The following is a 56562-nucleotide window of genomic DNA, read 5'->3' on the forward strand; positions in this document are numbered from 1 at the left end:
CCGTTGGGCGAGGGCGGACGACGCCCGCTGCTGGGCCCGGCGCCGCGACGTCAGTTGCTGGTGATGGTGGTGGACGACTCGGTCACCGTGCGCAAGGTCACCAGCCGCTTGCTCGAGCGGCACGGCATGAGCGTGCTGACCGCCAAGGACGGCGTCGATGCCATGGCGCTGCTGGAGCAGCACCGTCCCGACGTGCTGTTGCTGGACATCGAAATGCCGCGCATGGACGGTTTCGAGGTGGCGACGCGGATCCGCCGCGACAGCCGTCTGAGCGCGCTGCCGATCATCATGATCACCTCGCGCACCGGCCAGAAGCACCGTGAGCGGGCCATGGCCATTGGCGTCAACGAGTACCTCGGCAAGCCGTATCAGGAGTCGCTCCTGCTGCAAAGCATCGCCCACTGGAGCCAGCCCCATGCTTGAACATATCGCCGGCCAGCGCAGCAGCCTTACCGGGCTGTTGCTGCCTTTGGGCGACCGCACCCTGGTGCTGCCCAACGTCGCCGTGGCCGAACTGATCGGCGAGCGTGCCTGGGTGTGCGAGCGCTTCGCGTTGAACTGGCACATGGGCTGGCTCGACTGGCGCCAGCAGCGCCTGCCGCTGATCGGCTTCGAGGCCGCCTGCGGCGGGCAGACCCCGTGCGGCGAGCGGGCGCGCATCGTGGTGCTCAACGCCCTGGGCGACACCGGCCTGCGCTACCTGGCGCTGCTGCTGCAGGGCATTCCTCGCTCGTGCAAGCTCGACAGCCAGCTCAACTATGTGGACGTGCCCCTGGGGCCGTTCGAGCTGGCGGCGGTGCAGGTGGGCGAGCAAGTGGCCCACGTTCCCGACCTCGCGGCGCTGGAGCGCCTGGTGCGTGACGCCGATCTGCAACCTGGGGCGGGGTAGAGTTGTCGTTTTACCGGTCTGGTCGCGGGTTGCCCGCGATCTGGCGGCATGGTCTTCAGACCGGAACCCCGTCTTTTTCAAAAGGTCTCTGTCTGCATGTATTACGGTGAACGCTTCAATGCTTGGACTCACCTGTTCGGCGCCTTGCTGGCGGCGGTCGGTGCCATTTGGCTGGTGATCATCGCGGGGTTGCAGGGCGACCCGTGGAAGATCGTCAGCTTTTCGATCTACGGTTTCACCCTGCTGTTGCTCTACAGCATCTCCACGCTCTACCACAGCACCCGTGGGCGGACGAAGGTGATCATGCGCAAGCTCGATCATCTGTCGATCTATTTGCTAATTGCCGGCAGCTACACGCCGTTCTGCCTGGTCAGCCTGCGCGGGCCGTGGGGCTGGAGCTTGTTCGGGGTGGTCTGGGGGTTGGCGCTGATCGGCATGCTGCAGGAGATCAAGCCGCGTTCCGAGGCGCGCATCCTGTCGATCATCATCTACGCGGTCATGGGCTGGATCGTGCTGGTGGCGGTCGATCCCTTGCTGCGTCAGTTGGGTACCGCTGGCTTCACCTGGCTGGCGGCCGGCGGCGTGTTGTACACCGTCGGCATCATTTTCTTCGCCTTCGACAGCCGCTTCCGTCACTGGCACGGCATCTGGCACCTGTTCGTCATCGCCGGCAGCCTGATGCACTTCGTCGCGGTGTCGCTCTACGTGGCCTGAGCGGCTTTAGGCTCTGTCTGAAAAGCCCTGATACTTGGTGATCCTGCGTTGAAAACAGCCTCGGAATGCTCATTTACAACCAGTAAACTCCGCTTCCTCGGCTGTTTTCGCCTTGTCTCCCCGGCGTTTCAGAACTTTTCAGACAGAGCCTAGAAGTCGCCCCACAGCTGCTGTGCCACCGACAGCGCCACCACCGGCGCAGTTTCGGTGCGCAGCACGCGCGGGCCGAGGCGGGCAGCCTGGAAACCGGCGGCGTTGGCCTGCTCCACTTCCAGCTCGCTCAGGCCGCCCTCGGGACCGATCAAAAAGGCCAGGCGTGCGGGTTTGGCATGGCTGACCAGCGGCTCGGCCACCGGGTGCAGCACCAGCTTCAGGTCGGCGTCGGTCGCTTTCAGCCACTCGGCCAGGGTCACCGGTGCATGGATCGTCGGCAGGCTGGAGCGGCCACATTGCTCGCAGGCGCTGATCGCCACCTGCCGCCAGTGGGCCAGGCGCTTGTCGGCGCGCTCGTCCTTCAGGCGCACTTCGCAGCGTTCGCTGACGATCGGGGTGATGGCGTTGACGCCCAGCTCGGTGGCCTTCTGGATCGCCCAGTCCATGCGCTCGCCGCGCGACAGGCCTTGACCCAAGTGGATGTGCAGCGGTGAGTCCGGCTGACCGGCCAGGGCCTGGTCGAGGCCGACCCGCACGGATTTCTTGCCCACTTCGAGCAACTGGCCGAGGTACTCCTGGCCGCTGCCGTCGAACAACTGCACGGCGTCACCCGCGCTCATGCGCAGCACGCGACCGATGTAATGGGCCTGGGCTTCGGGGAGTTCGTGCTCGCCGAGGCTCAGGGGGGCGTCGATGAAGAAGCGGGACAGTCTCATGGTTTGGCTCGAAAGGGGCGTGGGCATCATCCGCTGTCGGCGCGGCGAACTGCCATGCCGACAGGGTCTGGCGGTGGGCTCGAGGGGTTAGCCCGGATCGCGGAAGTCCGGGTGAAAATCAGCGGGCACGGCCACGCTGACCCGATCACGGGTAGCGATATCGATGCCTTCGCTGGCCACCTCGGCGAGGAAGTCGATCTGCTCCGGGGCGATCACGTACGGCGGCAGGAAGTACACCACACTGCCCAGCGGGCGCAGCAGGGCGCCACGGCTCAGGGCGTGCTCGAACACCTTCAGCCCGCGACGCTCCTGCCAGGGGTAGGCAACCTTGCCGGCCTTGTCCTTGACCATCTCGATGGCCAGGGCCATGCCGGTCTGACGGACCTCGGCCACGTGCGGGTGCTCGACCAGGTGCGCGGTGGCGCTGGCCATGCGCGCCGAAAGCGCTTTGTTGGCCTCGATCACCTGGTCCTGTTCGAAGATGTCCAGGGTGGCCAAGGCCGCCGCGCAGGCCAGCGGGTTGCCGGTATAGCTGTGCGAGTGGAGGAAGGCGCGCAGGGTCGGGTAGTCGTCGTAGAACGCCTGGTACACGTCATCGGTGGTCAGGCAGGCGGCCAGCGGCAGGTAGCCGCCGGTCAGGGCCTTGGACAGGCAGAGGAAGTCCGGGCGGATGCCGGCCTGCTCGCAGGCGAACATCGTGCCGGTGCGGCCGAAGCCCACGGCGATTTCGTCGTGGATCAGGTGCACGCCGTAGCGATCGCACGCCTCGCGCAGCAGCTTGAGGTACACCGGATGGTACATGCGCATGCCGCCGGCGCCCTGGATCAGCGGCTCGACGATCACCGCGGCGACGCTGGCATGGTGCTCGGCCAGGGTCTGCTCCATCACCGCGAACAGGTTGCGCGAGTGCTCCTCCCAGCCCATGCCTTCCGGGCGCAGGTAGCAGTCCGGGCTGGGCACCTTGAGGGTGTCGAGCAGCAGCGCCTTGTAGGTTTCGGTGAACAGCGGCACATCGCCCACCGACATCGCGGCGATGGTCTCGCCGTGGTAGCTGTTGGTCAGGGTGACGAAGCGCTTCTTGTCCGGCTGGCCCTTGTTCTGCCAGTAGTGGAAGCTCATCTTCAGCGCCACTTCGATGCACGACGAGCCGTTGTCGGCGTAGAACACCCGGTCCAGGCCGGCTGGGGTCATGGCCACCAGGCGTTCGGACAACTCGATCACTGGCTGGTGGCTGAAGCCTGCGAGGATCACGTGTTCGAGCTGGTCGACCTGGTCCTTGATGCGCTGGTTGATGCGCGGATTGGCGTGACCGAACACGTTGACCCACCAGGAGCTGACCGCATCCAGGTAGCGCTTGCCTTCGAAGTCCTCCAGCCACACGCCTTCGCCGCGACGAATCGGTATCAGCGGCAGGTGCTCGTGGTCTTTCATCTGGGTGCAGGGGTGCCACAGGACCTTGAGGTCGCGCTGCATCCACTGTTGATTCAGGCCCATGGGCAAATCTCCTGGCGGGGCATTTAGGCTCTGTCTGAACGGCATCGACTCGCCCATACGGCGTTGAAACGGGGCTCGCGTGCGCGTGTGCTCCCCGCTACAGATGCTTTCCAGACAGACCCTGGGACGGCGTAAGCCTAAGCAAAGGCACCTGTGGCGACAACCTTGGATTGCCTGGCGCCCTGGTCTGGCTCACGTCATAGCGCCGCGCTGGCGGCGCCGAGGGCTCCTGACGTATTCTTCACGCGCCTCCCGGGGAATCCCTCCCTACTTACATTTCGCTTCTGATCCGGAGTTCGCCGACATGGCTGCTGCTTGGGTGCGCCTGTGCGCATTGGTGTTGATAGGTGCATCCAGCGCGACTGCGCTGGCAAAGGACAAAACGCCCTCGGCCATCGTGGTCGGTGGCGGCATGGCGGGCCTGACGGCCGCCTACGAGCTGCAGGCCAAGGGCTGGCAGGTGACGTTGCTCGAGGCCAAGGACAGCATGGGCGGACGCTCGGGGCTGGCGACCAGTGAGTGGATCGGCAACGACAAGGCGCAGCCGGTGCTCAATCAGTACCTGCAACGCTTCAAGCTCGATACGCTGCCGGCGCCGGAGTTCGTGCGTACCCCCGGCTACCTGATCGACGGCGAGTACTTCAGCGCTGCCGACCTGGCCATCAAGCAGCCCGCCACGGCCGACGCGATCAAGCGCTACGAGAAGACCCTCGACGACCTCGCCCGCTCCATCGACGACCCGCTCAACCCTGCGGCCAGCAGCACGCTGTTCGCCCTCGACCAGATCAACGTGTCGGCCTGGCTCGACAAGCTGCAACTGCCCGCCACTGCGCGTCAGTTGATCAATCAGGAAATCCGCACCCGTTACGACGAGCCTTCGCGCCTGTCGCTGCTGTACTTCGCCCAGCAGGCGCGGGTGTACCGGGGTGTCGGCGATCGTGACCTGCGTGCGGCGCGCTTGCCCGGCGGCAGCCCAGTGCTGGCCCAGGCCTTCGTCAAGCAGCTCAAGACCCTCAAGACCCATTCGCCGGTCACTGCCATCGTCCAGGACAAGGACGGCGTGACGGTGAAGGTCGGTGCCGTCGGCTATCAGGCCGACTACCTGGTACTGGCCGTGCCGCTGCGGGCGCTGGCGAAGATCCAGATGACCCCAGGCCTGGACGCCCAGCACATGGCTGCGCTCAAGGGCACCAACTATGGCTGGCGCGACCAGTTGCTGCTCAAGTTCAAGAATCCGGTGTGGGAAAGCCGCGCGCGGATGTCGGGCGAGATCTTCAGCAACGCCGGTCTCGGCATGCTGTGGGTCGAGCCGGCGCTCAAGGGCGGGGCGAACCTGGTGATCAACCTGTCCGGCGATAACGCCCGCCTGCTGCAGGCCTTCGGCGACAAGCAGATGGTCGATCAGGTGCTGATCCGCCTGCACGCCTTCTATCCGCAGGCCCGTGGCGCGTTCACCGGCTATGAGGTCAAGCGCTACAGCGCCGACCCGGGCACTGGTGGCGCCTACCTGGCCTACGGCCCGGGGCAGATCAGCAAGTACTGGCGTCTGTGGGAACGTCCAATGCAGCGGGTCACCTTTGCCGGTGAGCACACCGACGCGCTGTATCCGGGCACGTTGGAAGGCGCGCTGCGCAGCGGCCAGCGTGCGGCAGGTCAGGTGGAGGACCTGGCGGCGGGCAAGTCGTTCGACCCGGTAGCCAAGGCCGCGCCGGTCGCGGCTGCAGCCGGAGCAGCGGCCGCTGGCGCTGTAGCTGCGAAAGAAAAACCGGGCTTCTTCTCCGGGCTGTTCGGCGGTGGCGACAAGCCGGCTGCCAAGCCTGAACCGAGCGCCAAGCCTGCGCCAGAGGCTGCGCCGGCCAAGGAAAAGCCGGGCTTCTTCTCGCGCCTGTTCGGTGCTGACGAGGCGCCTGCCGCGCAGCCGCAACCGGCCGTCAAGGCCGCTGAGCCGGCTGTGACGGCTCCTCCAGCACCGGCTGCCGAACCCGTTGCCCCGGCCGCTGCGGCTGCCGCGCCTGCGGTGAAGCCGGAGCCGGTCAAGGCAACCAGCAAACCCGCTGCCGCCAAGCCGGCACCGGCCAAGGCCGCCGTGAAGCACGCGCCGGCCCACAAGCCTGCCGCCAAGCAACCCAGCAAGGCCGAGGCGGCGAAGAAGAAGGCGCCGAGCAAAACCGAGCCGGTGAAGAAGCAGCCGGCTGCTGACACCGCTACCCAAGCCAACTGACGCCAACGTCGTCCAGGGGCTCCGATGAGACACGCTCGTCGGGGCTTCGGGGGTGGACTGAATCGTTCGCGTTAATGTTTCCTTAATAGGCTGATTACAGAATAATCAATCGACTCTATCGATAATATGAAGCGGTTTTTTCTTCTTTATTTCGATACTTAGTGCGTTATCGTGTGCACAGCTCTCACGGGGATTCCGCCACCATGCAACTGCGCAATTCTGCTTCGCGCTACGGCGCCGTCAGCATCGTTCTTCACTGGGGTGTGGCGCTTGCCGTCTTCGGTCTGTTCGGCCTGGGTCTGTGGATGGTCGGGCTCGACTACTATGATCCATGGCGCAAGGCCGCGCCTGACCTGCACAAGAGCATCGGCCTGGTGCTGCTGGCGGTGATGGTGCTGCGCGTGCTCTGGCGTCTGCTCAATCCGCCGCCACCGGCACCGGCCAACCACGGGCCATTCACCCGTGTGGCGGCCAAGTTGGGCCATCTGGCGCTGTATCTGGGTCTGTTCGCGGTGATGACCGCCGGCTACCTGATTTCCACTGCCGACGGTGTCGGCATCCCGGTCTTCGGTCTGTTCGACGTGCCGGCGCTGGTCAGTAATCTGCCCGATCAGGCAGACACCGCTGGCGTGATTCATCTGTACCTGGCCTGGGGGCTGGTGATTTTCGCCGGTCTGCATGGCCTGGCCGCCCTGAAGCACCATTTCATCGACCGTGACGCGACCCTCATTCGCATGCTGGGCCGCAAGGCTTGACCCTCAACCTCAATTGCAAAGGAAGGAACTAAGGATGTTGAAGAAGACTTTTGCCGCCCTGGCGCTCGGTACCGCTCTGCTCTCTGCCGGCCAGGTCATGGCCGCCGAGTACAAGATCGACAAGGAAGGCCAGCACGCCTTCGTCGACTGGAAGATCAGCCATCTGGGCTACAGCTTCATCCACGGCACGTTCAAGGACTTCGACGGTGCCTTCAGCTGGGACAGCGCCAAGCCTGAAGCCAGCAAGATCAGCGTCGATGTGAAGACCGCCAGCCTGTGGTCCAACCACGCCGAGCGTGACAAGCACATTGCCAGCGCCGACTTCCTCGATGTGGCGAAGTACCCGGACGCCAAGTTCGTCTCCACCGCGGTGAAATCGACCGGTGACAAGACCGCCGATGTGACCGGTGATCTGACCCTGCACGGCGTGACCAAGCCGGTCACCTTCAAGGCCGTCTTCAATGGCGAAGGCAAGGATCCGTGGGGCGGCGAGCGTGCGGGCTTCAACGCCAAGACCACGCTGAACCTGAACGACTTCGGCATCAAAGGCCCAGGCCCGACGTCCCAGACGCTGGACCTGGACATCACGCTGGAAGGTGTGAAGCAGAAGTAAGTTTTTCCCGCCGAACGAGAGAGGGGCCGCAAATGCGGCCCCTCTTCTTTGCTGTCAGCCCTTGCGGGTCAGCAGTGCCGGACGCTCGCCCCGTGGGCGGCTCGGCACGTCTTCCAATTGCTCAGGCGTTGGGTAACGGTCGAGCTTGGATTCCTTGCGGATGATCACAGGCGCCGACTGCGATTCGCGCGGGTTGCGCACGGCCGGTTCCTGGCGCGCGCTGTCTTCACGACGACCCCGTCCCGGATTACCGTCACGACGCGCGCCACCGTTGTTGTTGCGAGGACGCTTGTCGCCTGCGCCCTGACCGCCACCTTGACCACCTTGGCGCTGAGCACCGCCGCCGTTGTTGCTGCGCGGCTGACCGGAGCCTGCCCGCTGCTGGCCTTGGCCTTGCGCCTGTCCACCGCCGCCGGGACGGCGATTGCGGCCCTGGCCCTTGCCGTTCTGGTACGGGCTGACGTAGTCGGCGCGGTTACCAAAGTTGTCTACGTCATCGTCCAGGAACTCTTCCGGGTCGCGGTCGGCAGGCGCCTTGGGCGCGCTGGTCTGGCCCTGGCCGGCCTGCTGTTGACGAGGCTTGCGATTGTCGCGCGGCTTGCGCGGCTCCTGCTTCCTGGCCTGCGACTTGTCGGCAGAGGCGTCTTTGTCGGCAGGCTTCTCGGCGGCCTGGGACTTGGCCCGACCTTTGTCCTTGCCTTTGTCCTTGCGCCCGCCACTGCCGTCCTTGCTGCCTTCGCCACGCGGCTGATTGCGACCGCCGCGACCGGCGTTCGGCTGGCGCTCGCGCACCTCGGGCTTCTCGGCTTCCACTTGCGAGGCATCGAAGCCCATCAGGTCGCCATCGGCGATCTTCTGCCGAGTGACGCGCTCGATGCTCTTGAGCAGCTTTTCCTCGTCCGGCGCGACCAGCGAGATCGCTTCACCGGAGCGACCGGCGCGGCCGGTACGGCCAATACGGTGGACGTAGTCTTCCTCGACGTTGGGCAGCTCGAAGTTGACCACGTGCGGCAACTGATCGATGTCCAGGCCTCGGGCGGCGATGTCGGTGGCGACCAGCACACGTACGGTATTGGCCTTGAAGTCGGCCAGGGCCTTGGTGCGGGCGTTCTGGCTCTTGTTGCCGTGGATCGCGGCGGCGGTCAGGCCGTGCTTTTCCAGGTACTCGGCCAGACGGTTGGCGCCGTGCTTGGTGCGGGTGAACACCAGCACCTGCTCCCAGGCACCGAGGGTGATCAGGTGCGCCAGCAGCGCGCGCTTGTGGCTGGCGGCCAGGCGATAGACGCGCTGCTCGATGCGCTCGACGGTGGTGTTCGGCGGCGTGACCTCGATGCGCTCGGGGTTGTGCAGCAGCTTGTCGGCCAGGTCGGTGATGTCTTTGGAGAAGGTGGCCGAGAACAGCAGGTTCTGGCGCTTGGCCGGCAGGCGGGCCAGCACCTTCTTGACGTCGTGGATGAAGCCCATGTCGAGCATGCGGTCAGCTTCATCGAGCACCAGGATTTCGACCTTCGACAGGTCGACGCTGCCTTGGCCGGCCAGGTCGAGCAGGCGGCCCGGGCAGGCGACCAGGACATCGACGCCCTTGGCCATGGCCTGGACCTGCGGGTTCATGCCGACGCCGCCAAAGATGCAGGCGCTGACGAAATGCAGGTCGCGAGCGTAGAGCTTGAAACTGTCGTGGACTTGCGCCGCCAGTTCGCGGGTCGGGGTCAGGACCAGCACGCGCGGTTGGCGTGGGCCGTGACGCTGGGATTTGTCGGGATGGCCATCCGGGAACAGACGCTCGAGGATCGGCAGGGCGAAGCCACCGGTTTTACCAGTACCTGTCTGCGCGGCGACCATCAGGTCGCGACCTTGCAACACGGCGGGAATGGCCCGCTGTTGCACCGGGGTGGGCTGGGTGTAGCCCGCAGCCTCGATAGCGCGGACAAGTGCCTCGGAGAGACCGAGGGAAGCAAAGGACATGGGCAATCCTGTTCTCGTGTGGGCTGGGCCCTGTGGGATGTTCTGCCTGGCGCGACGGGCATCGGTGAGATGCGATCGCGTCCGGTCCAGCTGGGCTTACACTGCGCATCCGGGAGGCGGCGGGCGGGCACCTGAGGTGCGTCGCTGCTGGTCGAGATGCCTGTTGCGAGGCCGAGCGTCCGGGCGTGAGCCGGGCGGGAAGGCCCGAGTATAACAGAGCTAGCGCGGCGTGCTGCGATCGTGCTGCTCAACGGTGTCGAGAAAATCCTCGGCGGCCTGGGTGTAGCGGGCGGCAAGGGCGGCATACGCCGGTTCCAGCTTGAACCGCTGCAGCTCTTCGCTGAAGGCCCTGGCCAACGCTTCGCGGCCCGGTTTGCGGGCCAATCCGAGGAATTGCGGCTGGCGTTCGATCACCAGCGGCAGCTCCCGGACACTGTCCTGCAGGCCCAGTTGCTGACGCAGATAGCGGCCGGCACGACGATCGGTAATGAGCAGATCGATACGCCCGAGCATCAGTTTGCCGAAGTTGGCTTCATGGGTGGGGGCGTCTTCGCGGTGCAGCCGCGTGCTGTCATCGAGCGCATTGCCATAGGTGTAGCCAGGTGAGGTGCCGATCCTGAGGCCTGCCAGGTCGTCCAGGCGCTGTACGGGATGCGGCCGGGCGTTGGCTTGGTAGAGCACGAACTCGACCGTCGACAGCGGCTCTGACGCGTAGATCAGATAGGATTCACGCTCGCCGACGTGAAAGGTGTCCATGATGCCGTCGGCCAGGCCCTGCTCGACCATCGCCAGGCAGCGCTTCCAGGGCAGGAATTGCCAATCGACTTCGACACCCAGGCGTTTGAACACTTCGCTGACCACTTCGTGATCGATCCCGGCGGGTCGCCCGTACTGCCGATAGATGTACGGCGCCCAGTCGTCGCTGACCAGGCGCAACCGTTCGGCCTGGGCCAACGGGCTCAGGCAGGCGAGCAGCAGTAAGCAGACCAGACGGTTGAAAGCGGACATCAGGCGAGGGTAAGGCGTTTGTGCGGCGAACGCCAGTGACACGCGTTCGCAGATTCGGTGAGCGGCGCGGGCCGCTCCTGAAGGGCGCTGACGCCCTGGGGGAGCGGCCTCGCAGCGACCGATCAGCGTGGCAGCTTGAGGTTTTGCCACACCGCCAGGCTTGGCTCGGCCTGGTTCAGGGTATAGAAGTGCAGCCCCGGTGCACCGCCTTGCAGCAGCTCGTCGCACAGGGCGGTGATCACCTCTTCGCCGAAGGCCTGGATGCTGGCGCTGTCGTCGGCGTAGGCTTCCAACTGCTTGCGAATCCAGCGCGGGATCTCGGCGCCGCAGGCGTCGGAGAAGCGCGCCAGCTTGCTGTAGTTGGTGATCGGCATGATGCCCGGCACGATCGGGATGTCCACTCCCAACTTCTGGGCGCGCTCGACGAAATAGAAATAGCTGTCGGCGTTGAAGAAGTACTGGGTGATGGCGCTGTCGGCGCCGGCCTTGACCTTGCGCACGAAGTTGGCCAGATCGTCCTCGAAGTTGCGCGCCTGCGGATGCATCTCGGGGTAGGCAGCCACTTCCAGGTGGAAGTGATCACCGGTCTCTTGACGGATGAACTCGACCAGGTCGCTGGCGTGGCGCAGTTCGCCGCTGGCCATGCCCATGCCGGACGGCAGGTCGCCGCGCAGGGCGACGATGCGCTTGATCCCGGCCGCCTTGTACTCGGCAATCAGGGCGCGCAGCTCGGCCTTGGTGTCGCCGACGCACGACAGGTGCGGGGCGGCGGGAATCTTCACTTCGCTTTCCAGTTGCAGCACGGTGTTGAGCGTGCGGTCGCGGGTCGAGCCGCCGGCGCCGTAGGTGCAGGAAAAGAAGTCGGGGTTGTAGGTCGCCAATTGACGGGCGACGGCCATGAGCTTTTCATGGCCGGCGTCGGTCTTGGTCGGGAAGAACTCGAAGCTGTAACGGCGTTCTTGTGACATCTCTGGTTCCTCAGCTTCAAGCGTCGAGCTTCAAGCTGCAAGTGGACGCCAGTTCGGTGATGGCCGACCTGGCGTAGCATGATCAAGATCCAAGCGCAGCAGCTTCACGCGGCAACCACGCGCGCCGCCCTTGCTTGCCGCTTGAAGCTCAAGGCTTGCCGCTTAGTAGCGGTAAGCGTCCGGCTTGAACGGACCTTCGACGGTCACGCCGATGTACTCGGCCTGCTGCGGTGTCAGTTGGGTGACCACGCCGCCGAAGCCGCGGACCATTTCCAGGGCCACTTCTTCGTCGAGCTTCTTGGGCAGCACTTCGACGGTCAGGCGCTGGGCCTTCTTCTCGGCGCTCAGGTCGGCGAACTTCTGCTCGAACAGGAAGATCTGCGCCAGCACCTGGTTGGCGAACGAGCCGTCCATGATCCGGCTCGGGTGGCCGGTGGCGTTGCCCAGGTTCACCAGACGGCCTTCGGCCAGCAGGATCAGGTAGTCGTCGTTCTGCGGATCGAAGGTGCCGGCGCCGGTGCGGTGGATCTTGTGCACCTGAGGCTTGACCTCTTCCCATGCCCAGTTCTTGCGCATGAAGGCGGTGTCGATCTCGTTGTCGAAGTGACCGATGTTGCAGACCACGGCGCGCTTCTTCAGGGCCTTGAGCATGTTGGCGTCGCACACGTTGACGTTACCGGTGGTGGTGACGATCAGGTCGATGCGGCCCAGCAGGTCTTTGTCGATACCGGCTTCGGTGCCGGTGTTGATGCCGTCTTTAAACGGCGAGACCACTTCGAAGCCGTCCATGCACGCCTGCATCGCGCAGATCGGGTCGACTTCGGTGACCTTGACGATCATGCCTTCCTGACGCAGCGACTGGGCCGAGCCCTTGCCCACATCACCGTAGCCGATCACCAGGGCCTGCTTGCCCGACAGCAGGTGGTCGGTGCCGCGCTTGATGGCGTCGTTCAGGCTGTGACGGCAGCCGTACTTGTTGTCGTTCTTGCTCTTGGTGACCGAGTCGTTGACGTTGATCGCCGGGACTTTCAGCTCGCCCTTGGCCAGCATGTCCAGCAGGCGGTGCACGCCGGTGGTGGTCTCTTCGGTGACGCCGTGGATCTTGGCCAGCATGGCCGGGTATTTCTTGTGCAGGATTTCGGTCAGGTCACCGCCGTCGTCCAGCACCATGTTGGCGTCCCATGGCTGACCGTCCTTGAGGATGGTCTGCTCGATGCACCACTCGTATTCCTGCTCGGTCTCGCCTTTCCAGGCGAACACCGGGATGCCCGCAGCGGCGATGGCGGCAGCGGCCTGGTCCTGGGTGGAGAAGATGTTGCAGGACGACCAGCGCACTTCGGCGCCCAGCGCGACCAGGGTCTCGATGAGCACGGCGGTCTGGATGGTCATGTGGATGCAGCCGAGGATGCGTGCGCCCTTGAGCGGTTGCTCAGCCTGATATTTGCGGCGCAGGCCCATCAGCGCCGGCATTTCCGACTCGGCGATGATGACCTCCTTGCGGCCCCAGTCGGCCAGGGAAATGTCGGCGACCTTGAAATCGGAAAAACCAGCAGGCGTGTTTACAGCGCTCATGAAGAGCCTCCATTCGTAGTGTGCGAATGGGCGCCGTTGTGCGTTGAGCGTCCGCTGGAGCGGACAACGCCCCGTCCGAGCCTGACAGGAAGACCTGCTGCAGCGCCCCTCGGACGGGTGGCGGGATGACCACCGCAGCGGGTGGCCATTTGGAAACGGGCAGATTATAGCCGCGCCGATGTGACACACCCAAGACTTTCCGTCGATTAATCGAGACGATAGTCGATGCCCGGTGGAGGCCGGTGGGCCGCTCTGCCATCATGGTCGTCCGTCAGTCAGGCATCCGAGGAGTCGCCATGAATTTCCACACGCGCAAGTGGGTGAAGCCCGAAGACCTCAACCCCAACGGCACCCTGTTCGGTGGCAGCCTGCTGCGCTGGATCGACGAGGAAGCCGCGATCTACGCCATCGTGCAACTGGGTAACCAGCGCGTGGTGACCAAGTACATCTCCGAGATCAACTTCGTCAGCGCCTCGCGCCAGGGCGAGATCATCGAGCTGGGCATCACCGCCACCGAGTTCGGCCGCACCTCCATCACCCTCAAGTGCGAAGTGCGCAACAAGATCACCCGCAAGAGCATCCTCACCGTGGACCGCATGGTCTTCGTCAACCTGGGCGAAGATGGCCTGCCGGCGCCCCATGGGCAGACCCGCATCAAGTACATCGGCGACCAGTTCCCGGACGCGGACGAGCAATAACGCGCAGTGCGCGCTTCGCGGGGTGGCCGGCGAAGCGCGCTGAGCCGTGGTCAGGGCTGGGCGCTGACCCGGCGGACCACTTTGCCGACGGTCAAGCCCTGCACCAGGATCGACGACAGCACCACGATGTAGGTGATCGACAGCAGCAGGTCGCGTTCGTCGCCCATCGGCAGCGAAAGCGCCAGGGCCACCGAGACACCGCCGCGCAGACCGCCCCAGGTGAGCACGCGCACGGTGCCGCGCGGCACCTCGCGCCAGCGGCGCAGCAGCAGGATGGCCGGCGCCACGGTCAGCAGGCGCGAAGCCAGCACCGCCACCGCCAGCACGCCACCGGCGGCCAGGTGCATCCAGTTGAACGGCAGCAGCAACAGCTCCAGGCCGATCAGGGCGAACAGCAGGGCGTTGAGCATGTCGTCGATCAGTTCCCAGAAACCGTCCATGTAGCGGCGGGTCATGTCGTTCATCGCCAGGTTGCGCCCCAGGTTGCCGATGATCAGACCGGCCACCACCATCGCGATCGGTGCCGACACGTGCAACTCGTAGCACATGGCCGAGCCGCCGATCACCAGCGCCAGGGTCAGCATGACCTCCACCTGGTACTGCTCGATGCCCTTGATCATGCGGTAGGTGGCGTAGCCGATGAGGCCACCGAACACCACGCCGCCAATGGCTTCGCGGGCGAACAGCAAGGCGGTGTCGGCCACGCTCGGGGTTTCGCCCAGCTGGATGATGCCCAGCAGCACGGTGAACACCACCACCGCCGTGCCGTCGTTGAACAGCGATTCGCCGACGATGGTGGTCTTCAGGGGTTTGGATGCGTTGGCCGTGCGCAGTGCGCCGAGCACGGCGATGGGGTCGGTCGGCGAGATCAGCGCGCCGAACAGCAGGCAATAGATCAGCGGGACGTCCCAGCCGAACATCGCGAACACCCAGTGCGCAAGGTAGCCGATCACGAAGGTGGCGATCAGCACGCCGATGGTCGCCAGCAGGCCGATCGGCCAGCGGTAGCTGCGCAGGTCGCCCAGATTCACGTGCAGGGCGCCGGCGAACAGCAGGAACGACAGCATCCAGTGCATCAGCAGGTCGTTGAAGTCGATCTGGTTCATCAGGCTCTCGACGCGCTCCTCCAGACCCGGAAAGCCGATCAGGCTCAGGCCTTGCAGAATCAGCGAGAACAGCAAAGCCGTGACCATCACGCCGATGGCGGGCGGCAGGCCGATGAACCGGTAGTTGACGTAAGTGAGGAGGGTGGTGAGGCAGATGAACGCGGCGACTAATTCAAGCATCCTGAATCCTGTGACAGTGGCTTCCAAATCGTACCCGAAGGGTCCGTGCAGTTCTTTGATGACCTGATGCGCGTATCGGGACACACCTTATGACCAGAATTCTCAGCTTCGTTCCTGGATGGAACGCTTCGTCCGCCTCGCAGGGATGGGCAATGCCTGGCCGCAGAACCTTTCCCGGACGGCGTGATCCCAGTTGGCAAGCGGTGTCCGGCGCCCAGGCGGGCGATCGCGCTGCAACTGTCCCGAACCGAGGAGCCTGAACATGACCGTAGCCCTGTGGTGCATCCTTATCGCGCTGTTCCTGCCGCCGCTGTGCGCGTTGATCGCCAAGGTGGCCAGCGGCCGCTTCGGCATGCGCGACAACCGCGACCCGCGAGCCTTCCTCGATACCCTCTCCGGGCTGCCGCGCAGGGCGCATGCCGCCCAGCAGAACGGCTACGAAGCCTTCCCCGCCTTTGCAGCGGCAGTGCTGGTGGCCGATGTCGTCGGCAACGCCGAGCAGGTGACCCAGGACGTGCTGGCCGTGATGTACATCACCAGCCGGTTGCTCTACATCATCTGCTACCTGGCCGATTGGGCGGCGTTGCGCTCGCTGGTGTGGTTCGCCGGGCTGGCGTTGATCGTGTCGTTCTTCGGGGTGTCGGTCTGAGCCTATTCCGGGCTTTCGGCTCGAGCGCGTCAGGGCCGCCAAGCGGCCCTGAGGTGATCGCCTCCGTCAGGGCACCTTCGGCACATCCGGCAATGCTGCGCCCTTGGGCCAGAGCATCCAGATCTGCCCCTGCTGCTTCATGTTGCCCGCCAGTTCCCCCGCTTCAGGGCCGGTGCCCCAGAACAGGTCGGCGCGGACTTCACCGGTAATCGCGCCACCGGTGTCCTGGGCGCCCACCGGGCGTACCACGGGCGCGCCGTCCGGGCGGGTCGTGGAGAGCCACAGCAGGCTGCCCAGGGGAATCACCTTGCGGTCGATGGCCACGCTGTAACCGGCCGTCAGCGGGACGTTCAGCGAACCGCGTGGGCCTTCATTGCTGTCGGGGCCGGTGGCGAAGAACACATAACTGGGGTTGCTCGCCAGCAGTTCCGGCACGCGTTGCGGATTGGCCTGGGCCCAGGCGTGGATGCTGCCCATGGTCACGTCTTCTTTCTTCAATTGCCCCTGTTCCACCAGCCAGCGTCCGATGGGCCGATAGGGATGGCCATTCTGGTCGGCGTAGCCCAGGCGCAGTTGCCGGCCATCTTCCAGTTGTACCCGGCCCGAGCCCTGGATCTGTAGGAACTGCAGGTCCATCGGGTCGGTCAGCCAGGCCAGTACCGGCGCCTTGGCGCCTTCGCGATAGATCACTTCGGCGGTGTCGTAGGGCTTGAGCACGCGTCCCTCGACCCGGCCACGCAGGCGCTTGCCCTTGAGTTCCGGATACACGCTGGCCAGGTCGACGACGATCATGTCGTCCGGCGGGCCGTAGACCGGCACGTTGGCCGTGGCCGAGCGCGTGAGGCTGCCTGGATAGACCGGCTCGTAGTAACCGGTGATCAGGCCGTTGGCATCGTTCTGCGCCGAGCGCAGGCCATAGACCTGCAGGTTCTGCTGGAGGAAGCCGCGCACTTGGGCTGGGTCTGCCGGGACTGAGGCCGCCGCGCCGCAGGTGGCGGCCCATACGGGATCGCGGGTGAGTTTCTGGCAGCCATTGCGCCAGGCCTGGAAACCGGCCAGCAGGTCGGCGTCGCTGACGGCCGGCAGGTCCTTGAACTCGACGCTGCTGTAGGTGGCGATGGCGTGGGGCTCGGGTTTGGCTTTTTCACTGTCGCCGCCGTTGCAGCCGGCCAACAGGGCCAGGGCCGGAAGCGCCCAGGCGAGTGGACGCAGAACAGTTTTCATAAGTGCGGTCCTGTGTGGGGCGAAGATGAATATTCGCCCTTGTCTTTTGTGTGGCTATTGGTCTTTGTCCGATGGGCGGCGATACTGCATGCCCGATTCCGTTGGCCGTAGAGACCGTGATGTACAAGCGATTGACCGTAGTACTGCTCGCCACCCTGGCCCTGTGCGCCTGCGAGCGTGTCGACCCGAACTCGCCGCTGGGCCAGCGCAAGGCGATCTTCAAGGACATGCTCAAGACCAGCGAAGACCTGGGCGGCATGCTGCGCGCACGCCTGCCGTTCGATGCGGCGAAGTTCGAGGCCGGCGCCGCGCGTCTCGATACCTTGGCCCATGCGCCCTGGCAGCACTTTCCGGCGGTGCGCGACGACGGCGACAGCAGTGCCCGGCCCGAGGTGTGGCAGCGTCAGGCACGCTTCGAGGCGCTGGCCCGCCAGCTTGAGGGCGTGACCGGCGAGCTGGTCGCCGCCAGCACCGGCCAGCCGCTGAACGCCGAGGCACTGAAAGCGCCGATGGACCGCGTCGAGGCAGCGTGCAAGGCCTGTCATACGGAGTTCCGCAACCACTGACCGGCAGCGCGCGCGGCGAGCCCGGCGCGCCGCTCGGTCATCAGCGCTCGAGTTCGTCCACCGCTTCCTGCAATTCCTTCTTCGATTCGGCGAGCTTTTCCTTGCGCTTGTTGATCTTCTCCGGGTCGCCCTTCTTCATGGCCTTGTCCAGGTCCTTGGTGCGCTGGCTGACCTCGTGGCGAGCGTCGAGCACCTTCTGCTCACGCTCCTTGCGCAGGCTGCTGTCGGTGCAGTTGGCAGTGACTTCGCTCAGCGCTTTCTCCAGGCCGGCGGCCTGGTCGCTGTTGTTGTGCGCGCGGGCTTCGCTGAGTTGCTGCTCGATGGCGCTGCGTTTGGCGGCGCAGCCGGTCAGGCCGGCATCGGGTTGAGCCGCCTGCAGCGGGCCGGCGGCCAGGCCGACGACTGCCAGCAGGGCGAGCGTGGAAACTGATTTCATGAACGAGGGCCTCTTTACAGGGCGGGACTACAAAGACGAAATCCTGCCCGGATTTTGCCCATTTGGAAACCGTGGTGACCCGATTGACCTCAAGAGGGAGAAAGTCCCTACGGTTTTGTGCGGTCAGGTATGAAAAAGCCCCTGCCAATCGCTCGGCAGGGGCTTGCGGGTTCGACGCCAGATGGCCTTACAGGCCGGCGGCGTCGCGCAGGGCGGCAGCGCGGTCGGTGCGTTCCCAGGTGAAGGTGGTGAAGGTGTCGTCGCCGACGGTCTTTTGCTGCGGCTCACGGCCGAAGTGACCGTAGGCGGCGGTTTCCTGGTACATCGGGTGGAGCAGGTCGAGCATCTTGGTGATGGCGTACGGACGCAGGTCGAAGCACTCGCGCACCAGTTGCACGATCTTTTCGTCGGAGACCTTGCCGGTGCCGAAGGTGTTGATCGAAATGGAGGTCGGCTGGGCCACGCCGATGGCGTAGGACACCTGGATCTCGCAACGCTCGGCCAGGCCCGCGGCGACGATGTTCTTGGCCACGTAGCGGCCGGCGTAGGCGGCGGAGCGGTCGACCTTGGACGGGTCCTTGCCGGAGAATGCGCCGCCGCCGTGGCGGGCCATGCCGCCGTAGGAGTCGACGATGATCTTGCGGCCGGTCAGGCCGCAGTCGCCCACCGGGCCACCGATGATGAAGTTGCCGGTCGGGTTGATGTGGAACTGGGTGCCTTTGTGCAGCAGTTCGGCCGGCAGGGTGTGCTTGACGATCAGCTCCATCACCGCTTCCTGCAGGTCTTTCTGCGACACCTCGGGGTTGTGCTGGGTCGACAGCACCACCGCGTCGATGCCCACTACCTTGCCGTTTTCGTAGCGGCAGGTGACCTGCGATTTGGCGTCCGGGCGCAACCACGGCAGCAGCTTGGACTTGCGCGCTTCGGCCTGGCGCTCGACCAGACGGTGCGAGAAGCAGATGGGCGCCGGCATCAGCACGTCGGTTTCGTTGCTGGCGTAGCCGAACATCAGGCCTTGGTCGCCAGCGCCCTGGTCTTCCGGCTTGGAACGATCGACGCCCTGGGCGATGTCCACCGACTGCTTGCCGATGATGTTCATCACGGCGCAGGTGGCGCCGTCGAAGCCGACGTCGGAGCTGTTGTAGCCGATGTCGATGATGACCTTGCGCACCAGCTCTTCCAGGTCGACCCAGGCCGAGGTGGTGACTTCGCCGGCGATGATCGCCACGCCGGTCTTGACCAGGGTTTCACAGGCCACGCGGGCGTACTTGTCCTGGGCGATGATTGCGTCCAGGACGGCATCGGAAATCTGGTCGGCGATCTTGTCCGGATGCCCTTCGGACACGGACTCGGAGGTGAAAAGGGAGTATTCGCTCATCTCGAAGGGTTCCTAAAATGTACCGATGTGTGTGTTGCCAGCGGCCCGCTGGAAATGCCGGACCTGGATCTGGAAACCGTTACGCAAGCCCACGTAGAGGCTGTCGCCGGGGGTGAGCCCGGCCAAGGTGGCCCAACGGGCCAGATCGTCCTGCTCGAAGCCCAGCCACAGGTCGCCGCAGGCTTCGCGGGCCCACGCCTGATCGTGACTGCACAGGTCGGTGACCAGCAGGCTACCGCCGGCCTTCACCCGTGCGGCCAACTGGCGCAGCGCCTGGGCCGGGTCGGGGAAATGGTGCAGCACCATGTTCAGCACCACGCAGTCGGCCTGCACGTCCGCGGCGCCGAGGGCGTCGGCCAGGTGCAGGGTGACGTTGTCCAGGGCCTCGCGCTCGCACACCTGGCGGGCCAGCTCGAGCATGGTCGGGCTGTTGTCCAGTGCCGTGACGTGGGCGAAGCGCCGGGCCAGGTCGGGCAGGAAACCGCCGTCGCCGGGGCCGACCTCCAGGGCGCTGGTGTGGGCGCCGAAGTGCAGCTTGTCGAGCAGGGCCAGCAGGCTTTCCCGGTATTGCGGCAAGCCGGCGATCAGGTCCTGCTGGGCACGGAATTTCTCTTCGACGCGCAGGAAAAAGTCCTGGCTGGTGGCCGCGCGACGCTGCTGCACCTGGGCGATGCGGGCCTGCACCTCCTGGGCCAACGCCAGGCCATCGACTTCTTCGAGCAGCGCCGAATGCAGGCGCCCGCCCAGGCGCTGGCTGTCCGGCAGGGCGCGGCGATAGAAGATGGCATTGCCCTCACGGCGGGTGGCCACCAGGTCGGCCTGGGCCAGCACCTTGAGGTGATGGCTCATGCCCGACTGGCCGATGTCGAAGATCTGCGCCAGCTCCAGCACGCCGAACGAGTCGCTGGCCAGCGCGCGCAGCACGTTCAGGCGCAGCGGATCGCCGCCGGCCTTGCACAGGGCGGTCAGCTCGTCGCTGCGGTGAGAGGTGATGGGCGCTTGAAGATTCATGGAGCGGGAGTCTAGACAGCCAACCGTGCCCCCGCAAGGCCAATATCAAAAAGTTTTGATATTGGGCGGCCGTTCGCCGCCAGCGGCAAGCCTCGAGCTTCAAGCGGCACGTCCGAAGCGGTCCGTAAGGGGGGAACCGGCGTCTTGCAGCTTCAAGCTTGCTGCTTGAAGCTCGAAATGTTTGCCCCTGGCCGCACAGTGGGGGAAAATGGTCGTCTTTTTCCCGTTTCACCACTTCTTCAAGCCTCAGGAGACCTGCGATGCCCAGCCGTCGTGATCGTGCCAACGCCATTCGTGCCCTCAGCATGGATGCCGTGCAAAAGGCCAACAGCGGCCACCCCGGTGCCCCCATGGGCATGGCGGATATCGCCGAAGTGCTTTGGCGCGACTACCTCAAGCACAACCCGAGCAACCCCAGCTTCGCCGACCGCGACCGCTTCGTGCTGTCCAACGGCCATGGCTCGATGCTGATCTATTCGCTGCTGCACCTGAGCGGCTACGACCTGTCCATCGACGACCTCAAGGGCTTCCGCCAACTGCACAGCCGTACTCCAGGTCACCCGGAATATGGCTATACCCCAGGCGTGGAGACCACCACCGGTCCGCTCGGCCAGGGCATCGCCAACGCCGTGGGCTTCGCCCTGGCAGAGAAGATCATGGCGGCGCAGTTCAACCGTGAAGGCCACGACATCGTCGACCACCACACCTATGTGTTCATGGGCGATGGCTGCATGATGGAAGGCATTTCCCACGAAGTCGCCTCCCTGGCCGGCACCCTGGGCCTGAACAAGCTGATCGCCTTCTACGACGACAACGGCATTTCCATCGACGGCGAAGTGCACGGCTGGTTCACCGACAACACCCCGGCGCGTTTCGAAGCCTACAACTGGCAGGTGATTCGCAACGTCAACGGCCACGATGCCGAAGAGATCAAGACCGCCATCGAGACGGCGCGCAAGAGCGACCGTCCGACGCTGATCTGCTGCAAGACCATCATCGGCTTCGGTTCGCCGAACAAGCAGGGCAAGGAAGACTGCCACGGCGCCCCGCTGGGCAACGACGAAATCGCCCTGGCGCGCAAGGAACTGAACTGGAACTACGGTCCGTTCGAGATTCCGGCCGACATCTACGCCGAGTGGAACGCCAAGGACGCCGGTGCCAAGGCCGAAGCCGAGTGGAACCAGCGCTTCGAGGCCTACGCCAAGGCCTTCCCGGAACTGGCCGCCGAGTTCAAGCGCCGCAGCGCCGGTGAGTTGCCTGCCGACTTCAGCCAGAAGGCTCAGCAGTACATCGAGGAAGTGGCCGCCAAGGGTGAGACCATCGCCAGCCGCAAGGCCAGCCAGAACACCCTGAACGCCTTCGGTCCGCTGCTGCCTGAACTGCTCGGTGGTTCGGCCGACCTGGCCGGCTCCAACCTTACCCTGTGGAAGGGCTGCAAGGGCGTCGATGCCGTCGATGCCAGCGGCAACTACGTGTTCTACGGCGTGCGCGAGTTCGGCATGACCGCCATCATGAACGGCCTGGCCCTGCACGGCGGCCTGGTGCCCTACGGCGCCACCTTCCTGATGTTCATGGAGTACGCCCGCAATGCGGTGCGCATGTCGGCGCTGATGAAGCAGCGTGTGGTGCATGTGTACACCCACGACTCCATCGGCCTGGGCGAAGACGGCCCGACTCACCAGCCGGTCGAGCAACTGACCAGCCTGCGCAGCACGCCGAACCTGGACACCTGGCGTCCGGGCGATGCGGTCGAGTCGGCCGTGGCCTGGAAAGCCGCGCTGGAGCGCAAAGACGGTCCGTCCGCGCTGATCTTCTCCCGGCAGAACCTGCAGCATCAGCCGCGCAGCGCCCAGCAGATCGCTGACATCGCGCGTGGCGGCTACGTGCTCAAGGACTGCGCCGGCGAGCCGGAACTGATCCTCATCGCCACCGGCTCGGAAGTGGGTCTGGCCGTTCAGGCCTTCGACGCGCTCAGCGAGCAGGGCCGCAAGGTCCGCGTGGTATCGATGCCGAGCACCAGCGTGTTCGACGCCCAGGACGCCGCCTACAAGCAATCGGTACTGCCGCTGGAAGTCGGTGCGCGCATCGCCATCGAAGCGGCCCATGCCGACTTCTGGTACAAGTACGTCGGCCTCGAAGGCCGCGTCATCGGCATGACCACCTACGGCGAGTCGGCCCCGGCCTCCGCGCTGTTCGAGGAGTTCGGCTTCACCCTGGAGAACATCCTGGGCACCGCCGAAGAGCTGCTGGAAGACTGATTCATGCCGGGCGAGGCGAGGGCGATGCCCTCGTCTCGCGACACAAGGCCGCTTCGACAAGGCACTGCTTGCACCGTGCCCTGTGGAAGCGGCCTTGTGCCGCGCTGGGCCGCACCGCGGCCCCGATGGCCATCCTGCATTAGCGAGTCGCGAATGACCCACGATCGTCCCTACAAAGTTGCACTCAACGGTTACGGCCGCATCGGCCGTTGTGTCCTGCGCGCGCTGTTCGAGCGAGGGGCGAAGGCTGGCTTCGAGATTGTCGCGCTGAACGACCTGGCCGATCAGGCCAGCCTGGAATACCTGACCCGCTTCGACTCCACCCATGGCCGCTTCCCCGGCGAGGTGAAGGTCGATGGCGATTGTCTGCACATCAACGGCGACTGCGTGAAAGTCATGCGCAGTGCCACTCCCGAAGGCATCGACTGGGCGGCACTGGACGTGGACCTGGTGCTCGAATGCTCCGGCGCCTACCACAGCCGAGTCGACGGCCAGCGTTTTCTCCAGGCCGGGGCGCCGCGCGTGCTGTTCTCCCAGCCCATGGCCAGCGAGGCGGATGTCGATGCCACCGTGGTCTACGGCATCAATCAGCACTGCCTGACCGGGCACGAACGCCTGGTCTCCAACGCCTCCTGCACCACCAACTGCGGCGTGCCGCTGCTGCGGGTGCTGGATCAGGCCTTCGGCATCGACTACGTGCAGATCACCACCATCCACTCGGCGATGAACGACCAGCCGGTGATCGATGCCTACCACCACGAAGACCTGCGCCGCACCCGCTCGGCGTTCCAGTCGGTGATCCCGGTGTCCACCGGGCTGGCACGCGGCATCGAGCGCCTGCTGCCGGAACTTGCCGGGCGAATCCAGGCCAAAGCGGTACGCGTGCCGACCGTCAACGTGTCGTGCCTGGACATCACCCTGCTGACCGCTCGCGACACCAGCGCCGCCGAGGTCAACCGGGTGCTGCGCGAGGCCGCACTGGACGGTCCGCTCAAAGGCCTGCTGGCCTACACCGAGCTGCCCCACGCCAGCTGTGATTTCAACCATGATCCGCATTCGGCCATCGTCGATGCCAGCCAGACGCGCGTCAGCGGCCCTCGGCTCGTCAACCTGCTGGCCTGGTTCGACAACGAATGGGGATTCGCCAACCGTATGCTCGACGTCGCGGGTCACTACCTGCACGTCGTCCACCAAACCGCCGCAAACAGCCCTGAAGGACTGCATTCATGACCGTGTTGAAGATGACCGACCTCGACCTGCAAGGTAAACGCGTACTGATCCGCGAAGACCTCAACGTGCCTGTGAAGGACGGTGTGGTCACCAGCGATGCGCGTATCCAGGCTGCGTTGCCGACCATCAAGCTGGCCCTGGAGGAGGGCGCGGCGCTGATGGTCTGCTCGCACCTCGGGCGCCCGAGCGAAGGCGAGTTCTCCCAGGAAAACAGCCTGAAGCCGGTGGCCGAATACCTGAGCAAGGCCCTGGGCCGCGACGTGCCGCTGGTGGCTGACTACCTCGACGGCGTCGAGATCAAGGCCGGTGAGGTGGTGCTGTTCGAGAACGTGCGCTTCAACAAGGGCGAGAAAAAGAACGCCGACGAGCTGGCGCAGAAGTACGCGGCCCTGTGCGATGTATTCGTGATGGACGCGTTCGGCACCGCCCACCGCGCAGAAGGTTCTACCCATGGTGTGGCCAAGTTCGCCAAAGTTGCGGCGGCCGGCCCGTTGCTGGCTGCAGAGCTCGATGCCCTAGGCAAGGCGCTGAAGGCGCCGGCCAAGCCGATGGCGGCCATCGTCGCCGGTTCCAAGGTTTCGACCAAGCTCGATGTGCTCAACAGCCTGTCCGGCGTGTGCGACCAACTGATCGTCGGTGGCGGCATCGCCAATACCTTCCTCGCTGCCGCCGGTCACCCGGTTGGCAAGTCGTTGTACGAACCTGACCTGGTCGATACCGCCAAGGCCATCGCCGCCAAGGTCAGCGTGCCGCTGCCGGTGGACGTGGTGGTGGCCAAGGAATTCGCCGAGAGCGCCGAAGCCACGGTCAAGGCCATCGCCGACGTGGCGGACGACGACATGATTCTCGACATCGGCCCGCAAACCGCTGCCCAGTTCGCCGAGCTGCTGAAGTCGTCGAAGACCATCTTGTGGAACGGTCCGGTCGGGGTGTTCGAATTCGACCAGTTCGGCAACGGCACCAAAGTGCTGGCCAAGGCCATCGCCGACAGCGCAGCGTTCTCCATCGCCGGCGGTGGCGACACCCTGGCAGCCATCGACAAATATGGCGTCGGTGCCGATATCTCCTACATTTCCACCGGTGGCGGTGCTTTCCTCGAGTTCGTCGAGGGCAAGGTACTGCCTGCGGTGGCCGTGCTCGAAGAGCGGGCCAAGGGCTGATCGGCGATGGCGCCTGGCAAAGGGAGCGACCTGATGGTCAAGCAATTGCCTGTGCTGGTCCTGTTCGCGCTGCTCGGCGCCTGTTCCAGCGATCGTGCGACCGATAGCGAGCCGGCGCACGCGCCCCAGGGCGGCTGCTACCAGTCGCAGTGGCAGGCCGAGACGGTTCCGGTGATCAACAAGCGCCTGGGGCCGGACGGTCTGGAGAAGTACGACGACGAGTACCAGCGCAAGGCGCCCGGCTGCCCTTGATCGGGTCGTGGGCAACCGATGGGTGGTTTTGTGGTCTTGAACAGTGGGTCGGTGGCGTCACCACCGGCCCTACGCGAGGAAGCTGAATGAAAGCGCTGCTGGCCGCACTGGCCCTGGCAACCCTGGCCGGTTGCTCGTTGCTGCAACCGACCTCCGCTCCGGCGGACACCTGGACCCGCTGGGTCTGTGACAGCCAGGCCGAGGTGCTGTGGCGCTACGCCGACGCCTCGCAGCAGGCGGTGGACGTACGCCTCGGCGGCGCCGACCAGGTCTACCGGCTCAAGGCCGAGCCCGGTGCTTCGGGTGCGTTGTACAGCGATGGCGTGCTCGCCTTCCACACCAAGGGCGACGAAGGCCTGGTGTACTGGGAAGCGACCAACGATCTGATTGGGCGGGGCTGCAAGGCACCGTGATTGGCCGGACCGTCACGGCGGTCCACAACTACTTGAACAGCAACCGCCCCTGCGGCAGGCTTGCACGAAACAACGACGCTTGTCGGGAGAGAGATACACAATGGCACTCATTAGCATGCGCCAGATGCTGGACCACGCCGCCGAGTTCGGCTACGGCGTTCCAGCTTTCAACGTCAACAACCTCGAGCAGATGCGCGCCATCATGGAAGCGGCCGACAAGACCGACTCTCCGGTCATCGTCCAGGCCTCCGCCGGTGCGCGCAAATACGCCGGCGCTCCCTTCCTGCGTCACCTGATCCTGGCGGCCATCGAAGAATTCCCGCACATCCCGGTGTGCATGCACCAGGACCACGGCACCAGCCCTGACGTCTGCCAGCGCTCGATCCAGCTGGGCTTCAGCTCGGTGATGATGGACGGCTCGCTCAAGGAAGACGGCAAGACCCCGTCGGACTACGACTACAACGTGCGCGTGACCCAGCAAACCGTCGCGTTCGCCCACGCCTGCGGCGTGTCGGTCGAAGGCGAGCTGGGTTGCCTGGGCAGCCTGGAAACCGGTCAGGCCGGTGAAGAAGACGGCGTTGGCGCCGAAGGCATCCTGGACCACAGCCAGATGCTGACCGACCCGGAAGAAGCCGCTGATTTCGTCAAGAAGACCCAGGTCGATGCCCTGGCCATCGCCATCGGCACCAGCCACGGCGCCTACAAGTTCACCAAGCCGCCGACCGGCGACATCCTGGCGATCGACCGCATCAAGGCCATTCACCAGCGCATCCCCGACACTCACCTGGTGATGCACGGTTCTTCGTCTGTACCGCAGGACTGGCTGGCGATCATCAACGAGTTCGGCGGCGACATCAAAGAAACCTACGGCGTGCCGGTCGAAGAAATCGTCGAAGGCATCAAGCACGGCGTGCGCAAGGTCAACATCGATACCGACCTGCGCCTGGCCTCCACCGGTGCGATCCGTCGCTTCCTGGAGCAGAACAAGTCCGAGTTCGACCCGCGCAAATACTTCGCCCAGACCGTCGTGGCCATGCGTGACATCTGCATCGCCCGCTACGAGGCCTTCGGTACCGCAGGCAACGCCTCGAAGATCAAACCGATCTCCCTGGACGCCATGTACCTGCGCTACGCCAAAGGCGAGCTGGCCGCCAAGGTCAACTGATCGTTCGAGCGCACTGAAGAAGCCCGCAGCGATGCGTAATGCTGTTCACTTAAAGAATGCTGGGGCCGCTTCGCGGCCCTTTCGCGGCGCAAGGCCGCTCCCACAACGTCCGCGTATACCCTGAAACATGGGGCGGAGCTCAGGCCCCTGTGGGAGCGGCCTTGTGCCGCGATGGGCTGCGCAGCAGCCCCAATTCCAGCCATCCAGATCTTAAGTGAACCGCGTTACGCAGCGATGCGGGTTTTTTCATGCCTGCACGTCTGAGTCGGAGGAGCCTGGCAGACGCGCGCAAGGTCGGTAGATCGCCCACCTGTATTCATCTATTCATGCGCGCGGCCGATGAATTAAGGCACAATGCTATTATTGACCTTCCGGGTCGGAGATTGCCCGTGTTTCGCCTATCCGCTGTCCGCCCGAGCCACTTCCTGCCTTCGATCCTGCTGCTGCTGTTCGGGCTCGCAGCCGCGTACGTGCGCGACCTGAGCGTGTTCTTCACCTCGCTGTTCAACGTACTGCCGACCATGGTGCTGCTGCTCGGCGGCGCGTACTGTGCGGTCTACCGTCGCCAGCGCGAGCTGTTCCTGATGGTCACGGTGTACATCGCCTATTTCCTGCTCGACACCCAGACCGACTACTACCGCGACCACGGCCAGGTGCGCGAAGACGCTGCGGTGGTGTTCCATCTGGTGTGCCTGCTGCTGCCGGGGCTGTATGGCCTGTTCGGCGCCTGGCAAGAACGCACTCACCTGGCCCAGGACATGCTTGCGCGCTTTGCCGTGCTGTTCGCGGTCGGCGGCGTGGCCCTGGCCCTGGAGCAGAGCTACCCGCAGGCGTTGCTGGGCTGGCTGGCGGAAATTCGCTGGCCGTCGTTGCATGGCCAGTGGATGAGCTTGATCCAACTCGCCTACCCGCTGTTCTTCGGGGTGTTCGTGCTGCTCGTGGTGCAGTACCTGCGCCAGCCACGGCCGTTGCATGCGGCGCAGATCGTCGGCCTGATCGGCATTTTCTGGATGCTGCCGCAGACCTTCATCCTGCCCTTCACCCTGAACATCATGTGCAGCCAGGTGATGCTGATGATCGCCGCCGCGGTGTCCCATGAGGCCTATCAGATGGCATTCCGCGATGAGCTGACCGGCCTGCCGGGGCGTCGAGCGCTGAACGAGCGCATGCAGCGCCTGGGGCGCAGCTATGTGATCGCCATGACCGACGTGGATCACTTCAAGAAATTCAACGACACCCACGGCCACGATGTCGGCGACCAAGTGCTGCGGCTGGTCGCCAGCCGCCTGTCGAAAGTGACCGGCGGTGGTCGTGCCTATCGTTATGGCGGTGAAGAGTTCGCGTTGGTGTTCGCCGGGCAGACCCTCGAAGAGTGCCTGCCGCATCTGGAGGCGGTACGCGAAATGATCGCCAATTACGCCATCCAGCTACGCGATCAGAACAGCCGACCGCAGAACGACACCGCCGGTCGCCAGCGGCGTGCCGGATCGGCGGGTAATACGGTGTCGGTGACCATCAGCATCGGTGTCGCCGAGCGTCTGCCGGAGCATCGAAATCCCGATGAGGTGCTCAAGTCGGCCGACCAGGCGCTCTACAGCGCCAAGGCGGCGGGGCGCAACTGCGTGATGCAGACCGGGCAGACGGTGCGGCGTGGCGCTGTACGCACGGCGTGACCATATCTGACTATTCGGTCGCTTGATGACCCTATGTCTCGTAAAAGTTGTTCGGTTACACTGCCTGCAACCCAGTGTGCGGCCCCGGCGGGCCGCTCCGACTCTACTAGCGAGAGGTTGTCATGGCCGACTATAAAGCGCCCCTGCGCGATATGCGCTTCGTACTCAATGAAGTCTTCAATGTGGCCGATCTGTGGGCTCGGCTACCGGGCCTGGCGGAGGTCGTCGACCTCGACACCGCCATGGCTGTGCTGGAAGAAGCGGGCAAGGTCACCAGTCGCAGCATCGCTCCGCTCAGCCGCGCCGCCGACGAAGAAGGCTGCCACTGGGACAACGGTGCAGTACGCACCCCGGCAGGCTTCATCGAGGCCTATCGCACCTATGCCGAAGGAGGCTGGGTCGGCGTCGGCGGCGACCCGCTGTTCGGCGGCATGGGCATGCCCAAGGTCGTCTCCGCCCAAGTAGAGGAGATGGTCAACGCGGCGAGCCTGTCGTTCGGCCTGTATCCGATGCTCACCGCCGGGGCCTGCCTGTCCATCAACGCCCATGCCAGCGAGGCGCTCAAGCAGCGCTACCTGCCGAACATGTACGCAGGCGTCTGGGCCGGTTCCATGTGCCTCACCGAGCCTCACGCCGGCACCGACCTGGGCATCATCCGCACCCGTGCCGAGCCTCAGGCCGACGGCAGCTACAAGGTCAGCGGCACCAAGATCTTCATCACCGGCGGCGAGCACGACCTGACCGAGAACATCATTCACCTGGTGCTGGCCAAGCTGCCGGACGCTCCGCCCGGCCCCAAGGGCATCTCGCTGTTCCTGGTGCCCAAGTTCCTGGTCAACGAAGACGGCAGCCTGGGCGCGCGCAACCCGGCCAACTGCGGCTCCATCGAGCACAAGATGGGCATCCAGGCCTCGGCCACCTGCGTGATGAACTTCGACCAGGCGCTGGGTTACCTCGTCGGTGAGCCGAACAAAGGGCTGGCGGCGATGTTCACCATGATGAACTACGAACGCCTGGGCGTGGGTATCCAGGGCCTGGCGTCGGCCGAGCGCTCCTACCAGAACGCTGTGGAGTATGCCCGTGACCGTCTGCAGAGCCGCGCACCGACCGGCGCGCAGGCCAAGGACAAGGTGGCGGATCCGATCATCGTCCACCCGGACGTACGGCGCATGCTGCTGACCATGAAAGCGCTGAACGAGGGGGGACGCGCGTTCTCCACCTACGTGGCCCTGCAACTGGACAGCGCCAAGTTCAGCGAAGACCCGGCCACCCGCAAGCGCAGCGAGGAACTGGTCGCGCTGCTCACGCCTGTGGCCAAGGCTTTCCTCACCGACCTGGGGCTGGAGTGCACGGTGCATGGCCAGCAGGTGTTTGGTGGTCACGGCTACATCCGCGAGTGGGGGCAGGAGCAACTGGTGCGCGACGTGCGCATCACCCAGATCTACGAGGGTACCAACGGCATCCAGGCGCTGGACCTGATGGGGCGCAAGGTGGTGGCCAGTGGTGGCGCCTACTACCGACTGTTCGCCGACGAGGTCCGTCAGTTCATCGATTCGGCCGACGCTAATCTCGGAGAATTCACACGTCCGTTGGGCGTGGCCCTGGATCAGCTCGACGGCTTGACCGAATGGGTGCTGCAGCAGGCCAAGGACAATCCGAACGAAATCGGCGCAGCCTCGGTCGAATACCTGCATGCCTTCGGCTATGTCGCCTACGCCTACATGTGGGCCTTGATGGCCCACGCCGCACAGGTCGGCGAGGGCGACGAGGCCTTCTACGGCGCCAAGCTCGGCACCGCACGCTTCTATTTCGCACGCCTGCTGCCCAGGGTCGATTCGCTGGTGGCGGCAGTGAAGGCGGGCAGCGAGCCGCTGTACCTGCTGGATGCGGCGCAATTCTGATGGACGGGACGGGTAATGTGAGACGTCTCTGACGTCTCGGAATCCTCGGCCTTGTAAGCTTTTTCCTACGCTGCGTGGTGACTTTTCGCCTCTTTCCTAAGATTGGATCCAGGGTTAATCTTTCTCACATGGACGCAGCGCAGGAAGCGCAAAGGACAGAACAGGGACACAAGAGGATTTCCCGCCAGGATGGTGGGACGATAAGGATGTCAGGGAAACAGTCTGGATAACCCCGCTTCGGCGGGGTTTCCTTCGTCTGGGGTTTTTATTTTCCACGCGCGTCCTACGGCATCGCGCCATGTCGGGCGTCAGTTTCTTCCTCCAGCACTGTTCGCAGCAGCTCCACCGAGGCCTGCTGACGTTGTGCATCGCGAAACACCAAACCGACCTTCAGCGGCACCCGTGGCTCGCTCAGCGGCTTCCACAGCAGCGCCTGTTCGTCTTCGGCCGCTTCCTTCGCCCGCCCAGGCAGAATGGTCGCCAACGCAGTGTTGGCCAGGCTGTCGAGGATCCCGCCCATGTTGTTCATTTCCGCCTGAACCTGTGGCCGACGCCCAAGATTGGCCAGTTGCGCCTGCCAGATCTGGCGGATCTGGAACTCTTCGCCCAGCATCAACAGCGGCAGCTCGGCGGCCTGGCGGATCGAGACTTTCTTGAAGTCCTTCAACGGGTGGGTGTTGGGGATGACCAGTTGCAGTTCATCTTCGTACAGCAACTGACCGTGCAGCCCCGGCTGGCGCGGCGGCAGGTAGCTGATGCCGATATCCAGGCTGCCGTTGAGCAGCCGCCGCTCGATCTCCAGGCCCGACAGTTCATAGATCTGCACCACGAGATGCGGCTGCGCCCTGCGCAGCTTTTCCAGCAGTCGGGGCACCAGGCTCGGGCGCACGGTCTGCAGTACGCCAATGGCCAGGGTGCGCAGCGATTGCCCTTTGAAACCGAGCATCGCCTCCTGGGCGCGTTGCAGGCCGTCGAGCAGCGGCAGCGCGTGGTTGTAGAGGGTGTGCGCGGCCAGAGTCGGCAACAGACGCTTGTTGCTGCGTTCGAACAGGCTCAGGTCGAGGCTGTGCTCGAGCTGGCGGATCTGCTGCGACAGCGCCGGTTGCGACAGCGACAGTCGCTCGGCGGCTCGGCCCACATGGCCTTCTTCATACACCGCGACGAAATAACGCAGTTGGCGAAAATCCATAAGATTCACTTATCGAAAAAGCTGGGAAAACGAAATGGCCCCGGCGCGCCGAGACGCCTAGTCTAGCGCCGTCAATCAGCAGGATTAAGTGAACGATAGGCTTGATCTTGATGGTGATGAGTATTCGTTTTCGATAGGCAGAGCAAAACAACGACCTGCGGCCCAGACCGAGGCGCCTTGCCTGCATGCCTGAATGCCGTGGAGCCACCATGAACCTGTTCAAGCGGCGTCGCCCGACGCTCGCCGTTGTCGAGTCGCGCCAGGCGCAGCGTGGCCAAACTGCAGCGGTAGTGCCCAACGTGTGTGCCCGGGCCTTCGTACGCGGCCAGGGTTCCTGGCTGTGGGACGACCGTGGACATGCCTGCCTGGATTTCGACCAGGCGGGGGCGATGAACAGCCTGGGGCACAGCCCGCCAGTGCTGGTCAACGCGCTCGGCGCTCAGGCCCAGGCCCTCATCAATCCCGGCCATCATTTCGCCAGCGCGCCCGCGCAGGCCTTGATCCAGCGCCTGTGCCAGGCCACCGGCAGCGATCAGGCCTGGGTGCTGGACAGCAGTGCCCAGGCCTGCGAAGACGCGCTCAGGCTCGCCCGTGAGTGGGGCAGACGGCACCGCGGCGGCGCCGAAGGCATCATCACCGCCGGCCGGACCCGCGGGACGGGTTTGAGTCAGGTGCCGTTCAACGACCTGGCGGCGCTGCACGCGCAAGTCGACTCGCGCACCGTGGCCATCATGCTCGAACCGCTCCAGGCTGACGCGGGCGTGATTCCGGCGAGCCGAGACTACCTGCTCGGCGCCGAGCAGCTTTGCCGCGAACTCGGCATCCTGCTGATCCTCGACGAGACGCAGACCGGCAGCGGCCGTTGTGGAGCGTTGTTGGCCGAGCAGACGTATGGCGTGCGTGCCGATATCGTCATTCTCGGCAGTGGCCTGGGCAGCGGTGTGCCGCTGGCCGCCCTGCTGGCACGCGGCACCGCCCTCTGCACCGAGGCGTGCGCCACGCCCATCAGGCAGGCCGATAACGCCTTGATGAGCGCGGCCGGGCTGGCGGTGCTCGATACCCTGCTCGCGCCGGGTTTTTTCGACCAGGTGCAGGACAGCGGCCGTCACCTGCGCGATGGCCTGAGCCGAGTGGCGCGGCGCTACAGCCACGGCGAGGTGCGTGGCCAGGGCTTGCTGTGGGCGCTGCACCTGCGTGAGGCCCAGGCCCAGGCACTGGTCGAGGCCGCCTTGGGCGAAGGCTTGCTGCTCGCTGCGGTGAAACCTGACGTCGTGCGCTTTTCCCCGGCACTGGATGTCAGTCGCGGCAATATCGACGACATGCTGCAGCGTCTGGCGCGATCGTTCGCCCACCTGCAGCCTCGTCAACAGCGCTTTGGTGAAGCATTCGGCTGATTTTTGATTGTCAACGAACCGTCTGGCGTATCTGCGCATCGCCCCTGATCTGCTGTGTTTGGTCAGGGGCGTTTTTTTGCCTGTCGCGGGTGTCCCTTCATCTGGATAGCCGCCACCGCCCAATACCCTCGTAAAGCCCATTCCATCGGCCCTGCAGGGCTCCGTTGATCGGCTATTCTCATTTAATTCATTGATAGCGAACTGATTGCATCGCTGACAGTGAACTCCGCTGCCGAGTCGACATCGGATCCAACTACAAGACAAAGACGTTCGCGAAGAGAAGTGGCATGGATGGAGCTCAATACGCGGCACCGCAAGGCAGCTCCGTGCTGCTGGTAGTCGATGACTACCCGGAAAATCTGATCACCATGCGCGCCTTGCTGGCCGGCCAGGATTGGCAGGTGATCACCGCAAGCTCAGGCAGGGAAGCCCTGAGCGCACTGTTGGAACACGAGGTGGACCTCGTCCTGCTGGACGTGCAGATGCCCGGCATGGACGGTTTCGAAGTCGCTCGGCTGATGCGCGGCAGTCAGCGCACGCGCCTCACGCCGATCATCTTCCTCACCGCCAACGAGCAGAGTCAGGCCGCTGTGCTCAAAGGCTACGCCAGCGGGGCGGTGGACTATCTGTTCAAACCGTTCGACCCGCAGATTCTCAAGCCCAAGGTGCAGGCCATTCTGGAGCAGCAGCGCAACCAGCGCGCGCTGCAACGCTTGAGCCAGGCGCTGGAGGCGGCGCATGCGTTCAATGCGTCGGTGCTGGAAAATGCCGCCGAGGGCATTCTGGTGGTGGACGACTGCGGCACCATCGGCTTCGCCAACCCGGCCATTTCGCGGCTGCTCCAGGTGCCGGTGGCGCGCTTGCGCGGTGCCCATGTGCTGGACCTGATCCAGTTGCCCAGTGCTGCGCTGTGGCGCGACTCGGACTTCTACCACGCCTACCTGAGCCGGGAGATCTTCCGGGTCCACGATGCCCAATTGCGTACCCCAGCCGGTTCGCTGATCCCGGTAGCGCTGTCCTGTGCGCCATTGTCGGTCGAGCAGAAGGCCATGGTGGTGACGGTGCTGGATATGTCGGTGGTGAACAGCCTGCACCAGCAACTGGAGCATCAGGCGGTGACCGATCCCCTGACCGGCCTGCTCAACCGGCGCGGTTTCTATCAGACCGCCGAAGCTGCGCTGGTGCGCAACGAGCGCGCAGACAAGGTCCAGGCGCTGATGTACATGGACCTCGACGGCTTCAAGCAGATCAACGACACGTTTGGGCACGAGGCGGGCGACCGTGTACTGCGCTGGGTCGCCGAACAGCTCAGGGACTGTCTGGGCGCCCAGGCGCTGCTCGGGCGCATGGGCGGTGACGAGTTCACCGCGTTGTTCGACGGCTTGCCCTATCCGGAACAGGCAGGTCGCTATGCCGAGGCGCTGATCGAACGCATGTCCAGTTGTCCGCAGGTTGACGGCCAGGACGTGTGCCTGGGCATCAGCATCGGCATTGCCACCTACCCCGACTGCGGCGCCACCGTCGAAGGCCTGCTGCGCGCAGGCGACACGGCGATGTACTCGGCCAAGCGCGCCGGTCGCCAGCAGTACCGCTTCTACGCCCAGGAGCTCAATGGCCGGGCCCGCTCGCGGCTGATGCTCGAAGACAGCGTGCGCACCGCTATCGATCATCAGGATTTCACCTTGGTCTACCAGCCCCAGGTCGGCTTCGCCGATGGCCATCTGCGTGGCTTCGAAGCCTTGCTGCGCTGGCAGCACCCGAGTGTCGGCGACGTGCCGCCGGGGCTGTTCATCCCACTGCTGGAGGAGGCGCACCTGATCCATCGCCTGGCCAGTTGGATCTACGGCAAGGGCGCTGCCCAGCGCCGGGACTGGCAGCACGTGTTCGCCGACGATCTGGTGCTGGGCATCAGCTTGAGCCGCGCCCAGTTCACCCAACCGAACCTGGTCGACGAATTGCGCCGGGCCATCGAGGAACACGGGCTGGCGCCGGCGCAATTGGAAGTGGAGGTGGCGGAAACCTCGCTGATGTATGACATCGACGCCGCCGCAAAGCAGATCAAGCGCCTGCGCGAGTTGGGGGTGCGCGTGGCGCTGGATGACTTCGGCGCTGGCGACTGTTCGCTGCGCATGTTGCGCGACTTGCCCATCGACACCCTCAAGCTCGATCGCCACCTGGTCGCGCGCTTGCCCGAGTCGCTGGCCGATGCAGCGTTGGTGCGCAGTGTCATTGCCCTGTGCGCCGACTACACCATCACCGTGATCGCCGAAGGCGTGGAAACGACGGCGCAGGCGCAGTGGTTGCGCGACAACGGCTGCGCCTACGTCCAGGGTTTTCTGGTGGCACGGCCGATGATGGCTGCCGACGCCCAGGGGGTCTCGTCGGTGTATGCCTGGCCGTCGACGTACTTACCGTCGCCCACGACCTGACAAAACTGCTAGTTGCCGTTCTCTGTGGCGCGGTCGACTGTGTGGCCGATGACACGCCAAATCCAGGAAGCAGGGCATGGGCGGCGAACTGTTCCATCAAACACCTTCGGTCAGGGTTTACGACAATCGTCGTCTGCCCGTGCGTCAGATCGAGTACTACCGGTGCGAGGCGCTGACAGCCGCCGCCGAGATCCGTATTACGCGTCACGGTTACGGCCCAGCGGGCTTGCCGAGCCAGATGGTTGATCCGCGTTTGCATGCTGCCGGTCGGGCCAACTTCCTGTATCGACAGGGGTTGGCTCGGCAGACCCTGCGGGTGCAGAGTGCCGATGCCGGTACTCGGCTAACGCTTGACGACTGCGCTGGGCGGGGGCTGTTCGCGGTCAGCCAGGTGGGCGTCGGCACGGCCGATCAGGACGATTTCACGCAAGCGGTGATGCACCGCCGGGTCTATGAGTTACCCACGCAGGCCGGTCGGCTACTGAGCGTCAGCGAGCAGGTGGTCGGAGCGCCAGCGCGGGTCAGCGAACGCTTGTGCTATGCCGGGCACGCCGCTGCGGACAAAGACCGTAATCTGTCGGGCGATCTGGTGAGTCACTACGACCCTGCCGGGCGGCTCAGCACGCAGGGCAAGGCCCTGGTGGGGACGCCGACCTGTGTGTCACGGCAGTTGTTGCGCGAGGCCGACGACGTTGATGTCCACGCCGACTGGCGCGGCGATTCAGCCCAGGACTGGGACCGTCTGCTGGACACCGATGCCTACCGCACGTGCAGCGGCAGCGACGCCACGGGCAGGACGCTGTGGTCGCTCGATTGTGCCGGGCATCGGCAGCGCAGCGCTTACGATGTGGCGGGCGCGCTCAACGCGACGTGGCTGACGCTCCAGGGCACGCCCGAGCGCGCAGTCGTGACCTCGGTAAGCTACTCGGCGCAGGGCCGCAAGCTGCGCGAGGCCCATGGCAATGGTGCGGTGACGGTTTATCGTTATCAGCCCAGAACGTCCTGGCTCGCGTCGATCCAGACCCTCCGGCAGGCGGTGCCGCAGCAGCGCTATTGGGCGCTGGACTATCGCTACGATCCTGTCGGGAACGTGATTGGCACGAACAATGACGCCGAACCGACCCGGTTCTGGCGCAACCAGCGCGTCGCCGCCGAGTGCGAGTACCGCTACGACAGCTTCTACCAACTGGTCTTCGCCAGCGGTCGGGAAATGGTCAATGTCGGGCGAGAAGGCAATCTGTTGCCTGAGGCGCTGGTACCGCTGCCGGTGGATGACTCGCTCTACACCCGATATACGCGGCGTTTTACCTACGACAGCGCGGGCAACCTGATCCGCATCCAGCACAGCGCGCCAGCGACCAACAATCATTATGTGACGGCAATCACCGTGAGTCCTCGCAGCAACCGCGGTGTGTGGGATGTGCTGTGCGAGGAGCCGGAGGGCGTGCAAGCGCTGTTCACTGCCGGGGGCGAACAACGGGCGTTGCTGCCGGGACAAGGGCTGGCCTGGACGGCGCGTGGCGAGTTGCAGCAAGTGTCGGGAGAGGGTGTGGAGCACTATCGCTATGACGCAGGCGGGCAGCGTGTGCTCAAGGTCTGCGGACAGCGGCAGGGGCGTTCGCTGAAGCAACAGCACGTGGTTTACCTCCCGGGCGTGGAGTTGCATCTTGAGTGTGCCGCCGGTGATGTTAAGGAGCGTGTGCACGTTGTGGTGATGGGCGAGGCAGGTAACGCTCAGGCACGGGCCGTGCGTGGCCTGTCGCAAGTGCCGGAGCGTGTCGATAGCGACGACATTCGCTATGGCTATGACGACGTGATCGGCAGTGTCGGGTTGGAGCTCGATGCCGTGGGTGAGGTCATAAGCCGTGAAGCGTTTTACCCGTTTGGTGGAACGGCCAGTTTGGCCGCGCGTCATCAGATCAAAGCAACCAATAAAGCGGTTCGGTATTCCGGGCGAGAGCGGGACGCGGGGGGGCTGTATTACTACGGCTATCGGTATTATCAACCCTGGACGGGGCGTTGGCTGAGTGCGGATCCGGCAGGGGTCGTCGATGGGGCCAATCTATACGCCATGGTGCGAAATAGCCCCGTAACATATTTCGATGCCGCAGGCTTGCGCGTGATGAGCATGAATCTCGATCAAGGGCGAGGTGATCTCGTTTATGGATTGTCCGATCCCCGTCATAACTATCTGAGGGTCGCGATAGAGGGGTATCGAGGGTTGGAGGATGACGCTGCGTTGACCATTGATCACTACAACATAGCCGTCGCTAAAGCCGTGCGCATTGAAGCCTTGGTAAAGTTCAAACTGCCAGAGAACGCTTCACCACACCAACTACTAAGGGCGGCAGCTCCGGGCACTGGAAGTCTCGCGGTCGCTCGGGAGACGTTTGGGACCTATGTGCATTGGGACAGCTATCTTACGGCGGGCGAAAAGAATCCGAAGTTTAATATTCCAAGCATCTATGAGAGCGTAGCCACGCAGTGGGGAGCCAGTAGATTTCACTATTGGATACAGGATGATATCGGCCCGTTGTTACTTTGGAAGCGGGGATCCAAACTGGGTCTTCAAATGGCAACCAATCAGGCAGGACCTAAGATCCACTTTGTCCTTGACGACCTGAGTGAGTCGGCCGTTATCAATAAAAGAGGTGAATTCGGATGGTCCATTACAGCCAGCGAGTTGCGCTATGCGTTTCGTAACAGAGCGGCGCTAGCGGGGCAGATTCATTTCTACAAGGGTGGTTGGGAAGTTCCAGCGCCTTGGCACACGGCGCCGTGGCGGTGGAGCGCTTACAAACCGCATTCAGAGCGCAGAGGCCGATATGCACGCTGGCAGTCATTGCGACGCGAACGTAGCTGATGGCGTAGCCTTTGATTAAAGCTCCCGGGCAAATGGCAGATCCGGCCCCACCCGCGAACAGGTGATGGCCGCCGCGCGAATGGCGAACTCGAGGAGGTCGTCGATCGCTTCGCGCGTCAGCGCCGCCAGTGCTTGTGGACTGTCCGCGTTCAGCGTGGCCAGACCACCCAGCACCGCCGCCTGAAAGGTATCGCCCGCGCCGACCGTATCGCGCAGGGGCCGCGAGGTGTCCGCCGGGCGCTTCCATGAGCCCTGCGCCGTGTGCGCGCTCGCGCCGTTTGCCCCGTGGGTGACGAACACCAGCCGACAGCGCGGGCTGAGCCAGCCCTGTGCCACCTCGGCGGGATCGCGCTGCGGGTAGAGCAGGGTCAGGTCTTCCTCGCTGGCCTTGATCAGGTGGGCATGCGCGGCGAATGCCTCGACCTGGCGGCGCCACAGCGCCACGTCGGGCTGCGTGTTCAGGCGTACGTTGGGGTCGAGGCTGATCAGCCGCCGCTCGCTTTCACGCTGCACCAGCGCCAGCAAGGTGTCCGCCACCGGCTGCACCACCAAGGTGTAGGAACCCACATGGATGCCGCGTACCTGACCGTCCAGCACAGGCAGGTGCTCCAGGCGCACCTGACGGTCGGCGCAGCCGTCGCCACGGAACTGGTACTGCGCCGAGCCATCGGCGTTCAAACCGACCATGGCCAGGGTTGTGGGCGCCTCGCTGACGACCAGATGGCTGCAATCGACCTGTTCCTCTTGCAGCACCCGACGCAGTCGCGCGCCGAGATAGTCGCTGGACAGGCCGCCGAACAATGCCGACTGCGCGCCGAGGCGGCGCAGGCCGACCGCGACGTTGAACGGCGAGCCGCCGGCAATCGCCTTGAAATCCAGCTCACTGCTGCGGGGACTGTCCGCCTGGCTGAACACATCGAACAGCGCTTCGCCACAAACCAGATACATGAAGGTCTCCGAGCAAACATGAATGAGGGCCGCGCTCAGCGCGCCGGCAGGTGCGCCCGATAACGTTGGTAGGCGGTCTCGAAAGCCGCCTGTTGTGCGGGCTGTGGCTCGGTCCGGGTGCTGGGGTCGAGCGCTACGCAGCGCTCGACCAGCGTCGGCAGGTCGTCCCCGCTGCCCAGTTGACGCCCCAGGCTCCAAGCCGCCTGAATCGCCGCACCGAGCGCTGCGGCTTCGGTCTGGCGCGGGCAAACCAGCGGCACGCCGAGCAGGTCGGCGAGGGTCTGGCGCCACAGCGGGCTCTTCGCCGCACCGCCGACCAGGCGAATTTCCTGGCCCAGCAGGCCGACCTCGCGCAGCAGGTCGAGCCCGTAGCGCAGGCTGAAGCACGTGCCCTCCAGCACCGCCCGGCACAGGTTGGCGCGGGTGAGGTTGGCGCTGGTCATGCCCAGCAGGCTGGCGCTGGCGTCGGGCAGCGCCGGCACCCGCTCGCCATCGAAGAACGGCAGCATCAGCAGTCCGCCGGCACCGATTGGCGCCTGGCCAGCCAGTTCGCCGAATTGCTGCAGGTCCAGTTGCAGCAGGTCTTGAATCAGCGCGCAGGCACCGGTCAGGTTCATGCTGCAGATCAGCGGCAGCCAGCCGCCGGAAGACCCGCAGAAGGTGGCGACTTCGGCCTGGGGACTGATCTGCGCCAGGTCGGTGTGCGCGACGAGGGTACCGGAGGTGCCCAGGCTCAAGGTGATGAGGCCGGGGCGGATATTGCCCGTGCCGAGGGCGCCGAGCATGTTGTCGCCGCCGCCGCTGGCGACCCAGGTGCTGGCGTCGAGCCCAAGCGCCTGGGCCGCTGCTGTCTGCAACGTGCCGATGCAGTCACCCGACGCCACCAGTTGCGGGAGCGCCGCCGCCAGGCGCGTGCCGGGTTCGACCAGCTCCAGTACATCGGTGGCCCAGGCGCGTTGGCGCACATCGTAATAGCCGGTGCCGGACGCATCGCCCGGCTCGGTGCAGGCGCGGCCGGTGAGCCAGTGATTGAGGAAGTCGTGGGGCAGCAGCAGGTGTTCGGCGCGGGCGAACAGCTCGGGGTGGTGACGCTTGCTCCACAGCAGCTTGGACAGCGTGTAGCCCGGCGCGATCACCAGTCCGAGTCGCTCCAGCGAGCCGGCCGGTCCGCCCAGCGCCGCCAGCAGATCCTCGTTCTCGGCGCTGCTCTCGGTGTCGCACCACAGCTTGGCGGGGCGCAGCACCTGGCCCTGGCCATCGAGCATCACCAAGCCGTGCTGCTGGCCGGAGACGGCCAGCGCGCGAATGGCCGAGCCGGGCACACCGGCGCAAGCCAAGGCCTCGGCCACGGCCGTGCGCAAGGCCCGCAGCCAGTCCGCCGGGTCCTGCTCGCGGCGACCCTGCTCGCCCTCGGGCGGGGCATGCGCGGCGCTGCCCAGGCCCAGCACTGCGCCGCTACCGGCGTCGAGCACCAGGGCCTTGGTGCCCTGGGTGCCGCAGTCGATACCGAGAAATAGTCCGTCCATCGTCGCGCTCCGTGTCAGTCGCCCAGTACTCGGCGCAGGGTGTCGCTGACGCCGACCTCACGCAAGCTGTCGTAGAGACGCTCGAAGGCGACGACGAATTCGCGTGACGCCGGGATGGCCGTGCCGAAGAGGGTCTCGTCACCCAATACCCGTGCAGCCAGTCCGTCGCGCTGTACCACGCGGGCCTGGCACTGGGCGGCGCGGGGATCGGGAATGGCGTAGTGGTTGCCCTGTTCGTCCACGCCGCCCAGGTACAGCGCCCAGGCCGCGACCACCAGCGCCACGCGTTCCAGCGGCCGGCCGTCGGCGATCAGGCGGTTGGCGGTGGGCACGATGAACTTGGGGAATTTCGACGAGCCGTCCGAGCACACGCGCTCGAGCTGGTCGGCGATGGCGCGGTTGGCGAAGCGCTCGATCAGTGCTTCCTTGTAGTGCGCCAGTTCGATGCCCGGCACGGGTGCCAGCTGTGGCGTCACATCCAGGTCCATGAAGGTGCGCATGTAGCGGCGCAGGAGTGGGTCGGCCAGGGTTTCGTGGACGAAGCGGTAGCCCTGCAGAAAGCCCAGGTAGGTGAGGGCCAGGTGGCTGCCGTTGAGCAGCTTGATCTTCATCTCCTCGTAGGGCGTGACGTCGTCGGTGAACTGCACGCCGACCTTTTCCCAGGCCGGTCGGCCACTGACGAACTGGTCTTCCAGCACCCATTGCAGGAAGGGCTCGCAGACCACCGGCCAGGCGTCCTCGATGCCGTGTCGCTCGGCCAGTTGCTCGCGGTGGGCGGCGCTGGTCATGGGCGTGATGCGATCGACCATGGCGTTGGGGAAGCTGACGTGGCGGGCGATCCACTCGGCCAGGTCGGCGTCGAGCAAGCGGGCGAAGGCCAGCAGGGCCTTGCGCGCCACTTCGCCGTTGTGCGGAAGGTTGTCGCAGGACATCACCGTGAATGCCGCGCTGCCCGCTTCGCGTCGGCGTCGCAGCGCCTGGCAGAGGAAACCGAACACGCTGCGCGGTTGCTCGGGGCTGGCCAGGTCGTGCTGGATCGCGGGCAACTGGTCGAGGAACTCGCCGGTGCTGTCGTCGATGCAGTAGCCGCCTTCGGTGATGGTCAGCGAGACGATACGGATGGCCGGGTCGGCCAAAGTGTCGAGCAGCGCCGGGGCATCGTCCTCGGCCAAGAGCATGCCGTTGATCGCGCCAATCACGCGGACCTCGGTATCGGCTCCATCGCCCAGCTCGAACAGGGTGTACAGGTGGCCCTGGCTGGCCAGGGCATCGCGCATGGCGCGGTCTTCGCTGCGCAGGCCGGCGCCGCAGATCGCCCAGTCGTGGGCTTCGCCGAGGTTCATCAGGGCGTCGGTGTAGGCCGCCTGGTGGGCGCGGTGGAATCCACCGACACCGATGTGCACGATGCCCTGGCGCAGTTGCGCAGGGTCGTAGGTCGGGCGGGCGACGGTGGTTGGCAGTTGGTCGAGCGTACGCGGGTCGAGTTTCATCGGGAGTTCCTTCAGGCGGCCACTTGCAGGGGTTTGCTCAGCGCCTGGCCCTGGCTGTCGAACAGGTGGCAGTGCTGGGGATCGAGGTGCAGGTGCAGCGGCTCGCCGAAGGTCGGCGCGAAGTCGCCGCGCACCCGCACCGTGAGCATTTCTCCGCAGGCGCTGCGCACGTGGCAGTAACTGTCGCTGCCCAGCCGCTCGCTGACATCGGCGATCACCTGCAGAGCGCCGGGCTCACCGGGGCTGGCGATGTTCAGGTGTTCGGGGCGAATGCCCAGGGTCAGCGGACTGCCGGTGGCCAGCTCGCCGGCGCTCAGCGGCACGTCCAGGCGCGTCCCGCACTCCAGCGCCACTTCGCAGCGCTCGCCGTGATTGCGGCTCAGGTGGCCGCGCAGGAAGCCCATCTTCGGCGTGCCGAGAAAGCCTGCGACGAACAGGTTGGCCGGGTGGCGGTAGAGCTCCAGCGGTGAGCCGACCTGCTCGACGCGGCCGCCGTTGAGCACCACCACCTTGTCGGCCAGGGTCATGGCTTCGACCTGATCGTGGGTCACGTAGATCATGGTCGCGGCCAATTCCTTGTGCAGGCGCGACAGTTCCAGGCGCATCTGCACGCGCAGGGCGGCATCGAGGTTGGACAGCGGCTCGTCGAACAGGAAGATCTTCGGGTTGCGCACGATCGCCCGGCCGATGGCCACGCGCTGGCGTTGGCCGCCGGAGAGCTGGCGCGGCTTGCGTTCGAGCAGCGGTTGCAGTTCGAGGATGCGCGCGGCGTCCTCGACCTTGCGGCTGACCTCGGCCTTGGCCACCCCGGCCAGGTCCAGGGCGAACGACAGGTTCTTGCGCACGGTCATGTGCGGGTACAGGGCGTAGGTCTGGAACACCATGGCCAGGTCGCGCTTGGCCGGGGCGGTGTCGGTGATGTCGCGGCCATCGAGCGCGATGGTGCCGCTGCTGACCTCTTCCAAGCCGGCGATCAGGCGCAGCAGGGTCGACTTGCCGCAGCCCGACGGGCCGACGAACACCACGAACTCGCGGTCGTGAACGTCCAGGTCGATGCCTTTGATGATGGCGTGGCCATCGAAGCCTTTATGCAGGTTACGGATCTTCAGATCAGCCATGTCGAGTGCGCTCCGTGGCGGCAGGGGTTCGATTGGGGGGTGGGCTGCGCAGCAGCCGCACTGAGCCGTCTCATTTCACCGCTCCGAACGACAGCCCGCGCACCAGTTGCTTCTGGCTGATCCAGCCGAAGATCAGGATCGGCGCGCAGGCCAGGGTGGAGACGGCCGAGAGCTTGGCCCAGAACAGGCCTTCGGGGCTGGAGTAGGACGCCACCAGCGCGGTGAGCGGGGCGGCGGCCGACGAGGTGAGGTTGAGCGACCAGAACGCCTCGTTCCAGCACAGGATGAGTGACAGCAGTACCGTGGAGGCCAGGCCGCCGCGGGCGATCGGCAGCAGCACGCGGACGATCTCCTGCCAGGTGCCGGCCCCGTCCAGGCGCGCCGCCTCGAGGATGTCCACGGGGATGTCCTTGAAGTAGGTGTAGATCATCCACACCACGATCGGCAGGTTGATCAGGGTGTAGACGATGATCAGCGCCAGGCGCGAGTCGAGCAGGCCGAACTGCTTGGCCAGCAGGTAGATGGGCATCAGCACGCCCACTGGCGGCAGCATCTTGGTCGAGAGCATCCACAGCAAGGTGCGCTTGGTGTGGCGCGACTCGAAGAAGGCCATGGAATAGGCGGCCGGCACTGCGATCAGCATGCACAGCAGTGTCGCCGTGGCCGAGATCAGTACGGAGTTCCAGGCATAGGCGAAGTAGTCGCTGCGCTCGTTGATGTGCAGGTAGTTCTCCAGCGTCGGCTGGAAGATGAACTGCGGCGGCGTGGCGAAGGCGTCCAGTTCGGTCTTGAAGCTGGTCAGCAGCATCCAGAAGATCGGGAAGAAGATCACCAGGGCGATGCCCCAGCACAGCAGGCCGAGCAGCGCGTCGCGCAGGCGGCGGGTTTGCTTGAGTGTCAGCATGGCGGGCTCCTCAGCTGCGCTCGGTGAGGTTCTTGCCGATCATGCGCACCAGCACGATGGCAGCGACGTTGGCGATCAGCACGGCGATCAGGCCACCGGCCGACGCCATGCCGACGTCGAACTGCAGCAGCGCCTGGTTGTAGATCAGGTAGGCCAGGTTGGTGGACTCGTAGCCCGGTCCGCCGCTGGTGGTGGTGAAGATCTCGGCGAACACCGACAACAGGAAGATGGTCTCGATCATCAGCACCACGGCGATGGGCCGTGCCAGGTGTGGCAGGGTCAGGTGCCAGAAGATCGCCAGCGGGCCGGCGCCGTCCAGGCGTGCAGCTTCCTTCTGTTCCTGGTCCAGCGACTGCATGGCGGTCATCAGGATCAGGATGGCGAACGGCAGCCACTGCCACGACACGATCAGGATGATCGACAGCAAGGGGTAATGCGCCAGCCAGTCCACCGGCTGCGCGCCGAACAGGCGCCAGAGCGCGGCGAGAATGCCGGACACCGGGTGCAGGATCAGGTTCTTCCACAGCAGCGCACTGACCGTGGGCATGATGAAGAACGGCGAGATCAACAGCACCCGCACCACGCCGCGGCCCCAGAACTCCCCAGCCTCCAGCAGCGCGGCGATGAGCACGCCGAAGACGATGCTGATCGCCAGCACGCTGCCCACCAGGGTCAGGGTGTTGAGCGCACCGGGCAGAAAGCCCGCGTCGGTGACGAAGAAGCTGAAGTTCTCCAGGCCGACGAAGTCGTTCTCGCCGGGGTACAGCAGGTTGTAGCGGATCAGCGAAAAGTACAGGGTCATGCCCAGGGGCACGATCATCCACAGCAGCAACAGCGCTACCGAGGGGCTGACCAGGAACCAGCCGGGGCCGATGCGGCGTTTGCCCCGGCGCTCGGGGGCCAGGGTCGGGGTGTCCAGGGCCGACGTCTTCATCACGATTCCTCAGGCGGCAGGCAGGGCGGGCGAGCGTCGACGCGCCCTGGCGGGCGCGCCGACGGATCCGTTCGGACTACTTGGGGTAGCCGGCGCGTTTCATCTCGCGTTCGGTGGAGGCCTGGGCGGCGGCCAGCGCCTGCTCGGGCTTCATCTGCCCGGTCAGGGCAGCGGCGAACAACTTGCCGACCTGGGTGCCGATGGCCTGGAACTCAGGGATGGTCACCAGTTGGATGCCCACATAGGGCACCGGCTTGAGGGTGGGATGGTTGGGGTCCACCCGCTTTAGCGACTCCAGGGTCACCTTGGCGAACGGCGCAGCCTGCAAGTACGCCTCGCTGTAGGTGGAGGCGCGGGTGCCGGGCGGCACGTTGGCCACACCGTCCTTGTCGGCCACCAGTTGGGCGTAGGCCTGTGAAGTGGCCCAGGTGCTGAAGGCCTTCGCTGCGTCCTTGGACTTGGAGCTGGTGGGGATCGCCAGGGCCCAGGAGTACAGCCAGCTCGCGCCTTTGTCGGTGACTTGCTTGGGGGCGAAGGTGAAGCCGGTGACATCGGCCACCTTGCTCTGGGATTTGTCGGTGACGAACGAGCCGGCGACGCTGGCATCGACCCACATCGCGCACTTGCCGCTGTTGAACAGCGCCAGGTTCTCGTTGAAGCCGTTGCTCGACGCGCCGGGCGGCCCGTAGTGCTTCATCGTGTCGACGTAGAAGTTCAGCGCTTGGGTCCATTCGCTGCCGGTGAATTCCGGCTGCCATTGTTCGTTGAACCAACGCGCGCCGAAGGCGTTGGCCAGGGTGCCGATCAGGGCCATGTTCTCGCCCCAGCCGGCTTTGCCGCGCAGGCAGATACCGTACTGGCCGTCCTGGGGCTTGTTGAGCTTGGCGGCGAACTCGCCCAGTTGGGTCCAGGTCGGCTGCTCGGGCATGCTCAGGCCGGCCTGCTGGAACAGGTCCTTGCGGTAGTAGGTGATCGAGGCTTCGGCGTAGAAGGGCAGGGCGTAGAGCGTGCCCTTGACCGAAAGGCCGTCGCGCACCGAGGGGAAGACGTCGTCGAGATGATAGTCGGCCGGCAGGTCCTGCATCGGCTCCAGCCAGCCCTTGGCGCCCCACAACGCGGCTTCGTACATGCCGATGGTGAGCACGTCGAACTGCCCGCCCTGGGTGGCGATGTCGGTGGTCAGGCGCTGGCGCAGCACGTTTTCTTCGAGCACCACCCACTTCAGCGCGATGTCCGGGTGCTGCTGCTCGAACACCTTGGACAGACGTTGCATGCGGATCATGTCGCTGTTGTTGACGGTGGCGATGGTCAGGGTTTCGGCAGCCTGGGCCAGTGGCGTCAGGCCGAGGCAGGCGACGGCCAGGCAGGCCTTGATCGAGTCGTTCATGCGGTGAACTCCCCTCCCGGACCGCAGTACGGCGCAGGAGACATTATTGTTTTTGTCATGCTCGCCACCGATTACACCTGTGACGGGATTCAGCGACAAAGCCTGGCCTGCACCCTGACCGATACTTTTTTGCTGTGCGTCATTGGCGCGTGATGTGCTGCCAAACAGCTCGCGCCCAGGCTCAGGCGCGGTTCTGCTCGGTCAGGCGCTGGGTCACCAGGCTGCGGTAGCCGGAGGGGGTCATGCCCTTGAGTTGCTGGAAGCGCCGATTGAAATTGGACAGGTTGCTGAAGCCCGACTCGAAGCACACCTCGGTCACCGGCAATTCGCTGCGCGCCAGCAGTTCGCAGGACTTGCTGACCCGCAGGCGGTTGACGAACTCGACGAACCCCCGGCCTGCGGCCTGCTTGAAGAAGCGCGAGAAGTAGGTGGTGGTCATGCCCAGGTGCTCGGCCACTTCGCGTTGCGTGAGGTCCTGGGCGTAGTGCTCGAAGATGTAGTCCACGGCCCGGTTGATGCGGTCGACGTTGTGCTCGTCGGCCAGGTGCGAGGAGGTGACGGTGGACAGCAGTTGGTAGTCGTCGCAGGCCGCAAGTTTTTCCATGAGGATAAAAAAGTATCCCAGGCGGGCCATGCCCTGGCTGTCGGCGATGCGTTGCAGCAACAGCCGGCTCTGGTCGATCAGCTCCGGGTCGCGGAACTCGATGCCGTAGCTGGCGCGGGCCAGCAGGGGCGCCAACTGGTTCAGCTCGGAGAACACCTGGCTGCCGTGTTCGAGCACCTCGTCGGTGAAGTTGACCAGCATGTCGCGGGTGTCCACCACCTCGTCGACGGCAACCTGGCTGATCCAGTTGTGCGGCAGGTTGGGGCCGGTGAGGAACAGGGTGCCGGGCGCGAAGTTGCCGATGTAGTCGCCGATGAACACCTTGCCGGCGCTGGCGACGATCAGGTGCAGCTCGTATTCCTTGTGGAAATGCCAGCGCACCAGCGGGCTGGGAAAGCCATGCTGGCGGTAGATCAGCGAGTGGCCTTCATGGTCGTCCATCAGTTCGTAGGAGGGGTCGATGACTTTGCTGGCTTTAGGCATGGTCAGTGCTTCGAGCGGGGATGAAGGGATCATCGTAGCCAACAATGGCGCCGAGCGCTGGCAGCACGCACACAGGGACGCGGCGATTGGGTAAACTCCCCGGCCATGACGCCCCTACGCTACTTGCAAGCCTACCCGCCGCACCTGCAGGAACAGGTCCGCCAGCTGATCGCCCGCGATCGCCTGGGCGACTACCTGCAGCAGCGCTATGCGCAGCGCCACGACGTGCAGAACGACAAGGCGCTGTACCTCTACGCCCAGGACTTGCGCCAGCAGTTCCTGCGCAGCGCGCCGCCGCTGGACAAGGTGCTCTATGACAATCGCCTGGACCTCACCCACCGCGCCCTGGGGCTGAACACCGCGGTGACCCGGGTGCAGGGCGGCAAGCTCAAGGCCAAGAAGGAAATCCGCATTGCGTCGCTGTTCAAGGACGCGGCGCCGCAGTTCTTGCGCATGATCGTGGTCCACGAACTGGCCCACCTGCGCGAGCGCGACCACAGCAAGGCGTTCTACCAACTGTGCCAGCACATGGAGCCGGACTACCATCAGCTGGAATTCGACCTGCGTGTCTACCTGACCTGGCGTGAACTGCCGGGCATCGCCTGAGGCTCCCGAGCATGGACGTAAGCAAGACCAAGAGCAGTTTCTACCGCCGGCTGTACGTCGCCTGGCTGATCGACAGCCAGACCGCGACCAGCGTGCCGGCACTGATGGAGGCCACCGGCATGCCCCGGCGCACCGCGCAGGACACCCTCACCGCCCTGGCCGACTTGGACATCGTCTGTGAATTCGAGCAGCTAAGCGGCGCGCGTAACCATGCCGGGCAGTACCGCATCCGCGACTGGGGGGCGATCGACAAACAGTGGATCGAAGCCCATCTGGCGCACATCCGTCAGGTGCTGGGTTATCCCTGAGGCGCGAGCAGCGTTCGCCGTCGCGCAGCGCCAGCGCCGCTCAGCGATTCGGCCAAAATAGAGGCTAAATGACATTATTGCCTGCTGCCGTCGGCGGTCGGCTTTGTGTACCCTCGAGCCATCGGCTGCGATCCCTCCAGACCGCGAGAGGTACTGTGCATGCGCTCACTGCTTGGCGTTGTGGGGTTGATCGCGGTGTTGGCGATGGCACCTGCCGTGGCCCAGCCGACGTTGCGCCTGGTGGCCGATAAATGGCCGCCGTTCTCCGACAGCAGCTTGCCCGGCGGCGGCCTGGCGACCGGTCTGGTCAGCGCGGCGCTGGCGCGTGCCGGGTATGCCAGTGAATTCGAGGAGGTGCCGTGGGCCAGGGCGCTGATGGGCGTGGGCGAGGGCCGCTACGACGTGTTGATCAACGCCTGGTACACCGAATCGCGTACCCAACTCGGTGAATTCTCCAGCCCTTACCTGAGCAACCGAATTCGCCTGCTCGAGCGCAAGGATCGACCCTTCAGCTTCACCCAGTTGGCCGATCTGTACCCCTACAGCATCGCCGTGGTGCGTGATTATGCCTATTCCCCGGCCTTCGACAGCGACAGCCGACTCGACAAGGTGCCGGTGCGCAGCTTCTCGTCGGCCATCCGCATGCTGGCTGCCGGCCGGGTCGACCTGGCGGTGGAAGACGAACTGGTGGCGCGCTACCTGCTGCAGCACGAGCCGCCCGAGGTGCGCGGGCAGGTGGACTTCGTCGCCCAGCCCCTGGGCGAGAACAGCCTGCACATTTTGGTCAGCCTGAAGAACCCGCAGCATGACCAGATCGTCCAGGGTTTCGACCGCGCGATCCAGGCGATGAAGGCCGATGGCAGCTACGCGCGGATCATGCGCCAGTACGGCTTCTGACGCGCCGGCACCTCAGGCCGGCTCGCTGTCCTTGATCAAATGCGCCGCCAGCGTGCGCAGCGGTCCCAATTGCCTGCAGATCAACGCCAGTTGCGACTGCACCAGGCGCTGGTGCTCGTCCAGCTCTTCGGGCATCTGCTCCAGTTGCTGGGCCAGGGCCTCCTCCGCGTCGCTGTGGATGGCCACCGGCGAGCGCGCCGCCAGGCCGCTGGCGATCTCGTCGAGGCTGCGCGCCAGGCTGCTGCCCACGCCATCGATCAACTGCTCGTGCACCTCGGCGGGCAATGCCGTGTCGCGGTGCGCGCCCAGGCCTGACAGGTAGCTGAGCAGGGTGTGCGAGAGCACCAGGAAGCGGAAGCCCACGTCGGCTTCCTTGCGGAAGTGCCCGGGCTCCATGAGCATGTTCGACAGCGTGGTCGACAGCGCCGCGTCGGCGTTGTGCGCGTTGCGGCGGGCCAGGCGATAGGCCAGGTCGTCGCTCTTGCCCACGGCGTACTGCTGCATGATCTGGCGCAGGTACTCGCTGGCGCAGCTCAGGGTGTTGGCCAGCACCTTGTTCAGGCGCCGTCCCTGCCAGTCGGGCAGGAACAGGAACACCGCGAGGATGGCGATCAGGCTGCCGACCAGGGTATCGAACAGGCGCGGCAGGAACAGCCCGTAGCCATCGCCGATCTGGTTGAAGCAGAACAGCACCATCAGCGTGATCGCCGCCGTGGCCAAGGTGTAGCGGGTGGTGCGATTGACGAAGAACACCACACCGGCCACCACCGCGAACAGCGATTGCACCACCGGGTTGGGGAACAGGTCGAACAGCGCCCAGCCCACCGTCAGGCCGATGGCGGTGCCGAAGATCCGCTGCACCAGCTTGCGCCGGGTCGCGCCGTAGTTGGGCTGGCAGACGAACAGCGTGGTGAGGATGATCCAGTAGCCCTGCGTGGGGTGGATCAGGTGCACCATGCCGTAGCCGATCGACAGTGCCAGCGGCAGGCGCAAGGCATGGCGGAACAGCAGCGAGGTGGGGGTGAGCTGGGTCCGCAGGCGTTTCCAGACTTCCTTGAAGGTGCGCGGCGAGCGGTCCAGCAGGCTGCTGTCGCTGGCGGCGACCAGGCTGTCGGGGTTGCTCGCCGCACCGAGCAAGCGATCGAGGGTCGCCAGGTTCGCCGCGAGGGCGCGCAGCGAGCGCAACAGGCCGCGCCAGGCCGGGTTGTTCTGCTGGCGCAGGTACTCCAGCGAGGCGTTGAGGTCTTCCAGGGCTTCGGGGTAGCCGCTGGCGAGCACGAACGGCTGGCGCAGGCGGATCGAACGGGCCAGTTCCTGACAGGAGGAGCCCTGTTTGCGCAGCAGGCGTTGGCAGCGGAACATCACGTCGCTGTGGAAGAACGTCTCGCTCAGGGCGTTGTAGGGGTAGTGCGAGGCGCTGACCCGTTCATGGATGTCCTGGGCCAGGAAGTACAGTTTCAGGTAGCGGCTGACCTTGGAGTTGGGCTGGCTGTTGCCAACCCGGTGCAGGATGATTTCCTTGGCGGTGTTCAGCGCCGCGACCACCCGGCCATTCTGCTTGGCCAGCTCCAGGCGCGTGGCTTCGACATCCAGGGTACGCACCGGCTCGAACAGGCTGGCCTTGAGCTTGAGGTAGCTGCCCAGCTCGAAGAACAGCTTGGCCAGGCTCTGCTGCACCGGCTGGTTGGAGAACAGCGCCTGCCACAGCACCGAGAGCAGGCCGTACCAGGCCGCGCCGGCCACCAGCAGCAGGGGTTCGTGCCAGAAGTCGCTGACCTGGCCGCCGCGCTGGTCGACGCCGATCATGGTGTACACCGACAGGATCAAGGTCGCCGAGGCGATCGCGCCATAGCGCTCGCCCAGTGCGCCGAGCATGGTCAGGCCAAAGGCGGCCAGGGCCAGCGAGACGACGAAGATCCAGGGGTAGGGGAACAGCAGTTCGACCGCCAGGGCGGCGATGGCGAAGCACACCAGGGTCACGGCCAGGGCGCTGAGGCGACCTTGCCAACCGTCGTCGGTCTCGGCCAAGGCGCTGGCGATGATGCCCAGGAACAGCGGGATGAGCAGGCTCATCTCGTTGTGGTACCAGCACCAGGCCATGGAGCCGGTCAGGGCGATGGTCACCCGGATGGCGTAGCTGAACTTGTCCTGGCCCCACAGGCGACGCAATGAATGGCGCAACGAACTCGATGACATAGTGGCCCTGGGCTGTGAGCGAAAGGGAGTTCTGATCGGGTTCGGGGCCGCACAGCGGCCCCGGAAGTAGCCTTGCACGATCCAGCAATAACCGTTCCGTGCGCAGCGGATTCTACCTCAGACGAACTGCGCCGCGGCGTTGGCCGAGGCCCAGGCCCACTGGAAATTGAAGCCGCCCAGGTGGCCGCTGACATCCAGCACCTCGCCAATGAAGTACAGCCCCGGACTCTTCAACGACTCCAGGGTCTTGGACGACACTTCGCGGGTGTCCACGCCGCCCAGGGTCACTTCCGCCGTGCGATAGCCCTCGGTGCCGGCCGGCACCACCTGCCAGGCCGACAGCTTTTCGGCGATCTGCGCCAGTTCCGCCGGGGTGTACTGCTTCAACGGCCTGGAGACGAACCACTGCTCGGCCAGCAAGTTCGCCAGCTTGCGGGTGAATACCTCGCCCAGCACGGTCTTGAGCTCGCTGTTGGGGCGCTCGGCCTGCTGATGTTGCAGCCATTGCAGCGCGTCGTGGTCGGGCAGCAGGTTGAGCTCGACGGTGTCGCCGCTTTCCCAATACGAAGAAATCTGCAGGATCGCCGGGCCGCTCAGGCCACGGTGGGTGAACAGCAGGTTTTCGCGAAAGCTCACGCCATTGCAATGGGCGATGCAGTCCAGCGAGGTGCCGGACAGCTCGCTGCACAGTGCCTTGAGTTGGGGCTCGGTGACGGTGAACGGCACCAGCGCAGCGCGGGTCGGCAGCAGGGTGTGGCCGAACTGGCGGGCGACCTGGTAACCGAAGCCGGTGGCGCCCAAGGTCGGGATCGACAGGCCGCCGGTGGCGATCACCAGCGACTGGCAGGCGAACGGTCCGGCGCTGGTGTGCAGGCGGTAGCCGTCGTCGGTCTTGTCGATCCGTTCGATCTGCGTGTTCATGCGCAGCTCGGCACCGGCGGCGTCGCACTCGGCCAGGAGCATGTCGAGGATGTCGCTGGACTTGTTGTCGCAGAACAGTTGGCCGAGCTTCTTCTCGTGGTACGGCACGCCGTGGCGGGCCACCAGTTCGATGAAGTCCCACTGGGTGTAGCGGGCCAGGGCCGACTTGCAGAAGTGTGGGTTCTGCGACAGGAAGTTGGCCGGCTCGGTGTACATATTGGTGAAGTTGCAGCGCCCGCCGCCGGACATGAGGATCTTCTTGCCGGGCTTGTTGGCATGGTCGAGCAGCAGCACGCGGCGACCGCGGCGCGCGCTGAGGTGTGCGCACATCAGGCCGGCGGCGCCGGCGCCAATGATGATCACGTCGGTGGAGTGCACGGTGTGAACCTGTCTGGAGTCGAAAAGGGAGCTTGCCAAGGGGTTAGATGATGCGGACCTTGAGCGCGCGGCCCTTGATCTTGCCGCTGTTGAGCCGCTGCATCGCCTGCTTGGCCACCGCTCGCTCCACCGCCACGAAGGCGACGAAGTCGAAGATGGCGATCTTGCCCACTTGCTTGCCCGGCAGCCCGGCGTCGCCGGTCAGCGCACCGAGGATGTCGCCTGGGCGCAGCTTGTCCTTGCGCCCGGCACCGATGCACAGGGTGGTCATCGGCGGCAGCAGGGGCTCGCCACCCTTGTGCTTGAGGCCGTCCAGCGGCTCCCAGCGCAGCGGGCGCTTCTGCAAGTCTTCGATGGCCTGGGCGCGATGGCCTTCGGCCGGCGCCACCAGGCTGATCGCCATCCCTTTCTCACCGGCGCGGCCGGTACGTCCGACGCGGTGCACGTGAATCTCGGCATCGCGCGCCAGTTCGACGTTGATCACCAGGTCCAGGCCATCGATGTCCAGGCCGCGAGCGGCCACATCGGTGGCCACCAGCACCGAGCTGCTGCGGTTGGCGAACATCGTCAGCACCTGATCGCGGTCGCGCTGTTCCAGGTCGCCGTGCAGGGCCTGGGCGACGATGCCCTTGGCGGTGAGGTGGATAACCAGGTCTTCGCACTGCTGCTTGGTGAAGCAGAACGCCACGCACGACTGCGGACGGTAGTGGCCGAGCACGCGGGTGACCGCCTCCAGGCGCTGCTGTGGGTCGATCTCGATGAAGCGCTGCTCGATCTGGCTGTCGCTGTGCTGGCTCTCGACCTTGACCTGCTGCGGCGCGCGCATGAAGTCCGCGGCCAGTTGCTCGATGCCGGCCGGGTAGGTGGCCGAGAACAGCAGGGTCTGGCGCCGCGAGGGGGTCTTGCCGATGATCGCGGCGATGGCGTCGAAGAAGCCCATGTCGAGCATGCGGTCGGCTTCGTCCAGCACCAGGGTGTTGAGGCCCTTGAGGTCCAGGGTGCCCTTGTCCAGGTGCTGCTGGATGCGCCCTGGGGTGCCGACGATGATGTGCGCGCCGTGTTCCAGCGAGGCGATCTGCGGGCCGAGCGAGACGCCGCCGCACAGGGTGAGGATCTTGATGTTGTCCTCGGCCCTGGCCAGGCGACGCAGTTCCTTGGCCACCTGGTCGGCGAGCTCGCGGGTGGGGCACAGCACCAGCGCCTGGCAGCCGAAGTAGCGCGGGTTGATCGGGTTGAGCAGGCCGATGCCGAAGGCGGCGGTCTTGCCGCTGCCGGTCTTGGCCTGGGCGATCAGGTCCTGGCCCTTGAGGATGACCGGCAGGCTCTGCGCCTGGATCGGGGTCATCGCGGCATAACCCAGGGCATCCAGGTTGGCCAGCATGGCGGCGGACAGCGGCAGGGAAGCGAAAGCGGTGGAGTCGGTGGTCACGGGACTGGCCTGCGGTGCGAAGCGAAAAATGCCGCACAGTCTACCAGCCCCTGGCGATTCCCCCTACGTTTCCACGTGCTCTTCCGGACGACGGGTACGCCGGCCGTCCGTCGGCGAAAGCTGCAGGAAGATCGCCGCGGCCAGCATCGCCATCAAACCGATGGTCAGGAAGGTGAGCTGGAACGCCCCCAAGGTGGTTTCCACGCCGTCGGCATTGCCTGAGGCGGTGAAACCACCGAGCAGGGCGCCGGCGCAGGCCACGCCCAGGCTCAGCGACAGTTGCGCGACCACCGACAGCAGGCTGTTGCCGCTGCTGGCGCTGACATCGTCCAGGTCGATCAGGGTCACGGTGTTCATGGCCGTGAACTGCAGCGAGTTCACCGCGCCCAACACGCCCAGTTGCACCAGCAGCAGCCAGTACGGCGTCTGCTCGTCGACCAGGCCGAGGCTGGCCAGCATCACGCCGAGCAGCAGGGTGTTGCCAGTGAGGATGATGCGGTAGCCCAGGCGCTCGATCAGCGGACGTGCCACCGACTTGGCCAGCATCGCTGCGGCCGCCAGCGGGATCATGCTCATGCCCGCCTGCGCCGGCGAGTAGCCCAGCGCCACTTGCAGCAGCAGCGGCACCAAGAAGGGCAAGGCGCCGCTGCCCAGGCGGGCGAACAGGTTGCCGAGGATGCCGATGGCGAAGGTGCGCACGCGGAACAGGCTGGGCGAGAACAGCGGCTCGGGGTCGCGTCCGGCGCGCAGCCAGTAAGCGGCCAGGCAGGCCATGCCGGCGAACAGCAGCAGCATCACCCGCAGGTGCGGCAGGTGCAGTTCGCCCAGGCCCTCCATGGCGATGGTGATCAGCACCATCGCCGCGCCGAACAGCAGGAAGCCTGGGCCGTCGAAGGTGGTGCGCTCGCTGCCGCGCAGGTCCGGGATGAATTTCCACACCGCATAGCAGCCCAGCGCGCCGACCGGCAGGTTGAGCAGGAAGATCCAGTGCCAACTGAGGATTTCCACCAGCCAGCCACCCACGGTCGGGCCGAGCAGCGGCCCAAGCAGGCCGGGGATGGTGATGAAGCTCATGATCCGCACCAGTTCCGAGCGCGGGTAGGCGCGCAGCACCACCAGGCGCCCGACCGGCAGCATCAGTGCACCGCCCAGGCCTTGGATGACCCGCGCGAAGATCAGAAAGCCCAGGCTGTTGGCCGCCGCGCACAGCAGCGAGCCGACGCTGAACAGCAGGATCGCGCCGAAGAAGATGCGCTTGGTGCCGAAGCGGTCGGCGATCCAGCCGGAGGCGGGGATCAGCAGGGCCACGGTGAGCATGTAGGCGATGATCACGCCCTGCATGCGCAACGGGTCTTCGGCCAGCGAGCGGGCCATGGCGGGCAGCGCGGTGTTGAGGATGGTGCCGTCGAGCGACTGCATGAAGAAAGCGATGGCCACCACCCAGGGGAGCCAGCGGGCGGTGGTGGGGTCGAGCGGGGCGCGTTCGGGCATGACGTCCTCTTCTGCCTGTGCCGGCCCTGGCGCGGATCGATCGCGGTGGCGATAGGGCCGGCAGGGTCAATCACAATGTCAATGTCAATCCTCTGACCAGCGCGCCGGGCAAATGACTCGATCCGGTCTGCCGCTGTCCGTAGGTGCTGGTGGACAGGATCAACTCGCGCTCGCAGGTCAGCGCTTCCAGCCGTTCGCCCAGCAGGTTGTACAGGCTGTCGTCGAAGCGCATGGTGCTCACCGGTCCCTGGATCTGCCCGTCCTCTACCCAGAAGGTGGCGAAGCGGGTCAGGCCGGTCATGCGCGCGGCGGGCAGGTCGGAGTAGTTCAGGTACCACAGGTTGCTGATGTACAGGCCAGTGCCGAGGTGTTCGAGGATGTCCGCCGTGGCCAGCGATCCGGGGGCCAGGCTCAGCGCGCAGGGCGCCTCGTAACTGTCGGCACCGTTGGCCAGCAGGGCGAATTCGGCGGCGCTGCGCGCGCTGGTCAGGCGCTCGAGGGCGCGGCCTTCGCCAATCAGGGCCAGGTCCTGGCGGGGCGAGCCTTCGTCGGAGAACGCTGGGCTCAGCGAGCCGCTGACCTGCTCGGCGACGCTCACCAGCGGGCTGAGCCGGGCATCGCCGTTGTACAGGCGTTGCAGCGGGCTGTTGCCAGTGGCCAGGGCCTGGGCTGAAAAGCCGCCCCAGCCCAGCATGCCGG

48 protein-coding genes and 1 riboswitch (2 of these 49 running past the window's edge) are annotated in these 56562 nt (G+C 65.3%); of the genes, 23 read left to right on the plus strand and 25 right to left on the minus strand.

Annotated elements, in window-relative coordinates; all coding sequences use genetic code 11:
- From Q6A47_RS11940 to trhA, 3 genes are all read left to right on the plus strand, one after another.
- Positions 1-423, plus strand: the final stretch of a protein-coding gene (locus Q6A47_RS11940; RefSeq protein ID WP_304484414.1) for a hybrid sensor histidine kinase/response regulator. Its footprint begins 4872 nt before the window's first position; the window shows 423 of its 5295 coding nt (coding positions 4873-5295); its start codon lies beyond the left edge, outside the window; the stop codon is at positions 421-423.
- The gene (locus tag Q6A47_RS11945) at positions 416-889 is read left to right on the plus strand and encodes a chemotaxis protein CheW (protein ID WP_039582751.1); all 474 of its coding nucleotides are present in this window, start codon (positions 416-418) and stop codon (positions 887-889) included. The genes Q6A47_RS11940 and Q6A47_RS11945 overlap by 8 nt, the downstream gene beginning before the upstream one ends.
- A 96-nt stretch (positions 890-985) precedes the next feature.
- The gene (gene trhA, locus Q6A47_RS11950) at positions 986-1603 is read left to right on the plus strand and encodes a PAQR family membrane homeostasis protein TrhA (protein ID WP_304484415.1); all 618 of its coding nucleotides are present in this window, start codon (positions 986-988) and stop codon (positions 1601-1603) included.
- A 149-nt stretch (positions 1604-1752) separates the two neighbouring features.
- Here trhA and Q6A47_RS11955 read toward each other — a convergent pair whose 3' ends face one another.
- Positions 1753-2472: a 16S rRNA (uracil(1498)-N(3))-methyltransferase gene (locus Q6A47_RS11955; protein WP_116887416.1), complete on the minus strand. Its 720-nt coding sequence runs from the start codon at positions 2470-2472 to the stop codon at positions 1753-1755.
- A gap of 87 nt (positions 2473-2559) precedes the next feature.
- Positions 2560-3966: an adenosylmethionine--8-amino-7-oxononanoate transaminase gene (locus Q6A47_RS11960; RefSeq protein ID WP_304484416.1), complete on the minus strand. Its 1407-nt coding sequence runs from the start codon at positions 3964-3966 to the stop codon at positions 2560-2562.
- A 304-nt stretch (positions 3967-4270) separates the two neighbouring features.
- Between Q6A47_RS11960 and Q6A47_RS11965 the strand changes: the two genes are divergently transcribed.
- From Q6A47_RS11965 to Q6A47_RS11975, 3 genes are all read left to right on the plus strand, one after another.
- On the plus strand, positions 4271-6187 hold the full coding sequence (locus Q6A47_RS11965; RefSeq protein ID WP_304484417.1) for a flavin monoamine oxidase family protein: 1917 nt from the start codon (positions 4271-4273) through the stop codon (positions 6185-6187).
- Positions 6188-6390: 203 nt separating this feature from the next.
- A complete protein-coding gene (locus tag Q6A47_RS11970) occupies positions 6391-6942 on the plus strand; it encodes a cytochrome b (RefSeq protein ID WP_039582757.1) in 552 nt (183 codons plus the stop codon).
- A gap of 34 nt (positions 6943-6976) precedes the next feature.
- On the plus strand, positions 6977-7555 hold the full coding sequence (locus Q6A47_RS11975; RefSeq protein ID WP_029614547.1) for a YceI family protein: 579 nt from the start codon (positions 6977-6979) through the stop codon (positions 7553-7555).
- Positions 7556-7609: 54 nt separating this feature from the next.
- On the opposite strand, the gene rhlE2 is transcribed toward Q6A47_RS11975, so the two are convergent.
- The 4 genes from rhlE2 to ahcY all read right to left on the minus strand — a co-directional run bounded on the left by rhlE2 (position 7610) and on the right by ahcY (position 13068).
- Positions 7610-9520: an RNA helicase RhlE2 gene (rhlE2, locus tag Q6A47_RS11980; RefSeq protein ID WP_039582759.1), complete on the minus strand. Its 1911-nt coding sequence runs from the start codon at positions 9518-9520 to the stop codon at positions 7610-7612.
- 219 nt (positions 9521-9739) lie between these two features.
- Positions 9740-10528, minus strand: coding sequence for a substrate-binding periplasmic protein (locus Q6A47_RS11985; protein WP_116890010.1), 789 nt, complete (start codon positions 10526-10528; stop codon positions 9740-9742).
- A gap of 122 nt (positions 10529-10650) precedes the next feature.
- Entirely contained in the window at positions 10651-11496 is an 846-nt protein-coding gene (metF, locus tag Q6A47_RS11990) for a methylenetetrahydrofolate reductase [NAD(P)H] (RefSeq protein WP_039582760.1), read from the minus strand.
- Positions 11497-11658: 162 nt separating this feature from the next.
- A complete protein-coding gene (ahcY, locus tag Q6A47_RS11995; RefSeq protein WP_304484418.1) occupies positions 11659-13068 on the minus strand; it encodes an adenosylhomocysteinase in 1410 nt (469 codons plus the stop codon).
- A gap of 21 nt (positions 13069-13089) precedes the next feature.
- Positions 13090-13185, minus strand: a riboswitch (S-adenosyl-L-homocysteine riboswitch).
- Positions 13186-13364: 179 nt separating this feature from the next.
- Here ahcY and Q6A47_RS12000 point away from each other — a divergent pair.
- Positions 13365-13766 carry an acyl-CoA thioesterase gene (locus Q6A47_RS12000; RefSeq protein ID WP_029614545.1) on the plus strand — a complete coding sequence of 134 codons (402 nt, stop codon included), beginning with the start codon at positions 13365-13367 and terminating at the stop codon, positions 13764-13766.
- Positions 13767-13816: 50 nt separating this feature from the next.
- Here the strand turns inward: Q6A47_RS12000 and Q6A47_RS12005 are convergent, their stop codons facing one another.
- Positions 13817-15052, minus strand: a complete 1236-nt coding sequence (locus tag Q6A47_RS12005; protein ID WP_029614544.1) for a cation:proton antiporter — start codon at positions 15050-15052, stop codon at positions 13817-13819.
- A 262-nt stretch (positions 15053-15314) separates the two neighbouring features.
- Between Q6A47_RS12005 and Q6A47_RS12010 the strand changes: the two genes are divergently transcribed.
- Complete coding sequence (locus Q6A47_RS12010) at positions 15315-15701, plus strand: MAPEG family protein (RefSeq protein WP_116887422.1); 387 nt, start codon at positions 15315-15317, stop codon at positions 15699-15701.
- A 66-nt stretch (positions 15702-15767) separates the two neighbouring features.
- Here the strand turns inward: Q6A47_RS12010 and mltA are convergent, their stop codons facing one another.
- Positions 15768-16925 carry a murein transglycosylase A gene (gene mltA / locus Q6A47_RS12015; RefSeq protein WP_304484419.1) on the minus strand — a complete coding sequence of 386 codons (1158 nt, stop codon included), beginning with the start codon at positions 16923-16925 and terminating at the stop codon, positions 15768-15770.
- A gap of 119 nt (positions 16926-17044) precedes the next feature.
- Here mltA and Q6A47_RS12020 point away from each other — a divergent pair, with 119 nt between their 5' ends.
- Positions 17045-17491 carry a c-type cytochrome gene (locus tag Q6A47_RS12020; RefSeq protein WP_116887423.1) on the plus strand — a complete coding sequence of 149 codons (447 nt, stop codon included), beginning with the start codon at positions 17045-17047 and terminating at the stop codon, positions 17489-17491.
- Positions 17492-17531: 40 nt separating this feature from the next.
- On the opposite strand, the gene Q6A47_RS12025 is transcribed toward Q6A47_RS12020, so the two are convergent.
- The 3 genes from Q6A47_RS12025 to Q6A47_RS12035 form a co-directional block, all read right to left on the minus strand.
- Positions 17532-17927, minus strand: a complete 396-nt coding sequence (locus tag Q6A47_RS12025; RefSeq protein ID WP_029614542.1) for a DUF1090 domain-containing protein — start codon at positions 17925-17927, stop codon at positions 17532-17534.
- 187 nt (positions 17928-18114) lie between these two features.
- Complete coding sequence (metK, locus tag Q6A47_RS12030; protein ID WP_029614541.1) at positions 18115-19305, minus strand: methionine adenosyltransferase; 1191 nt, start codon at positions 19303-19305, stop codon at positions 18115-18117.
- A gap of 12 nt (positions 19306-19317) precedes the next feature.
- Complete coding sequence (locus Q6A47_RS12035; RefSeq protein ID WP_116887424.1) at positions 19318-20316, minus strand: ArsR/SmtB family transcription factor; 999 nt, start codon at positions 20314-20316, stop codon at positions 19318-19320.
- A gap of 260 nt (positions 20317-20576) precedes the next feature.
- On the opposite strand from Q6A47_RS12035, the gene tkt reads away from it, so the two are divergent.
- The 8 genes from tkt to Q6A47_RS12075 all read left to right on the plus strand — a co-directional run bounded on the left by tkt (position 20577) and on the right by Q6A47_RS12075 (position 30368).
- The gene (gene tkt, locus Q6A47_RS12040) at positions 20577-22574 is read left to right on the plus strand and encodes a transketolase (protein WP_029614540.1); all 1998 of its coding nucleotides are present in this window, start codon (positions 20577-20579) and stop codon (positions 22572-22574) included.
- 153 nt (positions 22575-22727) lie between these two features.
- Positions 22728-23804, plus strand: a complete 1077-nt coding sequence (gene epd, locus Q6A47_RS12045; protein WP_039582772.1) for an erythrose-4-phosphate dehydrogenase — start codon at positions 22728-22730, stop codon at positions 23802-23804.
- Positions 23801-24964 carry a phosphoglycerate kinase gene (locus tag Q6A47_RS12050; RefSeq protein WP_304484420.1) on the plus strand — a complete coding sequence of 388 codons (1164 nt, stop codon included), beginning with the start codon at positions 23801-23803 and terminating at the stop codon, positions 24962-24964. The genes epd and Q6A47_RS12050 overlap by 4 nt, the downstream gene beginning before the upstream one ends.
- A gap of 33 nt (positions 24965-24997) precedes the next feature.
- The gene (locus Q6A47_RS12055) at positions 24998-25216 is read left to right on the plus strand and encodes a hypothetical protein (protein ID WP_039583343.1); all 219 of its coding nucleotides are present in this window, start codon (positions 24998-25000) and stop codon (positions 25214-25216) included.
- 86 nt (positions 25217-25302) lie between these two features.
- On the plus strand, positions 25303-25629 hold the full coding sequence (locus tag Q6A47_RS12060) for an MliC family protein (RefSeq protein WP_029614536.1): 327 nt from the start codon (positions 25303-25305) through the stop codon (positions 25627-25629).
- A gap of 100 nt (positions 25630-25729) precedes the next feature.
- Positions 25730-26794 carry a class II fructose-bisphosphate aldolase gene (fba, locus tag Q6A47_RS12065; protein WP_029614535.1) on the plus strand — a complete coding sequence of 355 codons (1065 nt, stop codon included), beginning with the start codon at positions 25730-25732 and terminating at the stop codon, positions 26792-26794.
- Positions 26795-27183: 389 nt separating this feature from the next.
- Positions 27184-28467: a GGDEF domain-containing protein gene (locus tag Q6A47_RS12070; RefSeq protein ID WP_039582776.1), complete on the plus strand. Its 1284-nt coding sequence runs from the start codon at positions 27184-27186 to the stop codon at positions 28465-28467.
- 122 nt (positions 28468-28589) lie between these two features.
- On the plus strand, positions 28590-30368 hold the full coding sequence (locus Q6A47_RS12075) for an acyl-CoA dehydrogenase C-terminal domain-containing protein (RefSeq protein WP_116887426.1): 1779 nt from the start codon (positions 28590-28592) through the stop codon (positions 30366-30368).
- Positions 30369-30651: 283 nt separating this feature from the next.
- Here Q6A47_RS12075 and Q6A47_RS12080 read toward each other — a convergent pair whose 3' ends face one another.
- Positions 30652-31557, minus strand: a complete 906-nt coding sequence (locus Q6A47_RS12080; RefSeq protein WP_295486705.1) for a LysR family transcriptional regulator — start codon at positions 31555-31557, stop codon at positions 30652-30654.
- 209 nt (positions 31558-31766) lie between these two features.
- Here Q6A47_RS12080 and Q6A47_RS12085 point away from each other — a divergent pair, with 209 nt between their 5' ends.
- The 3 genes from Q6A47_RS12085 (at position 31767) to Q6A47_RS12095 (ending at position 38243) form a co-directional block, all read left to right on the plus strand.
- Positions 31767-32951 carry an aminotransferase class III-fold pyridoxal phosphate-dependent enzyme gene (locus Q6A47_RS12085; RefSeq protein WP_304484421.1) on the plus strand — a complete coding sequence of 395 codons (1185 nt, stop codon included), beginning with the start codon at positions 31767-31769 and terminating at the stop codon, positions 32949-32951.
- A gap of 287 nt (positions 32952-33238) precedes the next feature.
- Positions 33239-35380, plus strand: coding sequence for a putative bifunctional diguanylate cyclase/phosphodiesterase (locus tag Q6A47_RS12090; protein ID WP_304484422.1), 2142 nt, complete (start codon positions 33239-33241; stop codon positions 35378-35380).
- 76 nt (positions 35381-35456) lie between these two features.
- Positions 35457-38243 (plus strand): RHS repeat-associated core domain-containing protein, encoded by a 2787-nt coding sequence (locus Q6A47_RS12095; protein ID WP_304484423.1) that lies wholly within the window; start codon positions 35457-35459, stop codon positions 38241-38243.
- Positions 38244-38258: 15 nt separating this feature from the next.
- On the opposite strand, the gene Q6A47_RS12100 is transcribed toward Q6A47_RS12095, so the two are convergent.
- From Q6A47_RS12100 to Q6A47_RS12135, 8 genes are all read right to left on the minus strand, one after another.
- Complete coding sequence (locus Q6A47_RS12100) at positions 38259-39191, minus strand: carbohydrate kinase family protein (RefSeq protein ID WP_304484424.1); 933 nt, start codon at positions 39189-39191, stop codon at positions 38259-38261.
- A gap of 35 nt (positions 39192-39226) precedes the next feature.
- The gene (gene xylB, locus Q6A47_RS12105; RefSeq protein ID WP_304484425.1) at positions 39227-40717 is read right to left on the minus strand and encodes a xylulokinase; all 1491 of its coding nucleotides are present in this window, start codon (positions 40715-40717) and stop codon (positions 39227-39229) included.
- A 14-nt stretch (positions 40718-40731) separates the two neighbouring features.
- Positions 40732-42207, minus strand: a complete 1476-nt coding sequence (locus Q6A47_RS12110) for a mannitol dehydrogenase family protein (protein WP_039582785.1) — start codon at positions 42205-42207, stop codon at positions 40732-40734.
- 11 nt (positions 42208-42218) lie between these two features.
- A complete protein-coding gene (locus Q6A47_RS12115; RefSeq protein WP_304484426.1) occupies positions 42219-43325 on the minus strand; it encodes an ABC transporter ATP-binding protein in 1107 nt (368 codons plus the stop codon).
- 70 nt (positions 43326-43395) lie between these two features.
- A complete protein-coding gene (locus Q6A47_RS12120; RefSeq protein ID WP_039582787.1) occupies positions 43396-44229 on the minus strand; it encodes a carbohydrate ABC transporter permease in 834 nt (277 codons plus the stop codon).
- Positions 44230-44239: 10 nt separating this feature from the next.
- Positions 44240-45163 carry a carbohydrate ABC transporter permease gene (locus Q6A47_RS12125; RefSeq protein WP_039582788.1) on the minus strand — a complete coding sequence of 308 codons (924 nt, stop codon included), beginning with the start codon at positions 45161-45163 and terminating at the stop codon, positions 44240-44242.
- A gap of 76 nt (positions 45164-45239) precedes the next feature.
- Entirely contained in the window at positions 45240-46550 is a 1311-nt protein-coding gene (locus Q6A47_RS12130) for an ABC transporter substrate-binding protein (protein ID WP_304484427.1), read from the minus strand.
- Between the two features lie 181 nt (positions 46551-46731).
- Positions 46732-47637, minus strand: a complete 906-nt coding sequence (locus Q6A47_RS12135; protein WP_029614201.1) for a helix-turn-helix domain-containing protein — start codon at positions 47635-47637, stop codon at positions 46732-46734.
- 105 nt (positions 47638-47742) lie between these two features.
- Here Q6A47_RS12135 and Q6A47_RS12140 point away from each other — a divergent pair, with 105 nt between their 5' ends.
- From Q6A47_RS12140 to Q6A47_RS12150, 3 genes are all read left to right on the plus strand, one after another.
- The gene (locus Q6A47_RS12140; protein WP_029614202.1) at positions 47743-48243 is read left to right on the plus strand and encodes a M48 metallopeptidase family protein; all 501 of its coding nucleotides are present in this window, start codon (positions 47743-47745) and stop codon (positions 48241-48243) included.
- An 11-nt stretch (positions 48244-48254) separates the two neighbouring features.
- Positions 48255-48551, plus strand: a complete 297-nt coding sequence (locus Q6A47_RS12145; protein WP_039582792.1) for a winged helix-turn-helix domain-containing protein — start codon at positions 48255-48257, stop codon at positions 48549-48551.
- A gap of 159 nt (positions 48552-48710) precedes the next feature.
- A complete protein-coding gene (locus Q6A47_RS12150; RefSeq protein WP_304484428.1) occupies positions 48711-49448 on the plus strand; it encodes a substrate-binding periplasmic protein in 738 nt (245 codons plus the stop codon).
- Positions 49449-49460: 12 nt separating this feature from the next.
- Here Q6A47_RS12150 and yccS read toward each other — a convergent pair whose 3' ends face one another.
- The 5 genes from yccS to Q6A47_RS12175 form a co-directional block, all read right to left on the minus strand.
- On the minus strand, positions 49461-51644 hold the full coding sequence (gene yccS, locus Q6A47_RS12155; RefSeq protein ID WP_304484429.1) for a YccS family putative transporter: 2184 nt from the start codon (positions 51642-51644) through the stop codon (positions 49461-49463).
- 117 nt (positions 51645-51761) lie between these two features.
- The gene (locus Q6A47_RS12160; protein ID WP_304484430.1) at positions 51762-52943 is read right to left on the minus strand and encodes a BaiN/RdsA family NAD(P)/FAD-dependent oxidoreductase; all 1182 of its coding nucleotides are present in this window, start codon (positions 52941-52943) and stop codon (positions 51762-51764) included.
- A gap of 43 nt (positions 52944-52986) precedes the next feature.
- Positions 52987-54324 carry an ATP-dependent RNA helicase DbpA gene (gene dbpA, locus Q6A47_RS12165; protein ID WP_304484463.1) on the minus strand — a complete coding sequence of 446 codons (1338 nt, stop codon included), beginning with the start codon at positions 54322-54324 and terminating at the stop codon, positions 52987-52989.
- Between the two features lie 111 nt (positions 54325-54435).
- On the minus strand, positions 54436-55863 hold the full coding sequence (mdtD, locus tag Q6A47_RS12170) for a multidrug transporter subunit MdtD (protein WP_295486740.1): 1428 nt from the start codon (positions 55861-55863) through the stop codon (positions 54436-54438).
- A 70-nt stretch (positions 55864-55933) separates the two neighbouring features.
- On the minus strand, positions 55934-56562 hold the final stretch of the coding sequence (locus Q6A47_RS12175; RefSeq protein ID WP_304484431.1) for a TldD/PmbA family protein. 703 nt of this gene lie beyond the right edge of the window; the window shows 629 of its 1332 coding nt (coding positions 704-1332); the start codon falls outside the window, past its right edge; it ends in the stop codon at positions 55934-55936.

This window comes from Pseudomonas boreofloridensis, from assembly GCF_030580795.1.
Classification (GTDB): Bacteria; Pseudomonadota; Gammaproteobacteria; order Pseudomonadales; family Pseudomonadaceae; genus Aquipseudomonas; species Aquipseudomonas boreofloridensis.

What these genes read in the sequence shown, in the direction of transcription:
- Q6A47_RS11945 (WP_039582751.1), top strand. Translation starts at nt 416, where the DNA reads ATGCTTGAACATATCGCCGGCCAGCGCAGCAGCCTTACCGGGCTGTTG.
- trhA (WP_304484415.1), top strand. Translation starts at nt 986, where the DNA reads ATGTATTACGGTGAACGCTTCAATGCTTGGACTCACCTGTTCGGCGCC.
- Q6A47_RS11955 (WP_116887416.1), bottom strand. Translation starts at nt 2,472, where the DNA reads ATGAGACTGTCCCGCTTCTTCATCGACGCCCCCCTGAGCCTCGGCGAG.
- Q6A47_RS11960 (WP_304484416.1), bottom strand. Translation starts at nt 3,966, where the DNA reads ATGGGCCTGAATCAACAGTGGATGCAGCGCGACCTCAAGGTCCTGTGG.
- Q6A47_RS11965 (WP_304484417.1), top strand. Translation starts at nt 4,271, where the DNA reads ATGGCTGCTGCTTGGGTGCGCCTGTGCGCATTGGTGTTGATAGGTGCA.
- Q6A47_RS11970 (WP_039582757.1), top strand. Translation starts at nt 6,391, where the DNA reads ATGCAACTGCGCAATTCTGCTTCGCGCTACGGCGCCGTCAGCATCGTT.
- Q6A47_RS11975 (WP_029614547.1), top strand. Translation starts at nt 6,977, where the DNA reads ATGTTGAAGAAGACTTTTGCCGCCCTGGCGCTCGGTACCGCTCTGCTC.
- rhlE2 (WP_039582759.1), bottom strand. Translation starts at nt 9,520, where the DNA reads ATGTCCTTTGCTTCCCTCGGTCTCTCCGAGGCACTTGTCCGCGCTATC.
- Q6A47_RS11985 (WP_116890010.1), bottom strand. Translation starts at nt 10,528, where the DNA reads ATGTCCGCTTTCAACCGTCTGGTCTGCTTACTGCTGCTCGCCTGCCTG.
- metF (WP_039582760.1), bottom strand. Translation starts at nt 11,496, where the DNA reads ATGTCACAAGAACGCCGTTACAGCTTCGAGTTCTTCCCGACCAAGACC.
- ahcY (WP_304484418.1), bottom strand. Translation starts at nt 13,068, where the DNA reads ATGAGCGCTGTAAACACGCCTGCTGGTTTTTCCGATTTCAAGGTCGCC.
- Q6A47_RS12000 (WP_029614545.1), top strand. Translation starts at nt 13,365, where the DNA reads ATGAATTTCCACACGCGCAAGTGGGTGAAGCCCGAAGACCTCAACCCC.
- Q6A47_RS12005 (WP_029614544.1), bottom strand. Translation starts at nt 15,052, where the DNA reads ATGCTTGAATTAGTCGCCGCGTTCATCTGCCTCACCACCCTCCTCACT.
- Q6A47_RS12010 (WP_116887422.1), top strand. Translation starts at nt 15,315, where the DNA reads ATGACCGTAGCCCTGTGGTGCATCCTTATCGCGCTGTTCCTGCCGCCG.
- mltA (WP_304484419.1), bottom strand. Translation starts at nt 16,925, where the DNA reads ATGAAAACTGTTCTGCGTCCACTCGCCTGGGCGCTTCCGGCCCTGGCC.
- Q6A47_RS12020 (WP_116887423.1), top strand. Translation starts at nt 17,045, where the DNA reads ATGTACAAGCGATTGACCGTAGTACTGCTCGCCACCCTGGCCCTGTGC.
- Q6A47_RS12025 (WP_029614542.1), bottom strand. Translation starts at nt 17,927, where the DNA reads ATGAAATCAGTTTCCACGCTCGCCCTGCTGGCAGTCGTCGGCCTGGCC.
- metK (WP_029614541.1), bottom strand. Translation starts at nt 19,305, where the DNA reads ATGAGCGAATACTCCCTTTTCACCTCCGAGTCCGTGTCCGAAGGGCAT.
- Q6A47_RS12035 (WP_116887424.1), bottom strand. Translation starts at nt 20,316, where the DNA reads ATGAATCTTCAAGCGCCCATCACCTCTCACCGCAGCGACGAGCTGACC.
- tkt (WP_029614540.1), top strand. Translation starts at nt 20,577, where the DNA reads ATGCCCAGCCGTCGTGATCGTGCCAACGCCATTCGTGCCCTCAGCATG.
- epd (WP_039582772.1), top strand. Translation starts at nt 22,728, where the DNA reads ATGACCCACGATCGTCCCTACAAAGTTGCACTCAACGGTTACGGCCGC.
- Q6A47_RS12050 (WP_304484420.1), top strand. Translation starts at nt 23,801, where the DNA reads ATGACCGTGTTGAAGATGACCGACCTCGACCTGCAAGGTAAACGCGTA.
- Q6A47_RS12055 (WP_039583343.1), top strand. Translation starts at nt 24,998, where the DNA reads ATGGTCAAGCAATTGCCTGTGCTGGTCCTGTTCGCGCTGCTCGGCGCC.
- Q6A47_RS12060 (WP_029614536.1), top strand. Translation starts at nt 25,303, where the DNA reads ATGAAAGCGCTGCTGGCCGCACTGGCCCTGGCAACCCTGGCCGGTTGC.
- fba (WP_029614535.1), top strand. Translation starts at nt 25,730, where the DNA reads ATGGCACTCATTAGCATGCGCCAGATGCTGGACCACGCCGCCGAGTTC.
- Q6A47_RS12075 (WP_116887426.1), top strand. Translation starts at nt 28,590, where the DNA reads ATGGCCGACTATAAAGCGCCCCTGCGCGATATGCGCTTCGTACTCAAT.
- Q6A47_RS12080 (WP_295486705.1), bottom strand. Translation starts at nt 31,557, where the DNA reads ATGGATTTTCGCCAACTGCGTTATTTCGTCGCGGTGTATGAAGAAGGC.
- Q6A47_RS12085 (WP_304484421.1), top strand. Translation starts at nt 31,767, where the DNA reads ATGAACCTGTTCAAGCGGCGTCGCCCGACGCTCGCCGTTGTCGAGTCG.
- Q6A47_RS12090 (WP_304484422.1), top strand. Translation starts at nt 33,239, where the DNA reads ATGGATGGAGCTCAATACGCGGCACCGCAAGGCAGCTCCGTGCTGCTG.
- Q6A47_RS12095 (WP_304484423.1), top strand. Translation starts at nt 35,457, where the DNA reads ATGGGCGGCGAACTGTTCCATCAAACACCTTCGGTCAGGGTTTACGAC.
- Q6A47_RS12100 (WP_304484424.1), bottom strand. Translation starts at nt 39,191, where the DNA reads ATGTATCTGGTTTGTGGCGAAGCGCTGTTCGATGTGTTCAGCCAGGCG.
- xylB (WP_304484425.1), bottom strand. Translation starts at nt 40,717, where the DNA reads ATGGACGGACTATTTCTCGGTATCGACTGCGGCACCCAGGGCACCAAG.
- Q6A47_RS12110 (WP_039582785.1), bottom strand. Translation starts at nt 42,207, where the DNA reads ATGAAACTCGACCCGCGTACGCTCGACCAACTGCCAACCACCGTCGCC.
- Q6A47_RS12115 (WP_304484426.1), bottom strand. Translation starts at nt 43,325, where the DNA reads ATGGCTGATCTGAAGATCCGTAACCTGCATAAAGGCTTCGATGGCCAC.
- Q6A47_RS12120 (WP_039582787.1), bottom strand. Translation starts at nt 44,229, where the DNA reads ATGCTGACACTCAAGCAAACCCGCCGCCTGCGCGACGCGCTGCTCGGC.
- Q6A47_RS12125 (WP_039582788.1), bottom strand. Translation starts at nt 45,163, where the DNA reads ATGAAGACGTCGGCCCTGGACACCCCGACCCTGGCCCCCGAGCGCCGG.
- Q6A47_RS12130 (WP_304484427.1), bottom strand. Translation starts at nt 46,550, where the DNA reads ATGAACGACTCGATCAAGGCCTGCCTGGCCGTCGCCTGCCTCGGCCTG.
- Q6A47_RS12135 (WP_029614201.1), bottom strand. Translation starts at nt 47,637, where the DNA reads ATGCCTAAAGCCAGCAAAGTCATCGACCCCTCCTACGAACTGATGGAC.
- Q6A47_RS12140 (WP_029614202.1), top strand. Translation starts at nt 47,743, where the DNA reads ATGACGCCCCTACGCTACTTGCAAGCCTACCCGCCGCACCTGCAGGAA.
- Q6A47_RS12145 (WP_039582792.1), top strand. Translation starts at nt 48,255, where the DNA reads ATGGACGTAAGCAAGACCAAGAGCAGTTTCTACCGCCGGCTGTACGTC.
- Q6A47_RS12150 (WP_304484428.1), top strand. Translation starts at nt 48,711, where the DNA reads ATGCGCTCACTGCTTGGCGTTGTGGGGTTGATCGCGGTGTTGGCGATG.
- yccS (WP_304484429.1), bottom strand. Translation starts at nt 51,644, where the DNA reads ATGTCATCGAGTTCGTTGCGCCATTCATTGCGTCGCCTGTGGGGCCAG.
- dbpA (WP_304484463.1), bottom strand. Translation starts at nt 54,324, where the DNA reads ATGCTGGCCAACCTGGATGCCCTGGGTTATGCCGCGATGACCCCGATC.
- mdtD (WP_295486740.1), bottom strand. Translation starts at nt 55,863, where the DNA reads ATGCCCGAACGCGCCCCGCTCGACCCCACCACCGCCCGCTGGCTCCCC.